Raw genomic sequence first — 57,671 nt, 5'->3', positions numbered from 1 at the left:
CTGATTTAGACGATGTTGAACTCACAGATCTTGATGGTGTAGGTCCAAAAACAGCAAAGAGTCTGATCTCCAAAGGCTATGACAGTATTGCAAAGATAGTGTCAGCGTCTCCCGCTGATTTAGCAAAGGATGTTAATGGAATCGGAAAGACTGGTGGAGAACAGCTCATAGAAACCGCCAAGGAAGTTGTTGATCGAGGTGGGGTTATAGAAGAGCAAGGGATGAAAGTTGTTTCTGGCCCTCGAATCCCGATTGTCAGTACATCCGTGAAGAAACTGAAGAAGGCACGGGAATCCATCAAAAGAAAGGATTCTGGCCTTGATGTTCCAGACTCAATTGAGAACCTCCGAGCTCAAATGGTAGAATCTTGGAAGGAAACCGAGGAACTCATGGAAGAGGCCAAGGAACAAGAGCAAGAGCAAACCGCAGCTGCGCGTCAAACAATGGAAGTCGTTGCTCTGAGCGCTGAAGAAACGAGTGAAAGACTGGTTGAAGAGGTTCGAACAGTACTGGCCGAAGCCATGACAACAGGCCGTCCAGTTTTTGAGATTCCTAGTCGTTCAGCAGACAACATCGTCTGGGATCAAGTTCGGGACCTGCTTCTTCTGGGTACTCGGAAGATATCTCGACCCTATCATTCGCTCGGATCGGTTCTTGATGCAACACGCACTGCTAGAGTGATGGAAATAGTCTATGAATTGCTCCGTGGCAACCTCCACGCAACGAAACGAGAAGTTTTCTATAGTGACGTTAATCTGTTTAGAGACCAGAAGTATAGCGATAAGATCATTGAAGATGTAGCATCTATGCTTCAGACTACTCGTGATAGTATCCATGTTGTAGCCTCAGCAAGAGGTTCAGCCATGGGCCGAGTTGTCCTACGCGATGGTGGTGACCGCCTCGACCTAACCAAGATGGGTACCGGTGGTTGGTCTATCACACCATTCCTAGACCAAGTTGAAATCGTTGAGAGTGATGCTGAATTCATCATACTATCAGAGAAAGACGCTGCCATGATGCGATTGGCAGAAGCAAAGTACTGGGAGCGCCAACCCTGTATCATTCTGACTGGAAAGGGCACTGGTGACATAGCAACAAGAGCCTTTCTCAAGATGCTGGTGAGAGAATTGCAGATTCCAGCATTTGCGCTTGTTGACTCTGACCCGTACGGACACTACATCTACTCTGTGTTCCTGCGAGGTAGCAAGAGGCTGAGCTATGAGTCACCATTCATTGCCACTCCGGAACTCAAGCTTCTGGGTGTACTGAGTCGCGACCTAGAGGAATATAGTATCCCCAAGGCCGTTCGAATCCGCATGGAGGATTCAGACATACGACGGGTCAAACAGATGCTTGATGAGCCATTCGTGCAGAAAAACAAGGAGTGGGTGCGCGACTTGGAGCTCATGCTCAAGATGAAGGAGAAAGCCGAGATACAGGCGTTTGCTAGCCACGGCTTCAACTACCTTACTGATGAATACCTGCCGAGAAAGATTGAAACTGGTGACTGGATTTAGAGGGGGAGCCCTTCCATAATTGTAGGTAGTGGCGGCTAACTGCCTATCTGACAATCCTAATATGGGTGATATTCTAGTGGAATCCATCTCATTTGCTTACGAGTGGGTTTCACGATGATAGAATCACGCGTTGGTATACCTGTTGTTGATTCGCACGCACATTTCTTCACTTATGATATGCTAAAGGAGTGGTTATCAGATCCTGAGCGGGTAGAGCGCATGCAACAACGAGTCAAATATCAAACGGACATGAGTCCACTTGAATTACCCGATGAACCATGGGACATCGGTGCAATGTGGATCGATGAGCTCGATAACTATGGAATTGAAGCCATTGGCATGATGATCAGTCCCAATACCTGGGATGAATTCGTAGAAACCCGCAGGAGGTTTCCTGGTCGTTTTATGGGATATGCGAATATAGACCCCTCAGAAGAAGATGCTGTCGAGCTTGTTCGCAGAGCTGGGAAGGATGATTTTCAGGGCATAAAGTTGTATCCAAGCACATGGAATTTCCATACATACGATGAGATGTGTTATTCCGTTTATGAGGAGGCTGCGAAGCAGGATCTTCTCGTGATACTCCACTTCGGCATTACTATTGGTCCCACTGCTAATCTTCGGTACGGAAATCCTCTTGACATACAGAAACCAGCACAGGATTTCCCAGAACTCAATTTCATGATTGCTCATTTCGGCGCTGGATTCTTTCGAGAATGCCTTATGCTGCTATACCAAGTGCCCAACGTAGTGATGGATAGCTCTGGTAGTAACAGCTGGATGAAATACCAGCCCTATGATCTCAACTTGGAAAAAATCTTTGAACGCGCTTTGATTGCAGGTGCTTCATGCAGGACTGTCTTCGGAACTGACTCGTCATTCTTTCCTCGTGGATTTAGAACAGATATTCTTGAGAAACAGTATCAGGCGGTCGATTCCTTGAGAGATAAGCTTAATCTAACCCAAGAGGACATAAATCTGATTTTTCATGATAATATTCTTAGACTAACGGGCTTCGAACCAGAGGTCTAAATACCTGGTTTCCGAATTTCAAGCCTCTCTGATCTTCTTCTCCAATCCTTTCAGATGTTTGTCATCTTCGCTTTGCTTGTATTTCTCGGCTGCCTTCTGATACTTGGCAAGCGCCTCTCTTGTCCTCCCCTCTTTGGCCAAGTAATCCCCTCTTTCCTCGAGTTCTTCCCCCCAATCAACGTAGCATTCCCTAACCTTCTCTGCACACTTAGCCCGTTCCTTCCGTTTAGTTGTGAACATGTAGATTTCTCTAGCCTTCCTGTACTGTACTATCGCCCATTCGTATTCTCGGTTCTTCTTGTGAACTTCTGCTTGATCATAGTGAAATTCAGCCATGGACTCGTAGCCTTCGTCTATTTTCTCTCTACACTTCTGTAGCTTCTTTTCATCATTCGCCCTTTCATAGAGCATCTTTGCTTTTTCGAAGCTCTCGATGGCTTCTTCGTGTTCGTTTTCCTCTAGTAGCTCTTCACCATGTTCAATTCTAGCCTTTCCCATGGCTTCGTAAACATACGGTGGATACTCAAACCCATCCGATGTGAGTGCAGAACCGCAGCTAGGACACGTTGGTTGCTCAAGCTCCTTCATCGGTTCCTCGACACTAATCTTTCGAGGTGTTCCCACAACTACATCGATGAAGTCATTGTCTGTAACTCCTCGACCTTGCGGGAATAAATGCGAAACAGCCTCGCGGGCACAACATTCTTCATCTTCTGGGAAAAGATGTTCTTTAGCCTCCTTGGGTGTGGGTGCAGGTCCGGATGATTTGATTTCAGGTGGTTCGACTTCTTCGAATGGCATTCCCTCTTGAACCTGATCTGCCTCCATTTCCGGAATATCCTCAACATCCCAGCTCAAATCTACTTGTTGCTTGGGGGATTTGCTATTTGATTCTTGCTGGGTGTTTTCCTTTACCGAAATAGTGTTAGACCTAACTTGTGGCTCGTTTTCTTCAACAGAAACCGTGTCCTCCTCCAGCCTTACATCCCATTCCAAGTCAGGAGTTGATTCTTCGGATGATTGTGCGCTATCCTTTGTAGCTTCGACTTGATTTTGTGTAGTCCGCTCGCTGGACTCTTGAGAATACATGGCCTCCTCATTTCCCAGCAAACCGAGCATTCGCTTCTCAAGTTCAGTGAGCTCGTCCTCTTCAGTTTCCTCTTCTTTGGGATTTGGTTTCCTTCTCTTTGGTTCTTCCTTCTTGCCTGCTAGACGTGCTCCACACTCGATACAGAATGTGGATCCTTCTCTTACTTTCTTACCACATACTGGGCAGTTTATGAATTCAGGCATCGTCTTCAACCGCTCATTTTCACATATGAGTACTCCTCGCCTTTGTGGAACACTTCTGGTACAAGAGGGATACTGTGAACCACAATAGCAGGAAAGATCTGCTCTTTCTACATAATGGTATGTGTCATAATTGTTTCATAAGGCTTCTTCAGATATTGTCTCAGAGAGGATATAGTATGAAGTAGGTCGCAGCCGTTATAGAAACGCCAAGTACAATCCCCAGGATTCCCTGAGCAATAGAATGCTGTTTCAGAGTACTACGTGCCCATACAACTAGTCCCCATATCGCTACTATTGGCACAGCTGGGACTCCATACATGTAGATAAGGGCCGTTGAGGGGCCTGCGATACCTGCAGCGTGAACAGACACTTTTGTATATTCATTTGCTAATGTAACGCCAGATGTTACTGCTACGTAAGCAGCTGCTAATACTCGCATCACATCACTCTGTAGCCACCAGTATACACCATATGCAGCAATGTAGCACAAAATACCAAATAGAAAGAATCGTAGTCTCTGCTCGCGTTTTGAGACATCTAAATCTACTTTTCCGCGCTTGGCTTGGATAACGATTGGTGTTACTGGAGCGATAACCATGAGCAAAATACAGATCAGCATGTTGGACCAAGGATTCAGAATGGGACCAAGTGGAGGATAACCCGCGATAGATATTGTCATTCCCGTATAGAAGTTGATTAACGGAGCCGCAGTCAATCGTGAGATAACCCTTGCGAAAGTGATTATTGAGCCATTGAGCTCTAGTGTCTTATCACCAAACTTCATAGAGAATCCAATTTAGGAATATGTTAGTGATTATTCAATGCTTTGGAGTAGATAAGGGCAAATCTAATAACCCACTGGTTCCCATGTGGAATTGCTCAACCCATGAAAATGTACTGGATGTGTATTAACTAATGCCCGCAATGCCAAAACGAGAGATTTTCGAGCGTATCATTCAGAACATAACTAGTAAATTCCCTGATGTATATGCAGCCCTATTCATTAGTCCAGAGGGTTTTCCTATCAACACTTGGGGTGTTTCGATGGAACGGGCCGAGGAGCTTTCTGCTCTCTTGAGCTCATTGATCGGAAAAACGAATGAAGTTATCTGCCAAGTGGAGGAGGGTGCAGAAATGGATTTCGTGCAAATACAAACAAATATGGGTGGTATACGAATCGCGCCTCAAAAAGAATTCATTCTCGTGACGCTGACCGAGGGTTGACTGTTTTATTTCTTGAATGAGAGCAGCTCGCAGATGATTGTATTTGTGGGTTGCTCCTTTCGAAATTCTATTGCTGCTAATGAAATGCCACATCAGACCGTCTCCAAAAAAGAGATTTCGGATAGAACGCCAACTGGTGGCATTTTTATACTTACTGCGGAAACATCTCATTGGCGACGAGCTTGAGCTTAATAAGCACATACTATGGGTTTACTCACGCCGGAGGTAATTACTATTCCCCCAGATGAAGACGCAGATTATGAGGAATTCGAGGATGAAGAAGACGAAAGCGAATTAGCGGATGTGGAGCTAACAGACCTTCCTGGTGTTGGTCCAGCAATAAGCAAACGTCTCCGTGAGGCTGGCTTCAAAAGCGCAGAATCTATTGCTGTTGCATCACCCAATGAGCTGGCTGCTGCTGGCTCGATAGGAGAAACTACTGCTACCAAAATCATCAAGGCAGCAAGGGAGATGCTGGATATTGGTTTTGAAACCGCAGATTTGCTACTAGAAAGGCGAAAGAACGCTGGTATGATTTCAACTGGATCAAAGGCAGTTGACGAGCTTCTTGGAGGCGGCATTGAGACCCAAGGACTAACAGAAATGTATGGTTCATTCAGGTCTGGAAAAACTCAGATGGCCCATCAACTTGCAGTTAATGTTCAGCGTCCGCGAGAAGAGGGGGGCCTTGAGGCGACTGCTATTTTCGTTGACACCGAAGGCACATTTCGACCTGAAAGATTGGTACATATGGCTGAAGCAGTTGGTCTCGATACTGATGATGTTCTCAAAAACGTTGTATGGGCTCGCGCTTACAATTCGGATCATCAAATTCTTCTTTGCGATCAAGCAATGGAAATGGCACCGGAAAAAGGCGCCCGCCTGCTTATCGTTGACTCAGTTATGAGTCATTTTCGAGCCGAATACACTGGCAGAGGTACACTTGCTGCTAGACAGCAGAAGCTTAACAAACACCTTCACCATCTACAGCGAGGTTCTGAAATCAACAATATGGCGGTATACGTAACTAACCAGGTCATGTCACGCCCTGACGCCTTCTTTGGCGACCCGACTGCTCCCGTAGGGGGTCACGTACTGGCCCATGTTCCATTGGTTAGATGTTACCTTCGAAAATCCAAGGGTGAACGAAGAATCTGCCGTCTAGTTGATTCCCCTAATCTACCCGAAGGCGAAGCAGTATTCACAATACAGAAAGATGGAATTCGTGACGTATGAATCAGTCGTCCTATTGTGGATTCGGGTGAAGAACGAAATACCTATTCAAAAGCGGCATCTTCGAGGATTTCGGAAATCTGCGTCTCCCAGACCTCCAAATCTTCAGGATGCGCTGGATAGGCCCTGTATGCGTCTTGCATTTCTTTCATGAGCTTTGCTGCTTTCTGAATCCTTCGAAGCAGTCCGATTTTGGAGACGCCTCTGAAGAATCTCTTCAATTTGTCATATATTCCAATCGAGAAACCCTCTCCCCGATTAGCAGACATTAAATCCTCTGCTGTTAGGAGCCGTTTTTCAAATCCAAAATCCATTTCTTCATCTGTCACGTTCTCAAGCAACCTTCTGAAGATTTCAAGAGAAGCAAGACGTTTGCCGTAGTTTCTCTGATATCTGAGATTGTATTGCCATAGACCGGCTGCACTGAGATCTTGACATGCGATGGCCATCTTGGCAACTTCCCCTAAGACTATTCCCGCTCTCATTCCTGGCCCTATACCCCCACCATGGATCGGATTGACCTGTAGGGCGGCATCACCAACAAAAGCAACTCCTCCAGCCACCAGCGAATGTACTGGTCTTCTGACTGGCACAGCACCACCAGCTCCTGTCAGTACCTCACTACCTGAAAGTAGTGGGTAATTATCTTTGAATTCCTCGAAGTACTTCCTAGGGGATTCACTCTTTCTTCCACCGGTAATCCCAATGCCTGCATTTACTATCTGTCGGTCCTTTGGAAAAATCCATGCATAGCCTTGTGGTGCAATCGAACTACCTAAGAATACTCTAGCCACATGCGGTTCTGCAAGTGGCATTCTCAGCTTTAGAATTTCTCGGTAGCATAGTGCAACATCCTCCTTCCGAATAGTAGGCTCAACCATATCAACCTCGAGATTGCTACGAATTGCGGCAGGATACCCACTAGCATCAATCACAAGTTTGGAATACACATGTTTCTCTGAGTTGTCTTCTAGATCCTTATATTGTACTCCTACAACGTTGTTACCTTGGATAATAGGCTTCGAGACATGACATCTTGTTTTGATTTTTGCCCCACTATCAAGCGCTTCACGAAGTAATCTTTGTCCGAAAGCTTTCCTATCAAGGGTCCAGCCATCAAATTCATCCCAACCACGGACTTTCAACTCGTTATCGAATGAAGGTGGAAATATATCCGCACCCGAAATGGTTGTAGATACTTCATCTGGCCCGGGCATATTAATGCCCGTTGCCTCGAAATGAGACTTACTTACTTCGTCTCCACAGACCTTCTCTCCAATTTTGCCCTTTGGCTTTCTTTCAAGGACTAAGGTCTTCAATCCCATCTCAGAACAGCGTCGAGCCACAACGCATCCAGCTGATCCTGAACCAACAATGCAGACATCGGGACGTAGCAACGTAATTCATGCTGAATGATGACTTCTCAAATATAACAGTAACCGTAAAAAAAGAGTGAAATAGCAGTATGAGCCCCTTCATTCGTTGTTTTGAAGATGACAAACCTCGTTGTTATCGGGCTCGAGTTTGGTGATGAAGGCAAGGGCAAGGTAGTGGATTATCTTGCTGAAGCTTACGATATTACCGTCCGATTTCAGGGTGGTTGCAATGCCGGTCATACAGTAGAGACCTCCGGTAAAAGCTTCAAGTTCCGTCTGATTCCATCAGGAGCTATCCGGGGAAAAAAGGCAGTGATTGGAAATGGCGTGGTGGTAGATCCTTCCGTCTTAGCAGCTGAGATTGAAGAACTGCACGAAGCAGGAATCCAGTTCGATTTTGTTGTCAGTGATCGTGCACATATAACTACTCCGTATCATATTCAGCTGGACGAGCTGCAGGAGAAGGCGAAGGGCAAGGATAAGGTAGGTACTACTAAGAGCGGGATTGGCCCGTCATATGCATCAAAGGCTCATCGAACAGGACTACGGGCTGGAGATTTCTGCAGTGAAGACGCAGAAGAACGATGGAATCAATACCTGCAGCAATCGAAACGTATGATTGAACATGCCTATGCGGCTAAACTGACGGAGTCGCCCAATTCAGTTTGGTCTTCTCTCAAATCACATATGGGCACTCTTGAAGAGTATGTGGGTGAGAGCGGGGCTGTACTCCGTGAGGCAATCCGAAGTGGTCAACGGGTCCTCTTCGAAGGAGCTCAGGGAACCCTACTAGACATCGACCACGGGACCTATCCTTACGTTACAAGCTCCAATTGCATCGCTGCTGCGGCTGCTACCGGCAGCGGAGTCCCACCGAATGCATTGGACACGATTCTGGGTGTCTTCAAGGCATATACCACCAGAGTTGGCTCTGGCCCGTTCCCAACTGAGTTGCATGGTGATACTGCTGATTTGCTACGGAACCAAGGAAAGGAATTTGGTACGGTAACAGGGCGCCCTCGGCGGTGTGGGTGGCTTGATTTGGTGGCTTTGAACTACGCTATTCATCTCAACGGAGCAACTCATTTGGCAATGAGCAAACTCGATGTAATGTCTGGTGTGGATCCAATCAAGGTGTGTACCAAATATGCTCTAGACGGCGAGGAAATCGATTCTTTTCCTGCTTCGAGTGAACAAGCTGAAAAAGTAGAACCTATATACACGAGCATGGAGGGCTGGCAGACTTCCATGGAAGAATTCAGAGCCAATGCGCTCAGTCGTGGTTTTGATGGATTACCAGACGCAGCGAAGGCCTATGTCCAGTTTGTCGAATCTAAGACGGATACCGATGTGGCTCTCTTGTCTATTGGCCCAAAGCGGCAAGACACGCTGATTCTGAATGATAGAATTATGTAATTCACACGTGTCGGAATTCCACAGCAACAATCGACAGGATTACTATCGCGACTATGAATGCAATAATTGGGGGCATCCAGTTGAGAAATATACCGAAGTATTCAAGGATGACAGCGGGTTCAAGTGCTATAATTAACAGATGGGCTTGTGTGAGGAAGAATCCATAAATCGCAAATATCGGATATAAAACGGGCCCTCCTGAAATGACGAGTATAATGATTAATACTGCAAGCTTGCTCTTGGTGGGGTCCAATAATGGAATGGGAATTGTCTCCTCATCCGAGAACTTGAAGTAGTACGTTGGCAAGAATGTGGGCATTCGTATGCGAATCAATTCTAGAATCTGGATTCCAAGCTGAATTGACAATAGACTGAAGGTATGTATCAACATGTACCCCAAGAGCAAGGTGTTCAAGAAGGGCAGATTCTCAGTAAAAAGCTGTAAACTCTCTATGACTCCTACAAGGACAAAGAAATTCAACATGAACAGAGCGAAATGACCTAGTGTTCCCTCGAGTACTTTCTTGCTACTTACCATTTGAACCACCTTCTGTTGGAGTCCTTACATTCCTGTCTTTCGAGCGTCTTGCACCATACTGCCTAGCTTACCCATCTGGGCCTGCTTTTCAATGGATCGGGATACAAGATTGTTGAACATCTTAGTGATATTTTCGCCCGTCTTCGCAGATGTCTCGAAGTGCTCGACATCAAGCCAGTCTCGTACCATTTCACCTGCTTCCCGAGGTACTAATCTGTCATTCCTGTCGATCTTATTCGCTACAACTGTCACGACTGCATTAGGACAGACTGTCGTAAAGCGATAAAACCATTCTCCAACGTTCAAGAACGTTTGTGGCCGTGTCACATCATAGACAATAATCGCCATACTCGCCCCAGCCATGTATCGCCGTCGAAGCTCGTTGTACGTGGGCTGCCCAGCTAGGTCCCACAAGACAACTCTGGCATTGACCGTTCTATTATCTGGAGTCTTTGCTTCAACAGTCTTTAAAGCAAAAGTCGTGCCTATTGTCATGATGTATTTCTCGCTGAAAGAATCTTCCGTATACCTCTTGATACAGCTGGTCTTGCCGACTGCACCGTCTCCGAGTGCAACAGCTTTGAACATGTGACTCGCGGGTTCGGTATTCACTTTCGATGCTCCTTCTACTTGACTCCGTCTGTGGTTCGTTTCCAGAATCATTTAACGATTCGGGAATGGAATTGGCTATTTTTCTTTCAAGTGCGTGCTTCTTACCTCTCACGGAGGGATAGCTACTGTTCGAGCTTGTAAAATGGAGTAATACATATAGGCATATTGTGGATTAATCCACCCCTAAGAGCTAGCTGAGTAGAAGAATCAGTCCATGAGCCAAATCTTTTTCTTTAAGAATTTGGACCATGAAACTGCAATACGCGGAGGCTACACCATGGCAGAAGAATTCCTGAATCGTTTGAGCGAAATTGAAGACCGCATAGATTCCCTTGGAGAGACTCTCAAGCGCATGGTCACGATTATGGAGTCTGTAACGGAAATCCGATCAGAGGTACGACAAGCTCGAGACAAAATCTTGGAGAAAATGGAAGAGCAAGCTGGTGCAACCGGTGGGGAACCCTCCACACTGAGTCAGGAACAGATTCAAGGCATTGTTAATGATGCAATGCAACAGGTTGAGAAGTCAGTTGAAAACTCACTCTCAGAGCTTGAACAGTCTGTAGGTAGCTCGATTGCTGGCCTTGAAGAACAGCTTCTAGCCAAAATCGAACAACCTCCCGCTCAAGCTGCAACTCCAGCAGCTCCTGCACAGCAAAAACCTGAGCCTCAGAAGCCTAGCCCGGCGGGGACTTCATCGCTTTCTCCTGATAGAGGCATGAAGATTGCACAAGAGCTTGAAACTATCCTTGACTCTTTGAAGATGGGTTGTATTGCTGGTGACGTTCTTGAAGTGATGGAAGAAACAAAGAGCAATATCCAGAAGATTGTACCCTCAGACCCGATTCTTGTCACTATAGACAAATGGGCTGGCATTGTCAAGACCTACTCGAAACGTCATGAGCTTAAGGCGAGAGATGTCCTGAAAATCAAACGGGACCTGAGAGACGAAATAGACCGCTACCATCCCGCATAAGTGCAGCAACCTGAGACTTCCAGCAGAAACAGGTAGTTGCTAGATTGATTGTTGCAGTTTGGTGCGAAGCTGAATCACATCTGCGGCTCTTTACCGGTTCGCGTTCTATCAACTAGTATCTTGGCAATTCTTCGGAACGCGCTATCAACTGCTTCTCCTGTCTTTGCCGATGTTTCATAGTAGTCTGCTTGGAACCAGTCCCGTAGCATTATCCCAGGTTCGACTGGGACCATTCTCTCTTCCTTCAGATCGATTTTGTTTGCACAGATTATCACGGGTGAATTGGGACAGATATCACGGAATGACTCGAACCAGTTGTTCATCGCCATGAAGGTCTCCGGCCTTGTCACATCGTAAACGATGATACCGCCAGCGGCCCCTTTCATGTATTGGCGTCTCAATTCTCTGTATGTCGATTGCCCACCCATGTCCCAGACCACGAGACGTACTTCTGTTTTTTCACCTGCTTCGTTCTCAACCGCTACGTCTTTCGCTGCGAAGGTGGTTCCTAGTGTTTGCTTGTATTCGGAGTCAAATGTGTTCTCAGTATATCTCCGTAGAAGCGAAGTCTTGCCTACTGCAGCTTCTCCCAGTAATACAAGTCGGTATTTGTACTCTCCAAGGTCATTTTCGCCCTTGGAATCATTTTCTGTTTTGGAGGAGCTTTGATTAGGAGCCATTCAGGAGACTCACCTTAGAAGTCATTCTGATATTGAATTCGTTCCTAACATTTCTTATAATTCTTGTGAGGCTGTTCTGCAAAAATTCTGACCCACTATCATACATGGATTACCACTGACCGCTTCTAGGCAAACGCAGCTCGAATGCCATAACAGGGGTGCCAATTCTAAATGCTTCTAGAGCTTCTGGATGAATCTCACCGAAAATACCTATTTCTTCTCCATCTACTACTATATTGCCAGCTCTTCCATTGATGAACGTGCTATCCTCAACGGTTTTGAATTCGAATCTGTTGGCCAGACCCAGATTTCTGAGCAGGAACCCCAAATGATTCAGCAATTTCGTAAGATCAATTTGGGTATCTGTATGCATTCCACATACTTCAGGGGGTTGTTCGGTTCTTGTTTCTTTTTCCGCATCAGGAATGACCACGTCACCTACTTCGAATATTCGCTGAGGGTAATCAGCATGCTGATTCTTGGAGACAAAATCGAGAAGGATTGGTAGCAATGAGTTTCTGAGACAAGAGTAATCCTTGCTCTTAGGATTTCCAGTTTTCACAAGCTTTCCATCTCTGAGAGCCTTCTCATTCAGGACCTCTGGAGAACTCATCACATAGCTCATGATTTCTTGATACCCCATTCCAATCATGAGGTCTCTAACTCGGTTCTTGAGTTTGCGTATTGGGAGTAGCTTCCCAACCGTCATGGTTTCTGGCATGGTGGGCACAATCCTATCGAATCCATAGCCGATTGCTACGTCTTCAATAAGATCAACCTCGTGAAGAATATCTGTTCTATATGCGGGAGCTAGAACATCTACGCCGTCTTCTACAGCAGTTGCGCTGTATCCCATCCGATTAAGGGACGAAACGATTTCCTTGTTGTTCAGATCTAGCCCAGTGAGTGTAATCACGTCTTCTCTGCTTAGCGTCATCTCCTGTGGTTCTAGGTCCGGAGTGGTTATGATTTTGCCATCTGGATACTCCACTTCAACCGACTTTATTTCTCCTCTTCGTTCTGCTAGAGCAGTTACCATTATGTTTAGTGCTTGGTCTACTGTTGGTTTGTGGGTTCCTGTTACTTCAACAAAGACGTTGGTAGTCGCGTCAGTTATTCGGCCTAAATCATTACTGTTGATAATAGGGGGAAGACTGAGGGTTTTTCCTTCAGCATCAACTAGAAGCGGCCATTTTTCAGAATCAGAGATGATGGGGCCATATTCAATTCCTTTTTCATGCTCTTGGACGATTGTCGGTCCGTTCATCTTGTTTGTAAGACCTAGAGGAACGAATTCGATTTCCTCTGGTTTCTGCAGCTTATAGGTGACCGGGAACTCGATGTCATCATAGACATACAAGCCAATGCTTGCCTTTTTCCTGTTCCGTCCATGTGTTGCTGTAAGATTCTCCTGAAGATGCATGTAGTCTTTCACTAGGGTGTTATCAATTTCAAGATCCGTCACGATGCCGCATGCAATGAATTGCCGTATTGGTTCAAGTCCTGGTTCCACAGCGATTTTCTTACCAGAGGCTTGTACTGGAAACTCTCTCAGACCTGGTGATATTCCTACAAAAGACTTCACAGCTCTCGCGATGCCTTCTGGCGATAACATGTCTTGCCTGTCTGGGTTGACTTCGATTTCCATTTCTTCGCTATCGAAAGACTCAACTTCAGCTTTTAACAAAAACAGGATTTCCTCAAGCTCCTCAGCTGTCATATCCTTCCCAATAAGTTCCTTGAGGGCCTTGAATCTGCATTCTACAATCATTTCTATCCTACCTCACATAGACGTTTCTTCTTAACCATTCCAAGTCCCTGGAGTAGAGCTGACGGATGTCTGAAATTCCCATGGCTGCCATATAGAGCCTGCCAGATCCAATACCCCATGCGAGAACTGGCTCCTCAATTCCAAGCGGTCTTGTGACTTCTGGTCTGAATATCCCACCGGGTGCAACTTCAATCCATCCAAGCTCCTCGTGTTTGGCGAAACCCTCTATACTTGGTTCTGTGAATGGGAATTGCCCAGGTTTGAATTTCACTTTCTCGATCCCTACACGATGGCATATCTCTTCAATGAAGCCCATCAAATCTCGAAGGGTCAATCCTTCATCCATTATTATTCCATCACACTGATTGAATTCTTGGGCGTGTTTTGCACTCAGTTTCTCAGCTCGGAAATTCCGGTCTACAATGAACATCTTTTGAGGTGGTTCTCGATGTTCCCAAAGATACCGCATTGAAACGGGTGTTGTATGGGATCGCAAACAAAGACGGGTTGAAACTTCACGACTGAATAGTGAGTCCCACCCCTCAGAACCAGTAACACCTTTACCTTCATGCTCGGATTTTACTGCTTTGAAATACTCTTCATCAAGAATATCTCCATGATCGTATGGCTCCGTAATCCTGAACTGATCCTGCACTTCCCGTGCAACATGATCCTGCGGAACGAACAAGGCATCGTTGTTCCAAAATTCGGTCTCAACATACGGTCCAAACCATTCGGTGAAGCCAAGCCCTAGGAATATTTCTCTGAGCCATTCATTGAACTCTCGATAGGGGTGCTTCTTCCCGTAACTGGCGAAGGCAGATTCTGTTTCGATGTTGAAGGGTTTGAATGGTCTTTCCTTCCATGTCCCCTCAGCTAGCATCTTCGGTGTCAGTAATGATATACCCCTGGCCTGTTTGGATATTGCTTCTTCTGCCTCATTCCGTTTACTACTGGGGATTTTTCCGATGAATTTCTTCGTGATGTGCTCTTCAACCAATGTTCTCTGAATTGCTTGCTGAAGAATATCTTGGGAGTCTTCATCAATCGGTTGCTTACTCGAAACATTCTCGAGAAGATCCCTCATTGGGCTGCTAGGACTTTCCTCCAATGAAATGAACAGATTTTCACCGTCTTCTTTGGTGATTTCAAGCCATCCGTTTCTTTTGGCCCAGCTTATGCTAATCCCTTTAGTTCGTTCTTCCAAGTCAGCTTTCTGGAGGGCGGCATCAAACTCAGCCTTCCCTCCCAGATCGTTCACTGCTTTTGTCAGCCTGACTTCCGGCAATCCCGTTTTCTGGTATTCTTTTCCTTCCTCTGTGAGAGCGTAATCGACTTCCTCTACAATATTGAATTCAACAAGACCCCGTTCCGATAATGAGCTAAGCAATGATGTTATCCTTTCCTCATCGCCGTGTACTTCGTCCTTCAATTCACTAACAGACATGGGTCCTTTCTGGTCGAGGAGCTTTTCTAGCACCTCACGCTCTCCTTCAGTAAGCTGTGGATTCATCTACTTCAAAGACTCCATTTTGGGGTGAAGGTACTGAGAGTCGGAGAACAGCATATATGCTGAAAACAAAGTATTTCCTAGTGACCCGTAAATTGGTGTGGCCACATCCGCCTTCACCTGTATTGAAATTTGAGGGAGGCTCTTCCTTTTTAACCTGTCGCCAAAGGTATTTCTCCCATTTTGCCCGTACAGCTGCACCGGTTACACAAACTTCAAATATCCTCTGAAGAGTCGACGCTCAAGAGTAGCTTACGGCTCCTATTTCTGTATAGTTACGCTGAGCACTCGGAACTATGACAGGTGTTTGCTTACGATGGATCCACAACGAATCAAGCTCAAACGGAAGGTTGAGCAGTTAAAACAACTGAAAGGTAGGCACAGCTCCTTCACGACCTTGTATATTCCGCCCGAGAAAAGCTTAGTCGACGTAATAAACTTCGTAAAGTCGGAACTTGCAGGAGCAGAGAATATCAAGAGCAAAACAAACAGAAAGCGCGTAATTGACAATCTTACAGCTATCTTGAATGAGCTGTCCGTGATAGGTGAGATTCCAGATAATGGCATGGCTTTCTTTTTTGGCATTAAGAGAGAAGGCGGTACCGAGGAGGAAATTCGTGAAATCGTTGTTCCACCTGCACCTATTTCAAAATTTGATTACATCTGTGGACGCGAGTTTGTTTTGGACGAGCTGGAGGAAATAACCAAACCAAAGAGCCTAGTTGTTATTGTTCTTATTGAAGGTGGAAAAGTTGCAGTCGGATATTTGCGGGGAAACCATATTGAGCTTGTCAGGGAAGAAGACTATTACATCATAGGAAAAACCCGAGCTGGTGGTCAAAGCGCAAAGCGATATCAGCGTATTCGAGAAGAGAAGATGATGGAGTTCTTCAAGCATGTAGGTGAACTTCTCAACAACATGCTGCTTGATGAACTCGAAAATGTTGATGCCATAATTGTAGGGGGCAACACTATTCGAGCTCAGGAGTTCCTAGAGAAGTCTGAACTTGATTATCGACTGAGAGAGAAAGTAGTTGACAATATCATCTCCGTTGGATTGATTGATGAGACTGGCTTGCAGCAAGCAGTGAAAGAGGCTTCCAGAGTTCTACATGAGACTGAAATCTATGCTGCACGCAAAGCTTGGGATGGTTTTATGGAAGATTTGATGAAAAGCCGTCCTACAGCCACCTATGGGGAAGAAGAAGTGCTTCGTGCTCTGCGAAATGGCCGGGTGGAAACGATGATGGTGCTGGAAGACAAAACAGATCTCATCGATAATGTGGTGGATGAGGTAGACAACTACGGAACAGAATTGATGATTTTCTCACCCGAAAGCGAGGCGGGAGCGCAGTTAGAATCATTCGGCGGCGTTGCCGCAAGGTTGCGATGGTAGCCTGATTGGGCTAGCTTGGCGGACTTGGGGTCTCGTCTATATTCTCTATACTCCTAACCCAAGAGTCAATTTCTTTTGATACATTTTCTACATGGTCTTCAAGAGTAGCTCTGTACTTCGCAAGATGGGTAGATGGAATTTGGTGGTGTTTGTCGCGGTAGCTTTCGCTTCTTCTGGAAAGAGCTCTACCACTCTTTCGGAGGAATGCTTTGGCTTTATTATCCTTCAAAATACGTCGAGCATTTCTGCTGCTGTTGTAAAGGCTTTGCAGCATCTCGACCTTTTCTTCTAGTCGTATAACATCAGCTACCAGTTCTTTTGTCTTTTCTTTGGTTTCTGGATCTCGAGCGGTGTAGTACACCTCTTTTAGTACTCGCTTAACCTCCCGAATATCTGTGCCAAATCCAAATAGTTCCTGCATAGGCTATTCCTAAACAGGAGAGCTTCATTTATATTTGGGTGGGAGTACAAAAGCAGGAGCTTACTTCATGCTCTCTTACGTAAAGGGATGGACAAATCATGGCAGAAGAAGGCGATTACGAAGGTGCAACCGCTGGACGCGTGCTAGTTTTCGATGATTCAGAGAAAGTGACCTTTCCTGATTCTTTCAAGGCCACGATGGGTACTGACCGAGGCCTTATGGTACTGGTCCACAAGGACCGCCTTGTCAAGATATTTCCAATCGATACGGCAGATGTTACATTCCTGAGCTTGGAAATTGGTAAATTGACAAATGACTTCCTGACAGAATTATCTCAAATTTTCAAGAAAGCAGGATTGGTTGATTTGTTGTTCTCAACTGGGGTTTGCCTTCGTGGTACCCGTTGTTTCTATGAATGCTACTTCTCGCCAGCTCAGCTATCTGAAGAAATGGATTCTTTTCGGGCCACGCTTGAGCAGCTTGATGGCGTGAAGAGGGTTGTCATGAAGAATGTCCCCACATAGTACTTTTTGTCGGGAATTCCACTTCATCACCCTTCAATTTCGTAGTGTCATAAGTCTTAAGTAAGACATTATGCGCTATCGCGTGAGAACACATCAGGTTCAGGTGAAACAATGACGCAGAAGGCGGAAATTGAATGCAACAAATGTGGACATGAATTTGAGGCAGAAGTCATTGACCATGTAGACCTTTCTGAAGACAAGAACCTGATTAGATCCATTCGCAGCGGTGAAGCAAACCACGTCACCTGTCCTCGCTGTGGTGCTGAAATGGATTTGGACCGAAGTATTGTAATTAACTTCGAACCGCAGAATCGCATTGTTGTGTTCGATAAGAACGCAGGACAGCCTGATTCCCGTGCGGCCTTGATGGCCAGCTACAATAATGTAATCGAATATAACGAAACATTAGGAGAAGTGGGGAAAGAAGTGGATTTCCGTATTGTTTCGGATTTGGACGAGCTCCGAAAATTGCTTAATGCATATCTTGAGCTCTTTGGTTAACAACATTGTTATTCTGAGAGTTCTTATCTCAACGAATGGTTCTTGTACCGAATGGCCAGTAGTACGAAAACCTATCCGCCGTAACCAGTTTCACTAGACTCATAGTTTGCGGAGAAGACCAGTCCATGCAAAATACTACCGAATTCATCATCGATCTTATCCTTAGAGGGCATCTAGGGCTCTTTGTGGCTGCTTTGTTACTCAATCTTTCCCCAGTAGCCCCCTCAAATATGGTCGTAGCTGGTATGGCTTCTTTCCTTCTTCCTTGGATTGATTGGATTTCAATCGGCTTCATTGTGGCCCTTGCAGCAACAGCCTCAAAATCCATACACTATTGGCTTGTACGCAGCTCCAGAATTGTTCTTTCAGAGGAACGGCGTAGACAGTTGGATGCTGAAAAACAGCGTGTTGAGAAATGGGGTGCTTTTGCCCTTTTCTTTGCTGCCGCTTCACCGATGCCTGATGATCCGGTGATTGTATACGTAGGCTTTACTGAATATAGTGCCTTGAAATTCATAGTCAGCTATTTCGGTGGCAAAGTATTGGTTACTCTGGCCGGGGCCTACATTGGATATACAATTGGAGGTTTGTTCTCTTCACTTCCTATGGCTATTGCATCTGTCGGACTAACAATCATCATTACCTTGTATCTACTGTTTAGAGAACACCGTAAGGAAGAATCATCTATTCTAGATGATGTCCTTGAAGAACGGAAAAAGGCACCGGAAACATATTCCGAAGATTTCGAGAGTGTCCTCAAGGCAGATGATGAGCTGGCTGGCAAAAATAAGGAAGGTAAAGGCTAGATCCTTTCCAGCCAAGCTACCTTCTGTAATCCTATGATAGACTACTCCTCTTTGCTACCGCTTACGTTTACCTAACAGGAATTCTTCAACCCAACGCTCTGCTTTGTACATCTTGGTGGGTTTCGGAGGGAGCTTGAAGCCATATGCTGATATTGATTCCAGAGCTCCACCTATTTTTCGTTTAAGGGCAAGCTTTGTGCACCTGATTGCATCAAGTAGTATGGGTCCGGCGTTAGGACCATCGGTTACTTCCATTCGGATGTCAACCTTGATGGGTGCACCACCGAATTGTCTACCATGAATGTAAAAGTATGAATCTCTGCTGTTATCCATAAATGGAACGTAATCGCTTGATCCTGCTACTAGTGGGGCATCATATGGGAGATCTTGACCTACTGCCGAACTCTTTACTTTACGCTTTCTGAGCCTCCCCCGATAATGTGAATCTAGTGATTCTGCTCCGCCCCCAACATCCAGTTGGTAGCTTTCATCTACTTTGACCCCCCGAGCTACAAGCAGCTGTAGTATGTTTCTGTGTAGGATAGTAGAACCGAGTTGATCCTGAATGTCATCACCAACAAGCGGAATCTTCTCTGATTCAAACTTCTTGCTCCATTCCTCATCGGAAGCTATGGGAATTGGCGTTCCATTAATGAAGGCACAGCCAGCATCAAGAGATGCTTGAGCATAGAACTCGGTTGCTTTCTTAGCGGAACCCGGCAGTAGATTGATGACGATTTCCGCTCCTGAGTCCTTCAGCACTTGAACCACATCAGATTCTTTCTCATCAGATAGTGACACAAGCTTCTTCAGATTCTCATCTACACCGTCTAGAGGCTTTCCCATGTGAACCTTAACGTTGAGTTCTTCTACATCAGCGAATTGCATAACGTTGTTCGGTTCTGCAAGGATGGCCTCGGCCAGATTTTTTCCAACTTTGTTTTCTGTCACATCGAAAGCTGCAACAATTTCGATATCTGAAACATGATATCCCCCAAAGTCTGAATGAGGGAGTCCAATTAGTTCTTCATCGAAACCAGCATCTTTGTAATACTCTAGGCCTTGAATAAGGGCAGATGCACAGTTTCCGATTCCGACCAGAGCCACATTAATATGACTATCCATTCTTCTTGCTTCCTCCAGGCCGTCTTGAGATAAAACCATCTAGCCTTTCTTATAAAGTTTTATGACCATAGAATAGTAGGCAAACGCTTATGAAATCAAATGTACAAATATATCGCGGACATCGGTGATAGAGCATCAGCTCTACAAGCTAACAGAATGCCAAGCTTGATTGTGCAGGAAATGCCGAGAGGACCCTCGCTAACGAGGTTTCTTGCCCTTACCATTGTGTTCAAAGGAGCGGCCAATACCGCACAATATGGAGCCCACTTCATGATTACAAGGGGTGGACCTCAAAAAGCCCTAGAAATGGATGCTCGAACCGATGTCCACCTTTCTCATTCTACGCATTCAGCAAGCAAGCTGACAACGTCTTTTATGGGCATGTTTCTTCCGACGATTTTTGCCCCGGACTGTAGGTTATGCTCGCAGAATGGGCATGCGGTGGCAAGAATATTTGCCCCTGTATCGATAGCATCCTGCACTCTCTTGGATGCTATATTTTTGGCCAATTCTGAATTGTAAGAGCGAAGTCCCCCACCAGCCCCACAACACATTGCTGTATCACGATTTGTTTCCATTTCTACAAGGTTGACATTAGGGATAGCTTGAATGACTCGCCTCGGACTTTCATAAATGGATAGTTCACGTCCCATATGACAGGGATCGTGGTATGTGACTGTATTCTTTCCTGGCAACGCTTTGGGCTTCAATCTCCCCTCTTGAAGCAGATTATCCGCCAGTTCCAGAATATGCAATACTTCCGGCAGTTCAATATCAAATTTGTTTGGAAAGTCCTCTTTCAGCGTCTTGAGACAGCCAGCACATGAAACTACGATTTTTTTGGCGCCTGATTCTTTAATTGCATTTGACACCCTTTCTGCTGTTTCTGCTGCTGCTTCTGGTTTGCCTGTACGCAGGAGCACTGATCCACAACATGGTTCTTCTTGTAGTACGGCAAAGGGGAGGTCAGCAGCTTTGAGAATCTTCGCGGTATTCTTTGCAACTTCCGGTATCCGCATACCAGCAGTGCATCCCACGAAATAAAGAATTTCTCCATTTGTGGGAATATCAAAACCAAGTTCAGATATCCACTTTCTTTTCCGGCTATTATCCTCTTCATAGGGATTATTGTTCGAAAGAATCTTGTGGGCTATTTCTTCTCTAACTTGATTAGGAACCTCAGCCAATAGGCCACGAACAAGCTCAAGCGTATGAGCGGGCTCAAATTCAGCCGGACAGATTTGTGTGCAGTTTCCGCAGAGAGTGCAATCAAACAGGGATTCGCTATTCCTGGCTGTCTTTTCCAGCTCGCCATTAAGCAGCGCGAGTGCCACAATTATTTTGCCGCGCATAAAAGATGTTTCAAACCCAGTGGAGTTCTCGTATACGGGGCAAATACCGTCGAAGCCCCTCGCATCATATACCGCGTTTCTGCAAATGCCACATCTTCTACATTGATGTAACTCTTCCATGAGCTGCTCCATGCCCGACTCCATCGTTGTCACAACCCTCCCATTACTCCTGGGTGCATGATTCCATTCGGATCCAATACATCCTTTATGCCCTTCAGCACATTCATGTATTCTTTCATTTCATCAACTCCGTTAACCCAGTATGGAGCAAGCTTGAATGGAACAGCGCCGGTCTTGAACAATCTCTTAGATAAATCGACATGTGCCTCCCTTACTCGTCTTTCCTCCTCTTTGTCTTCTGGGAAATAGTAGAGATGCGGGTAGAAGTTATAGCTGCTATGACCTGTAGCAAAGCCCGCTGTATGCCCCAGCAGTGCATATTCATCCATCACATCCCAGATTGCCTCAATTGACTTGTGCCAGTTTGACGGGGTTTGATGGTGATATAGTATCCTCCAGTGCCATCCGTGGGCATAAGATGATCTTGCAAAGGTGCGCATACGATCGTCCCATTCACCACGGGGTAGTTCAGATATTCCAATAACTTCACCCTCCAGACCTCCGCAGATTTCAGCCGCTCGTTTGATATCGCTTTGGAGTTGATCTTCTCGTAGACGGCCTAATGTGATAGATACCGTAAATGGAGGCCAATCATGTTCAGGGATATGGTATTCTTCACCCAGCATGTCCATGAAGAAGCCAAGAATGCGACCTTCGTAAATGGATGCGAAAACAGCATTCACGTTATTCTCTTTCAATTCAATCAAGAATTTCTGAGCCTGTTCAGATTCCTGAAAACCGTATGTTTCATAATGGAATTCTTCCATACGTTTGAAAAGCTTGACAGAAACCTTGGTTATGATTCCAAGGCTTCCTAGTGAACCGATGAACAATCCTGTGAGATCCGGTCCAAATGCATACCTCAGGAATGGGCCTGGTGCATTTGGGTTAGCTTCTGATCCAGTTTGGATTATTCGACCATCAGGGAGGACAACCTCTAATCCTAGGACCATTTCTGCGATGCATCCATAAGCTGTTGAACCTGGTCCTGCTCCGTTAACAGCAACATTACCGGCAACGGTAGCAACTAAAGAGGATTCTGGATAAACGGGTAGCCAAAGACCACATACTTTGAGCAGCTTGTCAAGTTTACCGAATGTAACCCCAGCGCCAACAGTAGCAGACCTCAAATCTTCGTGAAGCTCAAAACTATCAAGTCGCATCAATTCGATAACTAGGGCTCCTTCCACAGGTATGACTTCGCCTTGGAGGCTGGAGCCGCCACAACGAGGGGTGACCTTGAGATTTACGTCATTGGCTATTTTCAGTATCTCCGAAACCTCTTCTGTTGAGCCAGGTCGCACTACTGCACTAGGTTTCACAGAATCGTAGCCTGTAGATGCCGAGGCAGAATAGCTCAGTAGAACGTCCTCTCTTGTAGAGACATATTCCGGCCCAACAATCTGAGATATCTTCTCAATAGTGCTTTCTTCCAATCATCAAACCCTCTAAAAGATATGACGTATTTTCATGAGATCTCGTGCGGAGCCTTTCACTTTCAACTTGCGCTTGAGTAATGCAGAAGCTGCACTCATTTCTTCCATGAACAGCTTTCGAATGGTTTCTTTATCGCTCTCAATCTTCATATCGGGGTCCTCGAGGCCGCCATCATGCACTTCAATATTATTATCTGCAACAACAAAATGGTACGTCCCGCCATCTTTCAGATTCAATAGGGCGGTTTTATTCCATCCGTCAATTGCCTCAATAGTCTCTTGGCGCTCAAGGCCAACTGCAATCCTTTCTCGCATAAGATTCAGAAGATTATCATTCATGAATAGTCACCAGACTACCGATGGGCGCTCGATAGAGGATTAAATTGTTTTCCTATCACCGAAACGATGTTCGACAAATTTCAAAATTCACCCTAAAGTACGTCAAAGTAGTATGATGGTCGAAGCTGGTTCCATCTTCGACCTTATTGCTGTATACACCTATCATAAAGATGTACGCAAAGGTAACAGAGATAAGCAGCACCTCTAATGAAAACACGTGGTACCCTTGGGTAGCGATGATAGTGACGGAACTACTAATATTCCCTCGAGGTTATTAGAGTCATCCGAGCCGAGTAGATTAAACGAGATAAAGGAAAGCATGCACGTAATGCTTTCTCACCATCCACCGTCTCTTTATGGCCACTGTCTTCGTGTGTCAGCATTTGGGCATTCTCTCTACCTTTGTGCTAGGTGCGCTGGCATATATGGGGGTCTTCTAATTGGTATCGCATTCTTATTCCTAACATCCGTACCACTGACACCGCCGTGGTTTTGGTTTCTTCTCGCTGTGGGTTTGGGAATGGCTACTGTTACGGATTGGGTAACACAGCGTCTGACTTACAGGAAGACAACCAATGATGTTAGAGCACTATCCGGATTCATCAGCGGACTTGGCCTTTCAATCATATTCATGCTGGCGAATTTCTTCTACATGCTTTTCGCTTTGGTTATCATGAGCATTACTATCGCTGGAGTTTCGGTTCTTGAGAAGCAGCGGAAAGAGAATCATTAGCATTTTAAGCAGCAGTCATTCTCACCCTGTCGGTGCAGTATCTTGATTCCTATTGCGAAACCGATTATAGACGAAGCAGAAATCCAAGCTGTTCGTGAAGTGCTTGAGTCTGGAATGCTTGCCGAAGGCGAGGTGTCAAGGAAGCTAGAGCGAGAGTTTGCTTCTTACATCGGCGTGAAGCACGCATCAGTAGCGACAAATGGTACTGCAGCACTGATAACAGCACTTGAAGCAATGGACATTGAGCCGGGTGATGAAGTGATAACTTCTCCTTTCACATTCATCGCGTCGGCTAATTCAATTGCACTTGTGGGCGGTGTTCCTATCTTTGTGGACATAGATCCAACAACCTACAATCTTGATCCCCGTCTTATTGAAGATGCAATTACGGAGCGCACCAAGGCGATTATGCCAGTTCACATTTTTGGAATGCCTTGCAACATGAGAGAAATAATGGCTATTGCTGAGGATTATGATTTGATGGTCATTGAAGATGCATGTCAGGCTCATGGTGCGAGAATTGACGGTAAGCAAGTAGGAACCTTTGGAGATATCTCCGCTTTCAGTTTCTATGCAACGAAGAATATGATGACTGGAGAAGGTGGCATGATTGTAACCGACAATGAAGATCTTATGGATCGCGTTCTTATGATAAAGAATCATGGCCGCGGAAAAGAGGGTGGATACAGTCATTATAGAATAGGATACAATCATAGAATGATGGACTTGGTCTCTGCTATTGGGAGAGAACAACTGAAACGATTACCCGAAATTGTCAAGTCAAGAAGGAAAAATGCAGAACTGTATGACGAGATTTTCTCACAATTCAGTGAAATCACGCCACAACATGAACCAGAAGGTTTCGAATCAGCCTATCATGTATATGCGCCGCGGCTCGAATCAGAGAAATTGACTAGAGATGAAATGATTGCTGAGCTGAGAGACGCAGAAGTGGGGTCAAGGTCTGTTTATGCACTCCCCTGTCATTTGCAGGGAACCTATCAGAGAATAGATGAGTGGCGCTGGGCGGAATATGTCACATATCCTGATTATAGCTCCTTAGAACTACCGCACTCTGTCGCAGTAGGTGATGATCATTTCGAAGTACCGGTACATCCGGGCGTCAAGGAATCAGACATTGACCATATCGAAGATGTCATTGAGGAAGCCCTATCCTAGTGTGGAGGCAGAATAAAGGGCAGAACATCACGTAGATCCTTTGATTCAATTCTGTAATCTGCTGCCTCTGTCACTTTCTCACTAACAGGATTAAATGCAATACTGATGGCTGATATACCAAACATGGCTATATCATTCTCTCCATTTCCAACACTTGCCAGACCGTCAGTATCGAACCCGTTTGAGCTAAGGTACTGAAGGATACGTTCAGCTTTTTGTTCTCCACCCATTACATATTCGACTTCGCCATTATGCTTTCCATCTTCCTCAGAGAGCACATTCGAATAGGCGAAATCGAGATTCAGCCTGTCAGAGAACGGAGCCATAAACCACTGGCTGACTCCACTTGACACACAGCCTACTTCATACCCTCCCTCTTTCAATTTCGCTACTGTTTCTTCTGCTCCAGTCATCAGAGGAAGCTCATGAACAAGATTCTGAAGTGCGCTTGTTGATACATCCTTCCAAACCCTTGCTCCTTGTACAATCGATTCTTCGAGCTTCAGAGCGCCTTTTGCTGATTTCATCATTACTTCTTTTAGTTCGTCTCCTATGCCCACCTTCTCTGCTATTGGCAGTGTCGCGCTTGGGCCGTCAAAGAGAACCCCATCCAAATCTAAGGCCACAACTTCAAGATTCTTCTTCCGCAAATTATCTTGCTCCCTATTATGATTGTACTCTCTTCGCTTCATGGGGTTGATTATATTTTCTATAAGGCAGGTTAGTTTACTTCGAGAGATACGAGAATGATGACTTCTTGTTCATTTGGAGAATCTTTTCATTACTGTTGAAACAAGGAATGAAGTAGCCATCGCTATTATCGATAGGAGTAGCGCTGCTGTGATAAGAATTAGATAGAAGAGGCCAAGAGATGCCTGCAACTCACTATTTGTCAACAAACCGTTTTGGATAAGATAGTCTGCTATTTGCGGTGCTGCAACGAGTTCTAATGTAATATACGCTAGAGCCGATCCGCTGAAGGCTACCAGAGAAGCTCGTTTTCTTGCTTTGATTATGTAGGCAGCGAGTGCACCGGTCAGAATTGGGGTGAAGATATAGGCAACGAAAAACAACCCTGCGTTGGCAAGAGCAATAGCTAGGATTGCAATGATTTCTTTTCTCCTCGTGTGGTCTGCAGTAGTTGTGTTTTCCATTCTGGTTTCTCTCTCGAAAGAGACGATTTAATGATGTTGGAATCAACGCTTTGCTAAATTCAAGCTCGTCAGACCTGTTGAATGGTACAATTCATTGCTTTGCTAATACTTAACAGCAGCAGGCTCTTTTGGAGTGAAAATGAGTTTCAGAGAGGAAGGAACCGAAGGCCCCGCTGTACATGAATTGGAATGCCCTCGAAGATATGACCTGATCAAATCTATCCATGCATGGACATATCCTGATATTCAGCCCGTTCCCGAAATCACTGATAATAGATTGTTTCGCAGGGTCTTGACTGTGGCTGACGTGAGCACACCAGTAAGCATTTCTCAACCTTCAGCGGGCGCTAAGCTCGAAATCCAGTGTCCTGCCAACGTAGATATATCGAAACTCAAACGCAAGATAATCTTCATCCTAGGTCTTGATGTTGATACAAGCGAAGCAACCGAGAGGATCAAGGATGATGACTGCATTTCGTATCTTGCTGAGAAAATAGATTTCTTACGACCTTATACCACAGATTCCCCTTTTGAAGGTATAACGAAATGCATACTCCAACAGCAGATTTCTTTTCGAGCCGCGAATGTCATAACTCGACGTCTTGTGCTTGAGGCTGCCTCTCCCATCCAGTACATACATTCGAAGTACTATAGTTTTCCGAGCTGTGAGGACATAATGGAGCTCGGTTCTTCGGGTCTTAAGAAACTGGGTGTGGGCTACAAGAGCGACTATCTACTAGGCCTTTCTTCTATGGTTGCATCAGGCAAATTGGATTTAGAAGAGTTCAAGCTGTTACCGCACAAGGAGGTAGTAAAACGGCTTCACCCTGTTCATGGAATTGGGGACTGGACTATCAAGGCATTTGCAATTTCATCGCTTCACGATTTCTCTATTTTCCCTCTGAGTGATTTGGGCGTTAGAAACTTGTTGGGTAATCTCTATGGCACAGGCGATGCGATGAAAACAAGACAAGTTGAACAGCTGATGACGAGATGGGGATCGTCAGCCCCTCTTGTGCTTTATCTCCTGATGTGTGCTGATGTACTGGGTCTCATTGAACAAAGCACCCGTTCCAAAAAGTCATAAATGGTACTGGGAGTGGTTTGCCACGGAAAGTGGTAGCATTTGTCCTCGGAACGAAAGAACTCCAAGCTGTGGCGCATTCGCTCTATGTTCTTGAAGGAGCTAAACCTCATCAAGAATGACAAATATGCCCTCTTGCTGGTTTTCGTTTTGCCTGGTATGATTATGGGCACGATGTTCGTTGCTATCGAACAAGGAGAAGCAGGTCAGATGATGGGGGAAACATCCGATGAATCCTCGGGTGATGTTCTGTCAGTGGGCGTTGTAGATGCAGATCCCACAAACACGTACCCGGGACAGGACCTATCCGAGAATTTCACTTGGTATCTCCAAGAGAGTTCTAGTCTACTAGTGACAATGTATGATACCGAGGAAGAAGCCCTTGATGCTCTTTACAGGGACTCTGTGGATGCCTATGCTGTAATACCGTATGGATTTGAGGGTAACATATCAGGGGATATTCCCGCTTTCGTTCAGATTCATATCAGCTCTACGAATTTCGATCAACAATCAGCAGTATATACCGCTTTTAGCCAAGCCATAGTGTCTTTTCGTTCGGATCACGGTTGGATAAAGGGCGAAGTCAGGATGAAGAACGTTAGAGAATTTGAGCCGGAGGGAAACTACACTGCAGCCACCTTCGGAGTTTTTCTTCTTGTATTTGCATCATTTATTGCAACAGCTGCCACTGCTGCACAAGCTATTGTTGGCGATATACCCCTCAACCGGATGCTTCTTACCCCAGCAACGAAACTCGAGGCAATACTATCCAAGACTCTGGCCTATTTCACGGTGGGTATGATTCAAGCTCAATTCCTGTTGGTTCTATGGATTGGTCTATTTGGCATTGTACCTAATACCGATTATCTTACCCTCAACGCCGTATTGGCTCTTATGGCATTCTCTGGCTCTGCTCTGGGTGTCTTTATTTCCACTTTATGCAATACTCGTCTCCAGGCGAATCAATCATTTCTACTTCTTCTGTTTTCCTCTTTCATAGTCGGGACAGGCTTCATGGATGTGGGAATTGTTGATGAGTACTATCCTTTGAACCTTGGCCGAGTGATGCTATTTGACACCGCGTTCAAGGGCCTGCCTATCACTTATTTCACTCCCGATATTATACGAGTTCTGATTTTCTCCTCTGCCATGTTGCTCTTAGCATATATTGTCTTCATGAATAGGCAGACGTTGGCATAGAATGGAGATTCTTATTGATTAGGGGCAACAGCCTTAAGGCCATTTGACATTGGAATTCTATCCATTTGAGGAGAGATACAAAATGACTACGGTTGTCAAAGTTATAGAGCTTATTGGGGAATCTGAAGAATCTTGGGAAAAGGCCGCTGAAAATGCGTTGAAAAAGGCAGCAGAGACGATTAGAAACATCGTCGGTCTTGATGTGGATCATTTCACTGCTAAGGTAGATGGCGGCAAGATTGTTGCCTATCGTGCAAATGTGAAAGTTGCTTTCGAATACGAAGGCTAGTATACCGGATTGCCCATTTGGGTAACTGAAGGGTTGATTGTCAACCCTTTTACCATTTTTTTAGATTCCGAGAAACGCCAGGATAACAACCACTGAATTGTTTAAACCATGAGCAACTGTAGGTCCTATTATGGAATAATTCCTTTTTTGGGCTAACCAACCAAGGAACAGCCCGAGTACAAAACGGGCAGGCATACCATAGAGATCTAGGTGTATCGCGGCGAAAATTAGGGAAGTAATAACGAGCGAAATGAGTTTGTAGCGACTTCTTCTATCTCGGAAATAGATATCCATTCTCCTTTGGAGGAAGCCTCGGAAGAGGAGTTCTTCTGAAAGTCCTACAACCACAAACATAACAACAACCCAAGCGACTAGTTCTGGAATAGTCTGGGCATAGATAAGCCCCACCTGATCACCCTCTGGATAGCCTACTAGTTCATAGACGATGAAGGTAATCAGTATGTTTGACGCAAGCATGACAGCCCCGGTTCCTAAGCCGAAGAGGATTTCTTTGACCGGTGTTCCCCGTTTAAGGCCAATTGCATCAAAGTCGAAACCGTGCTTTCGGATATATCTGATTGGCGGAACTAAGAATCCAAGTTCTGAAATTGTTATTGCCAAAAATGCCCAAGGGGCGATTTCAATCTGCAACGTGGTCAAGTTGACTGATATCCCGCCCAGTATGAAAAGGGGGATCATGATGACCAAGCCGAGTGCTATTGTGAAGGCAAAAGCTGCACCAGTCAACACCAATACATGGAAAAGCCTATCCCAGTCGACTTCGCGTTCGATATTACTTCCTGGTTCAAATATGCCTATTGTATCGGCTTCCTGCATTGCATGGTAGTCTGGGTCTTCCATAACCACGGACTGACACCTCGTATGCATGCTATTCCTGATTGAGATAAGGATTTGGTTGTTGGAACCCAAAAGAGGGTTTAATACGTTAATAGCTTAGCCTTTATGCGCAGCTGTAGATATCGAAGATGGAGCAGAGTAGATAATGCAACCTGATAATGAGCTTGTTCCGCGTAGAGGAAAAGCCATTCTCATAGCAACCATAATAATAACTACGGGGGTTACCGTTTCTGCTTTTCTACCTCGGGGATTACTTCCGCTCTCTTCTGCTCCGTGTATTGCGGTTATCGATTCCGGTATTTCACCCTCAAATGGGCTTTCTACCCGTATTGTATCTGAGCGAAGTTTTGTGAATTCATCGTATGGTTACTCTGTGAATGATGAGACTACCTCTGATAGTAAACCAAATGATGTTCCTCATGGTACGTATGTTGCCGAGATAGCGGTACGGACAAACCCCCATGTACAAATTGTGAATGCGAAGGTAATTACCTCTGAAAACCATGCAACTCTCCAAGGGGTTATGCAAGCGATTATGTGGGTGGTGAATGAGACTGATGCTACAATCATCAATCTCAGTCTAGGAAGCATGCCAACCTCCGGAAAACCTCTTCAGGAAGTAATAGAGTGGGCCTTTTCACAAGGTGTAGTTCTGGTTGCAGCCGCTGGGAACGGAGGGCAAAACGGGCTCAGAGGCTCCTCCATTGAAACACCTGCCATTTTTCAAGAAGCCATCGCTGTAGCAGCAATAGATAGTTCCGGTGCCCTGTTTCCTTTTTCAGGACGCGGCCCCCTCAGAAACAGAATAATCAAACCCGATATAGCCGCCTTGGGAATATATGAAGATGCTAGCGGCAGAGAAGTTGCCTATGGTACAAGCTTTGCAGCCCCGAGAGTTTCTGCAGCAGCTGCGGCTTTGATTAGTCTGTGTGACTCCAACGGTTGGAAATGGACTCCTGGCATGATTAAGGCGGCATTATTGGCAAGTGCGAGTCACCTTGCAGCCGAGTCTTGGGAAGTAGGGGCTGGTCAACTCGATTTGAACGCTGCAAAAGCACATCTAGAAAATGTCCCTAAACGTAATTCCTACCCGATGGCGGCATATGTGATGCCCGAAGAGTTTCCATATGATTTCGAAAGAATATTTGTGAATGTCACTACTACAGTTACATGCTCCATATTCGCAACTACCAATGCAACTTTTCATCTGAGTTATATGGGATCTGCAGCTTCTTGGATTCGGGGCATAGATACGGTTTATGTGAACCAAACTGGTGTGTTTTCTTTCAGCATCCGAGTGATAAGCTCCCAGTCACACGAAAATCTAGAAGTCTTGTTAAGCATATCCTCACCGGATTACCTTACCATGCGAGTAAAGACTGCTTTTGATGTCCACGTACCTATTGCTACCATTGGCTTTGATTTGACGCATACCGTATGGCCAATTGATTCAGTTTATGGTCAATTTCGAAGCTTCTATGAAACGCTCGGCGAATTGGGTGTTGCAGTAGAAGAAATCCGTGGTTCGGATGAACTAACCTTCACTAGGCTGAAGAGTCTTGATGCGGTAGCTATTTTGGATCCATGCACTTGGAGTTATTCCAATGCAGATCTGAATTCAGGAACGACAAGCCCATTATATACTGTGGATGAACTTGACCTGTACACAGAGTATTGGGAAGACGGTGGTAGCCTTTTTGTTGTTGGGTTGGATAATTCCAGTATAAATGTAGGTGCTGCAAATAAGCTTCTATCGAGATTTCACATTACTTTCAATTACGATTGCATACCTGAGACGAGAATAGTACTCAACGGCATTCCATCTACACGTCTGATAACTGGTCTAGAACCGCATGCTGTCACTCTAGGGGTGAGCAGTTTCGACTACTTAGGCTGCTCTTTGAACTACACAGGTGATGCTTATGAAATTGCATACACACAGATTTCTAGGCAGGATGAAGATGGTCTTCTTTACGTTGAAAACAAAACAGTAATGGTGGGTTTGGAAGGCGATAAACAGAACAGGATGGTTGTTGTTGGCACCAATTTCCTGCTTGACAATTACGCCCTGAATGAACTGTACGAATCCTCTGACAACAAGAGATTGGCCTACAGGATTGTATTGTGGCTTACCGGAGAAATTTAAACTAGAGAAGTGGTGCAATCTTTTCAGCCATTGTCTTTGCTTCGTACACAAGTGCTCCTGTTCTACTGGATTTGGCTGCAGCAAGGACGAGTATTGCTTTTTCACCTGCACTCGTAATCACAATGTATCCCTTTTCATTCGTCATTAGAACCTGCTCAAGCTCTCCTTGGTCCATTCGTACAGCCGCCATATCTGCAACACCTAGAATCGATGCGGCCATAGCTGCTATTTCTGCTTCTTCCAAGTCTGCAGTAGTGATCTCTGAGGTGATGGGGAGACCCTCTTTTGACAAGAGCATAATGGCTCTCACCCCGGCAGCAATACCTTGCTCCCATCGCTCTTTGATTATTTCTTTGATTTTTCCCTGCGTTTGTTCGAAATCTAGGTCGAACATGGTGGCTTTTCTCCAGTCTCGCTCGTGGTACTTCGTCTGGTCTGGGAATTGCGCATTAATAAATGTACGCTGGCCGAAAGACCTCTCGATATCTTTTTTCGTATGGAGCTATTAATACGACGTGGATTGGATAATCTTGAGAGATACTGCGGAAAAACTCACCCTTGGTTCAAGAGAAGAACAATACGATGTTTGGAAAGCAGGAGCCCGCGTGTTGGGAATTGCTGAGAGTTTCTCCAAGCAAGATTCAACAAGTACTGTAGTTGGTATTGTGATGCGGGGTGATTTGCGCATAGATGGGTTTGGGATGTGTCATCCAACAGTCGGAGGACTCGATTCAACTGAGGAAATAATCGCGATGTACAAAAGGCTGAATCGTCCAGATATCCGCGCCTTAATGCTTGGGGGCTCTGTCATTTCTTGGTTCAATATCGTAAATCTGCAAGGGCTTTATGATGCTGTCAATATACCCGTTATTAGCGTGACGTATGAAGAAACAGAAGGAATTGAGAAGTACATTCGAGAATATTTTCCTGAAGATTATGAGGCCCGAATGGAGATGATAAGAAAAGGTGGGGAACGTCAAGAGGTTTCCCTTGGTAACAACCAGAGCGTCTTTGTGAATGTAGTTGGAATGAGTATTCTTAGATGCAAAGATGTTTTGAATACTTTCGTAATCGAAGGTCGAGTTCCTGAGCCAATACGAGTTTCTAGACTTATAGCTGGTGTTCTCAGGAAAAGGTCCACTTTAACTTGATTGAAAGCTATCGTTGAGTGTGGATTCTCGAACAATTGATTCTCTAGCCCTCTTGACATGAATGGTTCTTCGATTATCCCCCGGTTCTAATCAAGTCTTTGTGATCTTTAGCTAGCTCATCGAATATCGACATCACAGAATCTATTGTAAGACTACTTAGCACATCCTTACTCTCGGTGAAGAATGTATTCAACAGGGTTGGGGGAACCCCTGAATTCTCGAAACTCCGAGCTTGTACTATCATATCAAGTATATCAGCTGCTCTCACTATTTTTGCTTCATGGGTTTTGCATGCAACACATTCTTGCCACGCTTCTCTTAATCTTCTGCGTATTTTCTTTTCTGGGAAACTAGAAATGATTTCTTCAAATGCACTATTTTCTAAATCTTTCTTGGCTTTTAGAAACTCTTTATCTCTTTTCACGATTGCCTTTGAAGGAATGTCTGAAATAAGCGATTCCGGCAGATCATGGATTAATGCCATGGTAAGAACCCTTGAAATATCACAATTCTTCCCTTGACTGTCCTCAAGAAGCGCCAAAATTAGCGCGATGATGGTAGTACCCCAAGAATGTTCTGCTACGCTTTCAGAAGCAATAGTTGTTATTCCTTCAAGGGCCCAGCCTGAGCGCTCAGTATTTTTTAGAATATTGCATCTCAAAAACAGGTTCGCTATTTCCTTAGCCTTCATAACTTCCAAGGAGGAAGTAAGATGGGAAAAGACTTCCCATCTGTTCCTATGGATTGATTTCTAACGTTCCAGCGATTATTTGAATCCTGTAATCCCTCAATGCATCCATCAATCCATCAATTGGATTTAGATATGTGGAACTGTATTCAAAATCAGTGACATTGACGCCCCCATTGGAAAGGTTGTAGTGGAACGTCTTTCCTCCTGGGAAGTCATTCCAGAGAGTAGCGTTGATGATATCATAGGCTGCCTCTCCTGTCCGAGGAACAACACTAGTGGGAATCCAGCTTGGAGCAACTGGGATTTCTGGGTTTGCACAACCATAATAGTCTTGGTTAGCTTCTGCTCCTATAACCAATGGCAGTCTACCCTCAGCACGCAATGTTGCATTTATGTTCTCCATTGCTCGTCTAACACCGTTTATACTTGCGCGGACAGGGGCGAAAATGATTGATACATTTTGCTGAATGAACATGTTTTGAGTTTTCGATTCGGCAAGTGCTGTTTCGTTGTATCCGTTCAGGTATTCGGGTTCCAGCACTTCAACGTTGAAATCATACGTTGAATTGGCATTTTGCACGCCCTGTATGAAACCATTAATCATTCTAGTTATTGCTGCATCCTCTTCAGTGGCTCCCAGAATCCCAATTATATCGGTGTAGGATGGTTCTGACGCAACGAAGGCTGCTAGGGCTCCCGCTAAGAAAGCTGCTTGTTCCGTTGCAAAGGTGGCTGAAGCGACATTCTCTGCATCAACGACTCCACCAATTATTGCAAATTCCTGAGAAGGATAATCTGCTGCAACGGACGCAACTGCGCCCTCAAGGCGTTCTCCAGCTGCTAGAATCAACGTATGCTGTTGACTTTGTGCAAGCGACTCCAAAATCTGTACTGCTTCAGCCTGTGTACTGGGGAGTTCCTCTGGTATTCTATACTCAACCGGGATATCTCCTTGTAGATTTTCAAGTCCTTCTTCAAAATGATCGGCAAAGCTGAGGTCACCGAAACCTGGTTCCATGACTACGACCGCAACCGTTCGAGGTGCAAACGGATCGGTCATATACAGAAAACCGCCGATACCGGCGAACACCAGCGCAACAATTATTCCACTTGTTATTATTCCTGACCTTGAGCTCAAGATTCTTCCTCCAGGGTTCTTGAGGTCAAAACCGTATGCGGATTAAAAACCTATTGCTCAGAGAAAAAAGCTAGCTTGAGTCAGCCAGCATATACTGACAAACACTTGCATTGCTGATCACATACCTTTTGCTTCAGCAGTATGTTTGTGCTCTATCTGGGGAATCTCATCGAGCAAATCGAGATTCCACTCATTAAGGTCTATAGTCAAGAAACAATCCTTTCCTTCATCAGGACAATCAATTCTTATTGTGACGCGTTCTTTTGAGGATTCCTTGATTTCAGGATTCAAACAGCCATCCTCCAGCTTCTCCATGAGAAACATGACAAATGCTTTGGTAATCGTATTCAGGCTTCCTTTAAGAAGAGCATCACCTAAATCATCTAGATAGTGATTCTTTCTCCTTCCCTCTTTCTCTACTTTCACCAAGCCAACTTCTTGCATTTTTGATACGTGCCAGCGAATCGTATCGTGATGCACGTCTATTGCTTGTGCCATTTCTCTTTGATAACAGCCTGGATTGTTTACAATATATGCGAATATGTCTTGGGCCGTATCGCTGCGCATGGTAAGATATGCCTTTTCTGCATCGGTTGATCGCAACATCTTTGGATAGTATATCCTCTTTCCCGCAAATTTCATGGAATTGATTAGACCCTCTCGTTCAAGCACTCGAAGATGCCAGCTTAGAGTACCAAGCGGGGATTCTAGGATATCTACTAGTTCGAGGAGATAGGTTCCTGGATTCTCACAGAGCACCTCATAGAGATCTCTTCTCAGTGGATGAAGTAACAGTGCAAGCCTCTTTTGATTACCCATATCTCTATCCCGACCAGTAGTAGCGTGTATTACTCGTAAAGGTGATAAAAGCTCTTCGTACCCTCGCCTACCTTTCAAACGAAACCTGAACTGCCACAAGCCTTTTTTACGGAATGTTCTGCAGTAGCCACCTGTAGACCGAATGAAAACAGATTATCTTGAAATGACGAGGGAGCAATGTGTGCGGGATAACGGGTATCGTCAGCAAAAATCGTGATGACATCGGTCGATTGCTTGTTACATGCAGCAAGAAACTGACATATCGTGGCTACGATTCGGTTGGGGTAGCCACAGTAAGAAATGGGCAGGTAGATTTGCGGAAGGATGTTGGCACTATCGAAGATGTCAACAGACGGCTTCATCTCTCTGAAATGCGAGGTGACCGAGGTATCGCCCAATTGCGTTGGGCAACCTATGGCGCTCCCACGAAAACAAATGCCCAACCCCATTTCGGCTGTACAAAAACCTTCTACGGTGCGCACAACGGAAACCTGCACAACTACCATCAGTATAAGGAAGAGCTGATCGAAACTGGTCATGAAGTCAGGTCCAATAATGACGGCGAACTCTGTGTTCACGCTGTTGACAAATACTATGAACAAACCGGAGATATGCGCGAGGCGGTACGTCTTTCTACTCAGGATTTGGAGGGTGCTTATGCATTTGCAGTGGGCAGAGCAGACGAAAAGAAGATTTATGCTGTCAAGATGGGCTCCTCACTTGTGGCTGGCTTAACAGACAAAGAAGCCATAGTATCGAGCGATCTTCCATCCATTCTCCCCCTCACCAATGACGTTGTCTACATCACCGAAGGTGAAATGGTAGAAATCGGTCCTGGCTCTGTTGATGTGTTCAGAATCGAAGATGGGAAGAAGCTGAATCGTGAACCCGAAAAATCTGATGTAGACGAAAACGCAGCGGAGAAAGGTGGATTTCCCCACTTCATGCTGAAAGAAATCAACGAACAGCCAGAGATAGCTCAAGATGTTCTTGGTGTCCTTGAGGACGAAGAAGCAGATAACTGGCTCAAAATGATTGAGGAAACATCAAAACACTACTTGGTGGCTTGTGGGTCTTCATTCAACGCAGGGCTTGTTGGTACATACTACTTCAACCGCCTTGCTGGAATTTCAGTAACTCCAGTGATTGGCGGTCAGTTCAAGCCAATGTATGGTAATACCGTTGATGAGGACACCTTGTGTATGCTTGTATCACAGAGCGGAGAAACCAAGGACATTATGGATGTCTTAGACCTCGTAGAGGACAAAGGCGCTGGCAAGACTCTTGGTGTCTTGAACGTTATCGGTAGCACCCTCATGTTTGGTGCTGATGACTACATTCCGATGGCTTGCGGCTACGAAGTAAGCGTACCTGCAACAAAGACCTATTTCTCTCAGACTATCATCTTCGCCTACCTTGCCACTCGCCTAGGTATGAGGAATGGAACTCTGGACAACTCCGAAGGCAAGGCAATCATTGACAGCTTGAAGCGTGACTTACCAGAGCTCACGCAGAAGACTATTGATCATACTGGAATACTGGCTAAGAATCTAGCACCAACAATGCTGGATGTACCCGATTTGTATTGCCTTGGATATGGCCTTACAGATGGTGTGGCACGAGAAGGAGCTTTGAAAATCAAAGAGATATGCTACAATCACTGCGAGGGGATGTATAGCAGCGAGTTCAAACATGGTCCTTTGAGTATTGTCACAGATGGTTATCCCGTCATTTTCGTGACAACTACAGAAGATAGCTGGATGGTGATTAACCACATCAATGAAGTATCATGTCGGGGTGGGAGAACCATAGTTGTTGGTGAAAAAGAGGATAAGCTTGAACCTTATGTAGAGCATGAATCTGATTATCTTGAGGTACCAGAATCAAATGTTCTACTCAATCCAATTCTAGATGTGATTCCACTTCAGTTATTGAGCTACTTCCTTTCAGTTGACAAGGGAATCAATCCGGATAAACCACGAAACCTAAGCAAGACATTAACTGTTTCGTGAAATTCACCCTTCGCCTGTTTCGCCGATTCTCATTGATCGCATAGCCGAGGAGGCAATATTGCCCTGTCCGAGACCATCCTTTATTGAAACAATATCTTCCTCGCTAACATTCTCTACCCTATAGAGCTCGACTTTGTCCCCCAATGCCCATTGCCCATAAATCGTACTACCATCTTCTATTTCACATTCCAGAAGCCCAATAATTCCAGAACTGGACCACCAGCTTATACAGTCAACGTCGTAACCGATTTGAGAAAGGGTCTTTTGCCACAGCTTCTTGAGTCGAGTGGGCCCATGCGGATTTCTGAATGTGATGAGGACGCTCCCTTTCTTCTCGCTCACTTTATCAGATATTCTACGTGTTTGATCTTCTGAAAACAGATTCATAGGCTTCAAAAATACATGACATGTAGTATCATTAAAAGATGCACGCTATAGTCAGCTTAGTAGTGCAAGAGGCGATATTTGTGTCCGGAGAAGCATTGAGATTCGGGTTACTGTCTTCTGATCCCTTCTCACGGAGGGTCAGTGAGCTGGAGACCGCTTTGCAGAAACTTGGCGTGGAAGCTGTTCATATTCTTCCGTGGAAGGTGAAAAGAACCGTAAGTGACGGAACATATGAGATTGTTCAAGGCAATCGGAACCTGATTGATTTGGATGTAGTCATCGTTTTGGACATAGGAGCTTCAGACATCGGTAGTTATCTCAGTCGAATGGATTTGTTATCCGCCCTTGCTACAACTGGTGTGACCCTAATCAACTCCATAGAAGCTATTCGGATTATGCGAAACAAAGCCGAGACAATCAGGAAATTTGCACATCATGGCATTCCTGTACCAAAGACATTGATCACCGAATCCATAGAGGACGCAGCCGCTTTCGTTAACAAGAATAATCCCTGTGTTTTGAAACCCCTTCTCGGTTTTGGTGGTAGTGGCATCAGGCTAATTGAGAAGCAATTCGACATTAGGAATATCTATGATATCCTGAAGTTTCATAGCCAGCAATATGGCAAGGGTGCGTTCTTGCTTCAACAGTACATAGAAAATCCCGGTTATGATATTCGTGCTCTTGTGGTTGATGGTCAGGTTATTGCTGATATGCAGCGTGTTAGTACTGATGGTATCGTTACGAATATCCATGCTGGAGGCACGGCAAGGCCAAACGATTTGGAAATCAAGGATCTTGCCAAAAAAGCAGCTAGAATAGTCGGAGGTTGGCTGGTGGGGGTTGATATTATTCCGGACAAGGAAGGCGAATGCTTTGTACTTGAAGCGAACGCTACCCCTGGCTGGGCTGGTTTACAGAGTGTCACAGAAATCCGTATTGCAGAACGAATTGCGGAAAGTCTCATTCGGAAGGACCGTAGCAAAGGCGAAGGTTTTTAAGATTCGCTAAGTGCCGTTCGGTCAGATTGCTGGTAAACAGCACTCACAATTATCCTAATCTGATGAAATCCGTCCTGAGAATAAAGGACCGTAAAACGAAGTTTTGAGGTAACCCAATTTTGACAGAAGCCGCTGAAACTGCGCATGAAGATGTGGACTATCTACGAGCCAGACTGAGAGAACTAAAGACGGAAGCAAGAGAATATCTCGAGGAGCTCAGAAGAAACCGCGATAAGATGCGCGAGTATAAAAAAATTAGAGACGAACACAACGAAGAAGTTCGCAAACTGATAGAATCAGTCAAATCTGAGCGCGAAGAACGAGATCGTATTAATGCTGAGATAGCTGAATGGAAGGAGAAACGGGACGCTCTCCATAAACAGCTGAGAAGTGTGAGAGAGGAGAGACAGGAGCTCCAAAACAACCTTGTTGGTAGCCCAAAAACCGACCAGCGTAAGTTGAAAGAACGCATTGAAAGACTTGATTGGCGTCAACAAACTGAACAGCTTACGATGGAAGAAGAACGGGAGATAGTTGAAGATATAGCTCAGCTTGAACGCAAGTTAATCAAGATAAATCAGGAAAAGGAGAAACAGGATCGGATTAGTGAATTGCGTCGTCGTGAAAGGAAGCTCAAAGAGGAGGCCGGAGACGCTCACCAACATGTACTTGACTTGTCCGAGCAATCTCAGATTCATCACAAAGAGGTTGTTCGTATTCGCCCCGAACTCGAAGAAGAGAAAGACAAGGCGGACAAGGCACATCAGAACTTCGTTGAATGGCTGAAGAAAGTAAAGGCGGGCGAGAAGAAGCTCAAGAAGATTCGCTCTGATATAGATGAGATATACAAGAAGCTCCGGAAGCAGGAATCAGAATCTCGTGAGATGCGAGCCCATGAGCGGAAAAGTAGGCGCCGTGAACGTCGTAAGGAACGTGTTGATGAAGCCGTTAAGAAGATGAAAGAAGGAGAACGAATGACTTTCGATGAATTCATCTTGGCACAACGGGCGAGCGACAACGATAAGGATTCAAAGGATTAGAGTCAGCTATTTCGTTTGGAGGTAGGTGGTTGAAACTGCCTACAACTCCAAGGAATGTTGGCCGTCGGTCTGCTAGCACCTTACTATACGCTCTTGCCATTGGCTCAGGTCTTATGCGAGCATTTTCTGTATCCTTTGATGTCTTTGCCATAAACGTACTGATTTCCAATCCGATAGCCTATGGGTTCTTATCACAGTGGATTAGCTGGATTATCACGACCATTCTTGTAGCTATCCTCAGCATTCGATGGAAATCTCGGAATCAACGAAGATCACTTGGCTCGAATCTCGATCCGGATTTTCTTCGAATATCACTACCACCAAAGCAACCAACGAAGTACATTATTCTTGGCGGCATCCTTGCTGGTGTTTCAACGTTCTTCTACTACATGCTTGTATCTAGTACGGACGCATCAGCGATTTTGCCCTATGGCCAACTTACTATCATCTATCTTCTAGTTGGTGACTTGTTGGCTGAGAAAGACACCCCAACGGCCATAGAGATTCAATGCATTATGTCAGTCCTCTTTGGTGCCATTCTTGTTGGCGTTCAACCTTCGGGGTTCGATTTATGGGCGTTAATAATCGTCATCGGGCCAATGAATCTTGCATCTGCTGGATATACTTACTGCATGCGAAAAGCAAAGCGGTATAAAGACGACAAAGGGCGAAGGTTCGATTCGCTGAACTTGCGACTTTGGACCCTCCTTTTCCTCAATGCATGCATGAGCATCGCTATGATTCCGACACTCACAAAAACAAACTGGGAACCCATTATCAACTCGTTGAATTCTCTTGTTTACATCATCATCGGCTCGTCAGTAACCATTTTCTTGTCCGTTGTTATGTATGTAAGAGCCCTTGGAATGGGACGAATGGCTGTTGTTAACTCATTAAGTGCTATTTCTGTAGTTCTCGGGATTCCGATAACATTGATTGGGAATTTCATTTTTCCTGGAGCTTTTGGAGCTATTGCAGAAGGAAGCTTCATCTGGGTATTGAAGTTATTTGGAGTACTACTGGTGATTTCGGGGGTGATTGCGCTAGAGACCTCTGATGTTCGTTCGCTGGTAGTAGTGAAAGTCAAGCCACAGACTGGTGATATCATAGAATCCTTGTGGGCCATCAATGGTGTGGAGTCAGTTTCTGCATTGGCAGGAAAACATGACTATTTACTTGCGGTAAGGACAAGGAATCTTGGCAAAACTAGAACAAAAATACTCAAGCGCGTACAGAATATTCCTGGAATTGATGAGATTGAGACACTGGTTATACTGAAAGAGTTTGGACGTTCTTAGGAATTTGATAACTTAAATAGAGCAAAGGGGTAGACCTTAGTCATGATGAAACGAATTGGCGCATATGTGTTGATGGATATCGAGATAGGCAAAACCGATGAAGTTGTTGCTAAATTGCGGGAAATAGACCAAGCCAGACGTATATCAGTAACTACTGGTGATTATGACATTGTGTTGTTGCTTGATGTACAAGATTTGGAAGAGCTCTATGAGATTACTGTCGGGAAGATTGCACACATCCCCGGAATACGCGAGACAACGACCTCAGTAGTAGCGAAAGTCATAGCTAAAGAATAGCCACCAAAATCCACTAAACAGGAACGTGTGGGGGACCTTATCTTGGCCCAACAGAATCATATTGAAACCGACAATCTTACGAAGCGATTTGGGGAACTCGTTGCCGCTGATAGAATAAACATCGAAATTCCAAAAGGAAGTGTGTTTGGATTACTTGGTCCAAATGGTGCAGGCAAGAGCACTACGGTTCGCCTTCTATGCACATTGCTTAAGCCTGATCGTGGTTCCGCTTCTGTTTGTGGCTATGATGTTGTGTCGGAACCAGTACGTGTTCGCGAAATAACCGGCGTATTGCCTGAGGAAGGAAACCATACTCACTATGAAACACTTTCAGCATATGAGAATCTGCTGTATTTCGCCCGCCTATATGGACTTGAAGAGAATCGAGCCAAAGAGAGGATTCATGAACTCCTCCAATTTATGGAGCTCTGGGAGCGAAGAAATGACCTTGCTGGAAAACTGAGCACAGGAAACCGTCAACGCCTTGCCCTATGCCGCGCGCTCATACATGAGCCCAAGGTCCTTCTACTTGATGAACCCACATCAGCGTTGGATCCTGTAGCTGCCAAACGTGTTCGTAAGCTGATATTAGACCTGTCTGCTGAATACGGGCAGACATTCCTCCTAAACTCGCACAATCTTGCTGAAGTTGACAGAATCTGCGATCATATCGCAATAATCGATGAAGGCAAGATACTCGTTTCAGGTAAGACAGATGAATTAAGGAATAGATTGCGGCGTCGGCAGTACTATCGTCTAGTCATTGGCAACGAAATCGAGGCAGTCCAGGACCTAGCAAGAGACTTCGATTTCATACTTTCTGTAGAGAATCAAGGCAACTCTTTGATACTGGAAATAGAGAATCCCCGAGAAAACAACCCGGTTCTGCTACGTTCTCTATTGAAAAAGGGAATTGATGTTATTGAGCTGGCTGAAGAGGAAACTACGCTTGAGGATCTCTACCTCAGTGTCATAAAGGAGGATTTGTCCGAATGAATTGGGACAAACCAAAAATCATAGCTTCAACGGATTTGAAGATGGCACTGAACGTTGGTCTAGTCAAGTATGGTTTGATAATGAGTTCCGCATTCGGGCCGATAATATCAATTTCATCAATTCTGGGATTGGCTCTGACTGTCCCGGAGTCAGAAACCGCTTTGGTTGGCGCTTTACTTGCACCGTTTATTTCATCATTCCTAGCTCTTTTTGCAATTGTACCGGCAACGTTGATATCAGCCAATTCACTTGTTGGTGAACGTGAGCAGAATACGCTTGAACCCCTCCTGTGCACACCGCTGACCGACAATGAGTTGCTATGGGGAAAGATCTTGGCATCAGCAGTACCTAGTTTGGCTATCCTCGCAAGCTCAACAGTACTTACTTTGACGATTCCAAATTTGGTGTTGTTATTTATTGGTAGGCCCCTGGTATTGATTCCTGATTTGCCGGGAATATTCCTTATTGCAACCTCTGGTGTGATTATGGTATTTGCTGTGATTGCAGTGAATATTCTCATAAGCGGAAAAGTGAAGCGGGTTTATGAAGCATATCAGACATCTTCAGCTGTTATTCTTGTTTTCATGCTACCCATGATGCTACCCATGGTATCTCTAACCGAGGGAGCTATACAACCCCCATTTGTTTGGCTCGTAAACATAGTTACGCTATTTGTTTCAGTAGTAATACTGCTAATTGGTTGGGTGTTGGCACTCGCTCGATTCAACCGAGACAAAATGATACAGCAATGAATCACACCGTCTTTATTCAATTGGTTTGAGTCCAGTTTGGTATCTCTTGGCCATTTCTATGTACTTGTCTTTGAAACTTCCAAGCTCAACTCGATGATTCTGAGTTAATTCAGCTATGACCTTTGCTGGAATTCCAACTGCGACCTTTTCCGATGGTATGTTATCTCTGGCCTTTACTACCGCTCCTTCAGCCACAACTGCCCATTGACCAATCTTGGCATAATCTGACACTATGGCACCCATTCCAATGACTGCTTCGTCCTCCACCGTGGCATTATGGATTATGCAACCATGACCCAGAGTTACACGAGACCCTATTTTGGTAATCTCATTCGGTCTAGCATGAACTACTACATTATCTTGAACGCTTGTTCCTGAGCCTATTACAACTTCACCGTAGTCTCCTTTGACAACCGCCCCGGGAGCAACATAGCATTCTGCACCAAGTGTTACTTTCCCTATGACTGATGCAGATTTGCTGATGTAAGAATCCTTCCCGATTCTTGGTTTTCTGTCTTCAAATTGATACACAGTCAAAGCAATAACCTCACGTTTGATTGGGTCTATCTGTGTTATTAGCTTGGAGGTTACCCTCAACAAGCAAATCTTATAGGGCATACAGCGTAACAATTCCCAAAACACCAAGTGATTCTGAGGAGATGCCACATTGCCCACAAAGAAAAACAGCGACCGTGAAGGAGCATTGTTTCCCATACTCAAAGGTAATAATGTAGGAAGAAATGGAATGACAACTGGTCGCGTGGTAATTGCCACAAAACCGGAACAACTTGAAAGACAATGGGAATCTGATGAAATAGCGGTTCTGGCATCAAATCTTTCTAGCCATTTTAGAAATTGTCCCGGTGATGTAGATGATCTTCTATCCCGGGTTAGTGCGGTTCTTGCAGAATTTGGTAGTCCAATAAGTGAATTTGCAGCTTGTGGATATGCTCGTGGTGCTATTGCTGCTGTCAAAGTAGAAGATGCCTCGGAAGTACTTGAAGATGGAATGGAGATTCGGATAGTTGCAAGAGAGAACCTAGCAGAAGTATTCTTCGTGGATTGATTTCAATCCAATAATGATGTTCTAACTTAAGGAGAACGTCATTCTCTCAGATTATCTGGGCCATACCGAGTTCACGACGTTACTGAAGTTAGTAATCCACTCTATGTCTGGTGGAACAACTTGATATAGTCACATGATTTCGAATATTACTTGAGTCTATTCGTCGGTTGAGATGGTAAGAGTGGCAGAGCTTCATGTGAAATGGGTTCAACGGCCTCGTTTCGAGTATAAGGGGGCAATTCGAGTCGATTTCTGGGCTGCGCGCAAGTATCATCTTAAGATTGGCATTATCACATTTCTAGTATTATTCGCGTATGGGCTTGTATTCTTGTGGATTTCATCTGTATTTCAGAACGCCCTTCAATTCCTATTTCTGGTGTCTTCAAATCTCCTATTTGGTTTGATTGGTGCAAGAGTATATCATCTGGCTGGTGAAATAGGAGGTGAACTCATCCACTTTCTAAACCCTCGCAGAACTAGTGATATTGACAAATTGAGAATTGAAAAAACCACACTGAACAAAATTCATGTGATCTTCGAAGAGGCAAATCACCACCTAAACTCGTTGGCTTCAAGTACGAGAGATGACTACAGGGATTTAGCGTGGTTTTTGGTGATAGCCTATTCAGTGCTATCCTTAGTGATTAGCTACATGCTCCCCCTCAAATTCTGGCTCATTCCAATAAACGCTGTAGTTTTTGGAGGTGTTTTTGTAACAGTTTACACTAACAGCTACTTGACCTATCCGCGAATGGAGTTAATAGATGGCTTGGCTGGTTTGGAATACTACGTGACTGCTACCATTGATGAGATTAAAGAGATATCAAACTCGCGCGATGGGAATCCCACCGTCACATGGGTTCAGCAATACGATGATTGGATGATCTACGATTTTGGCTTCAGTTTTGAAGAACCTAGTGAAGACAAACTGTTAGGCTTATACAGTTTAGGATTTCCTAAGGACGCAAAGGAGACCTTTGATATCCGGTGTGTCAAGTCTGAGAATTTGAATGAGTATCGCTTGCCTAATGAAATGTGTCACGCAGGGTGGGAACTAGAAATTACGGTTCTTGATGATTATCAGCATGTCTACATGCATCGGGAAAAGAGTCATTTTGATTTTGAACATCCTTGGAAAATCAGTGTTGATCCAGAACGAATTCGTGCTGACCGCTCACTACTTGGTAGTACGATTTCTGAAGTACTATCCAAGTGTAGATTTGAATAGCCTAGAATTTCGTAGCATAGAAGATATAATGGGGCGGGTGCTTACGGTATGCAAAGAATGCCCCAAATCCCAGAAACCCTAACTTTATCCCTAATCATCTACTACTTGGAGGTGTACCCATGAAAGTCAAGCTCAAAATCGATCAGAAGTGGTTGTCCGTTGAACGAAGCAGTATGGAAAAAATGAAGCGAGACTATGAAACATGGGCGACACGCACACTCGAGAAGGCAAAAGCTGCTGAGGATCTCTCACGACTGCGAGAGGTCTTCTATGAGCTTGGTGACAGATGGGAATGGGATCAGGCTACTGGCGAATGGCTTTCAAGTGGCGAACCATTAGATGCTGTAGGTTTGGTTCTGCGTCTTCCAGGAATCGAGAAGGGTAAAGAACGGTATGCAGTTTATGCTGTTATGGCATACAGCAAGGGGTTGACAGATCAGTTTGACCATCTTGGGGACAAAGAGCGAGTAATTATAGAACGTAATCTTGAGACTAACCATTTCAAGTGCTGGTCAACTACGGGGCACGGTATGGTGGATTTATTTGCTACGGATTTAGGCGGCTATGATAGCTTGATTGATATTCTCGAATCATGCTATTTGGTAGCCCAACCGGGAGATCATGCTTTACGTCTAGAGCTCCCGCCTGCTGACGATGAAGTGCTAGCTTTGGCTCAATTCATGTGGAGGCTTGCTGCTGGGCACAAAACATACCGCCTCAAAGAATTCGATTTGCTAACTATGGAAGACTTGGAAGAGATTCTCGATTTTGACTTCAACAGATATGCAGCTGCAGTCATTGAATTGGAGCGAAAATGGAGTGAACTAAGTACTGGTGTCGCAGGTATTGCACAAGAAGCTGTTTTGGACAGGATTCCAGACCACATTGAGAGACGAAATGAAGAGACTTTGAGAAAAGTAGAGGGTCTATTGCATGAGCTGTGGTTCACCCCACCATGGCGTCAGCGCAGTGCCATAAGAGCCGTCTATGAAGACCTCAAAACCGAACCAACTCCTACAGATTTGGAGACGGTGCTTCTGCCATACCTAGAGGAGCTCCAGAGCGCCCTTGAGGATCTTGTTGAAAAGGCCGAGTATCTCAAGTGGAAGAGTGTAATCGACAAGAAAGAATTTGCTCGCTCTGGCATTTTTCGAGGATTAGATTTATCGAACCTCGCCAAGCAAGCTTTTGCGGTGGCTCTTGAGGATGTACTGAAAGAACATACGCTTGCTTATATTGCATATCCTGAACGCGCAACAATGAAGGACAAGATTCTACGAAAGCTTTTTGGTGTAATCGTATTACCGACGCGATTGCTCACTTCGTTCAAAGAGGCTCTTCTTGGTGTTGTGAAAAAGATAGGTGCGAAGATACGAGGTTCATCAAGCCGTGATGAAACAGCTACGAAGGAGACTAAATCAGCTACCTAGGAATAAATGAGTAAGCTCATCTACCGAATCAATAACTATGGTATTTTCTAGCGCTTTGTCTTCTTCATCTGGATTCGCCCAGGTGGTAAGTACTGGCACCATTTCTGCTCTCTTAGCAGCTATAACGTCTAAGTCAACGTAGTTGCCAACATATGCGCATAATCGCGGGTTGACTCCTATTTGTTTTGATACAGAAAGTAGGGTATATGGATTGGGCTTCGCATATCCGGATACACCGCTCCATTCGATACAGGAAATTAGGTCGGTAACTTCAGCATGTTTCAGTTTACCTGTTGGATCATCATGCCTTCGAGTGGCAATAGCCAGAGTATATCCTCTTGAATGAAGTACCTGCATGGTTTCAATCGCTTCTTCGATGAGCCATTCAAAATCAGCGCTTTTTGTCTCTCTTTTCCATTTCTTCTCTATCTCAAGAATCTTCTGTTCAGTAAACTCGTATCCGAGTCTCTCCAGCATTATCCTGTCTGCCTGAATCCAATCTTCTGCTTTGCCGCCCCAGTGAGGTCCAACATTCTGCTCAACTTGATACCGTGCCATCCATCTATCCATGTATTCGAAAGCTTCTTGGAGCGTGTTATCGGAAATATCAGTTACTTCTATTTTGAATTCCGCTAGAATGTTGCGCAGGAGTTCTGAAGGGCTCTCTCGCGTTTTTGTGATTGTATGATGAAGGTCAAATATGATTGCTTTTGTTCTTTCAATCCGTTCTCTGGGGTCCAAATCCTTTGACATCGTGCCTCTGGTAATGCTAAACTCATTTTCTGACAATTGTTATCCCGCATTTCATTTGTCGTGGTATGTAGAATATGGGTTTTGTCATCGGTCTATCTTAGCGAGACCTGTATTGTATCAGGGATTTTCTTGCGATTCGTGATTGTGATTTGAAGTGATTAGCCGTCACACTCAATAAGGGGAAGACGGCGGTTTCCACATGCTCAAGTTTCAAGATGGAGATTTCCATAGATGAAGAAATTGGCAATTGTGGGGAATGGAACTGCAGCGATAACAGCGGTCCGTGAACTGGGGAGAATGGACGCAACTATTGCTATGGATGTTTTCAGTGATGAACCTTACTCCTACTACCCTCGGCCAAGAATAATCGACTTTCTGGCAGGAGATGTATCAATACAGGATTTGATTCAATACTCGCCTGAATGGTATGAGCAATACAATGCTCATCTCCATTTGGAAGAACCTGTCAAACAACTTGACGTTGACTCTATGAGCCTAAAGACTACCGCCAAAAGATATCATGGGTATGATCGAATCCTTGTTGCTGTTGGAAGCCATCCATGGATTCCACCGATTCATGGTGCCGACAAAAAAAATGTTCATACGCTTCGCACTTTGAGGGATGCAGCTACGATCCGCAAAGGAATAGAAACAACCAATCGGCAAATAATCATCGGTGGAGGGATTCTGGGTATTGAAATTGCTGCGGCTCTGGAAAAATATGGCGGCAATACCCTTACTATTTCACATATCGATACTCTGCTTCCCAAGCAACTAGATTCAGCCGCAAGCTCTGTCCTACTCAAGAGATTGAATCAGCTCGGTCTCAACATTTTGATGAATTTTGAATGTAAGAGGGTTCTCGGAGATAAGGAAGTTGAAGCTCTTGAATCTACAACAGGGGACCGCGTGGAAGGCGATATGGTGATTATTGCAACTGGAGTGCGACCCAATATTGCATTAGCAAAAACAGCAGGTCTTGGGTGCAATCGAGGTATTGTCGTCGATGCACATATGCAAACATCAGAAAAAGGTTGTTTTGCAGCTGGTGATTGCACCGAATGGCAGGGAGTCTCGTGGGGTATCATTCCTGTAGCTTTGGACACAGGAAAAGTAGCAGCACGGAACATGGTGGATTTGGGAGGAACGCATTACAATGGCACGACTCCAAGAAACACCTTGAAAGTCGCGGGAATTGATCTTACATCTATTGGGGAATTCAACCCTGTGTCACCGAAATTTGAATCGGTGGTCCAGGTTGATGAAAAGGAAGGTACCTATTTCAAAGCAGTATTGAAGGATCATACTGTTGTTGGAGGAATTGCTTTAGGCAACCGTAAAGTCGCTCTGAAACTACAGAGACTCGTCTCCACAGGCAAGAGGGTTGAGAGACCTTTTTCGGATATTTTCGAATGAATACATGTGACGGGACTTGTTCCTAGTAACAATGTTGGAAAAAAGAACGATTCCTGATTTGTAGCGGCTTATATTGCATCTCAACAACGTTAGACTGTATAGAAATTAGGTTGCTGAAATCATGAAGTCGAATCCCATTAAGAATCCTCACGTCAGTGAAGGAACACCGACTACCCATTCTAAACTTGCTCTTCCCCATGTTGCTATGTTGATGCTGAGTATCGGTACAGTCTGGAGACTGACGGATATTTTCGTGTTTGGTCTTGGCGGTAGCAAATTCAATGTGATGCCCTCAAAGCTTGGACCACTACTCATTATTTTAGGTTACTTCTGGGTGTTCCGGAAATCCGAAATCGATTCTGTACTTGGCCTCTCAGCTCGTGACTGGCGGATTCAAGTACCTATTGGCATTTTAACCGGTCTCGTTATCGTTCTGGGAATAGATATGCTAAGTGTTGTACTATACGCCGTTTTCCTTAATCCTGCATACCCACTTAATCTCACTATTGTTGGGCCAGTTATGCTCCTCTATATGTTCGGATTTTTTGCAATAAATGCCATTTTTGAGGAGGTTCTCTTTAGAGGATTGCTACAGAATTCACTGATGAGATTCCTATCTCCAGGTAGAGCAATTCTGCTTTCCTCACTGATTTTTGGTGTATGGCATGCTTGTTGGCCATTTGCGAATGGCCTTGAAGGCACCACTTTGATTACTGAAATTGTCAAGATGGTTGCCTTTTCCGCTGTTATTGGTGCTTTCTTCGGACTCTATTATCACAGCTTTTCCAAAGAGAAAACCTTGTTGGGTACCATTTCTGCACATACAATGCTTAATTTTGTCAATGAGGGATTCAAACTGGGACCTGAACCTACTGCCCAAGGTCCGGATTTTTCCTTTGCAGATCCGAATCTAATGATAATTACTTTCCTGCTGTTTGGCATAATCTTCGCTCTTCTTTTTCTTATGGTCAAGACCTTTGATATTGAAATGGTGAAGAGCAAACTACTGGATCATTTGGCTTAGGAATCTGACTGTCCTTTCTCTAGTCCGATTGAGCACAAGTGAAAACGCAAATAATGTAACTAGTGAATCGGGAATTCGATATTTCTGAAATTCTGTTTCTTGGTACCCTTACGAGCTTATAAGTTACAGTCCAGATATCTTGATTGAAGATAGCTTGGTGGTGTCCTACCGAATGCAAATCCCTTTCGATTTAGTCTCACTTTCTAGTATTATCGCAGCCATAGTTTCTATCCTTCTTTCTACCTATCTATTCAAGGTATGGCATGACCAGCCTGGCAGACTGTATACCGACCTACCGCTCATGTTTGGTTTCACGTTTATCGGCCAATCTTTGAACAGCCTGATTCAAGGGCTTACCCTTGGTGGTGTTATACCTTCCACAATGACGGTATTTCGAATCCGTTCCCTCGTGATTTGTATCACCACTTTTCCTTTGCTTGGTGCTTTACTGAATATTTGGCTGTCAAAATATAAAGAACATCATCTCAAAATCATGGCTGTTCTAGTGGCGTATTGGATTGCGATAAGCTTGTTTGCTCCATCACAGAACATGATTATGCTACTACATATGCCGATTCTGCTTGTCTTGATGTTCGGCCTCATTGCTACCTTTTTCATTACCTGGAGAACTGGGAGGTTGAAAGAGGTTCGAAGTGACCTGCTTCTTTTGTCATTACTACTATCTCTGGTTAGCCAGCTCTTCAGAATTCCTTTGTTAGATATTGGTGCTGGCTTCATTTCAGATGTGTTGAATGTTGGTGCAATCCTTGTTGCAACACTCGCTTTGACTAATCCATGGTTCGGAAATACCCAAGCTCACCTTCCCGAATCATCTGACATAGACTATATGTAGCATAAAACTCGCTTCGGGGTTCTTTCTAGGAATTTAGTGATAGATCTGGTTGAAGGTGCGTTACCGCCCAGCTTAGTTCTGTTTATCCCCCTAGTACTGATACAGATAAATGTTCTAAGAAAAAGATGGGGCCAAACTAATGACCCCGTGATTCGTTTGTGTTACTATTCGCTTACCATGGTGGATTTATTGGCCATTCTGGAACCATGAACACTCACCTCCATTTAGGAGATACTTTCATGATATCATATCGTGCGAGGTTTATCTTGTTCCGCTAACTTCGATGTGGATGTATTGTAGGGTCTTGTTTGTGGAAAACGAGCATTGCGCAATGAGCTTTTGCTGTGATTGGTTAGGAGTTTATATTGCCCTTTTCGAAACTAAGTTGGCCAGTTTATGCTAGGTTAGTCCTTCAGGACCTTCTTCGTTCACTAGACAACAGAAGTACAATGATGAGGGAAGCAGATAAGAGACCAACCAACGATGCCGAACCAACAAGGAATACTGTTGAAAGCGGCGTGAGATGTTCATTGATGGTAATACCTCCCCTGCGACTACTTCTGAGAGCATAGACATCGGATGAAAGGGCATCAACGGATGCGATTATCTCTTCGTTGTTGTTATCTGTGTCTACAGACAGTCCAAGAAACCACGTAAGTCGATAGATTGTCCCGTTGTCTTTTCGTTCTACTTCTGCTAATGCGAGTTCTGCACTTGTGAAATGGATTGAATCAAGTTGCCCTTCTGATAGAGTATCTGGCTCTCCAATGAAGTAAAGGGCAGTAGAAGCCATGACTGAGTTCTTGTCACGAATCCCAGACATTGAAACCTTCTTAGTTTCAAACCAGTGGTATTCGAAATCAGAGATTCTTTTCGAGAATGAAGAAACTGCAATAACGATTCTGCTGCTTTCTATTCTCATCGAGCCCAAGTATTGCTGGAATATGAAGCGCTTGTATCTCCCACAGTCGTACCCTATATCTCCCGTGTACCTCGCATTTGGTGGAAGGTAATAGCGCTGCTTCTTCAGGAAATCCAATACGATTTGTTCACCTTCCTCCTTCGACAACCTGACCGGATCAAATATCTGCAGATATCTACATTCATAGTCTGTGATTCTGCCGGTAAATCTATTGACAACTACGAATGCCCTGAAATCTTTCTGAACGAAAGTGAATCGAAATGAAGTGGTTTCTTCAGCGGTAGATTGTAGCGACCAATTAAGAATTCCTGGCCTTGTCTGTTTCAGAAACTCCACGGATTTGTTGATGGCAGATTCTTGAGTTATGGCTTCCTCTGGTAGTCCAAGGTTATGTTCCGTTTGATATAATGAAGGATTTCCAGGCACTCTGGCGAGTTGGCCCTCAACAATAACCTTGGATTCGTTTGAGGCAACATCTGCGAAAGGTGTATTGGCCAATGTCTTTTCCTCGACTTGGTTCCTCCCAGAAGGATAATAGAACATATTGAGAGACATCCATGGAATGACAAAGCCAAGACCGATGATGATGCTGCACAGAATTACAAGACTTCGTTCGATTTTTCTCACCATGAATCACGTATGAGATTCATTACCGATTCTTTCCCGGTCTATTAACCCTAGAGATATCGCAAGATAATCGGAAGTGGAAATCGAAACCAAGCATTTCGCAGGTGATACAACAGTATTTATCTCGTCGATTCAATGAACCGTAATGGAGGAAATCGTCAATCGGTTCTTCCCTGAACCCCCAACGATATCTCAAGGAATTTCTCAAAGATGACGGTTTTTCCTCCGCTCTTCATTCCATTTTCCGTTGAACAATTCCTGACATGCAACCGATTCCACCGGCAGCCTTGCTAAGTTCAGGTATGCTTACTGTAATACATTCTACACCCTCATCTTCGAGGAATCCCTGAGTTACAGGATTTCCCCCTGGCATCAGAATCTTGTCTGAATGAAGTGTAACGAAATTGAGCGCTAAGCCTTTCTTCGCTTCCTCCAGGTCCGGTGCAAACAACACCTCATACCCGCTGTTTCGCAAAGCTTGAACTGCACGGTATGGAGTGCGACCAGGCCAAACAATTGCCTTCTGCTTATTGAGGAATCTCAATACACCCATGAGATGCATAGAGCCAACAGGAAGCCCCACTCTAATCACCTCAAAACCCATGTCTTCAAGAGCTCGCTTCAACTGTTCAGCACCGTCAACATTGGTTCGAAGACCATCAGCCACGAACACAGTAGTCTGATTCAGCCATGCCGCATCAGCTCCTTCGAAGGTTCCACTAGAACGGAAGCTTCCAATTACAGGAATTCCCATATTGGCTAGCTTCTGCTGGACTATACGTTCCTCTCCGGCCCTAACAGTGCTTGCAGGCCTTCCAAGTATTGCCCCTTCGGGAGTCATGAAAAATAGGTCTGCCATAAACATTAGATTTGGTGGAGGTTCTGAGTTTGGTTCGACCAGATGTATTTCGACTTGTTGTTCCTCATAAGTATCAATAAGATTCTCATATTCTTCTTGAGCTCGATTCAAATCTATATGATCGAGCATCTGGAATGATTCTGGCTCATCTACCTTCAATTCTCTTCCTGGCTTGTGAAGCAGAACACTTCTCAGCTTTCCACACTCAGTATTGATGCCACATTCCGCCCATATTTCACCGATTTCTTCCCTATGGGTTTTCTCCCTTTGTGACCACCCCTCGCCTCCATATGCTGAGTGCAAGTCGCCCTTTTTCAAACTGAACCTCTCCTCTCAGTAGATGAGCTTCTTGTCCTCGAAGGTTTCACCTAGACGTTTTCGTGAGGAGGAAACTGGTTTCTTGTCCTTAGTTAGAACTCTTGGAATAATGATAATCGCAAATCTCTTGAGCCCGTTTTCAATCCGCATTCTGTTGATTCTGAATGCATTCTCAACTACCTTGATTTCGTCGCTTACTAGCAATGCTTCCAGATCCTCCATTTTGTCGCCCCCTCCGATGACTGTTTTGATTTTGAATATTTGGCATCGCTCTTCATCGCCTTCTTGTCTAATGAAATCCAACAAAGCTTTCTTTCTTTCTTCGTAGGGTAATATCTCCTCCCCGGGTCTCGTTCGTGTGGCCATTTCGTCACTGCTCAGTCCGATTCCAACTTGATTTCCCAGCTCGAACGCTTTCCGGATTAGCCTTTTGTGTCCCTCATGAAGCCTATCGAAGGTCCCGGCGTAGACCACTTTCTTGAATGGAGGCATGCTTTTCGCTTCCTATTCTGCATCCCTGATTTCAATCAAGCCCAATTTTTCAAGATCTTTGATGAGAGACCATAGTTCCTTCGATTCCCAATCACCAAACTCGAAAGAGAGTCTGTCATATACCTCATTTAGACTGGCCCACTCATGAGAGAGGTTCAATAGCTCGTCTATCTTGTTGTAGAACTGCTTGTCCTCTTCTCGAATACGGTAGTACTTGGCCCGTTTCTCTTCAAGATTTCTGGCAATATGCCCGGGATAAAGAGCATGTTCCGTTTTTCTTCGTATTTCTTCATCGAATTGCTCTAGGTCTATATCTAGATGTTCTTCATCCTTTGCTTCCAACCCGATTTCAACACAGGCTCCTTCGTATGCTTTCCGTGCTACCATCATCTCGGTCGTGTAGGTCATCTCAAGACTTGCTTTCAGAGCATTTCTTACTGCCTCTTGTTCGCTTATGAGCTTCCATTCCTCTGTTGCTTTCTCTAATGTATCTACACCCAATGCCTTTGCGTAATCAAGCCATCTGAGAATTCTTGGATAGATATCCTCTGGATCACCAAGACATCTTGCAAGCTCATTTACCCCTCTGTTTGTAATCCTTTGCATAATCTCTATACACTCATTTCTGCAAAGGGTAAGTAGAGTCTCCTTAGAGACGTATTTGGGATGGGCTAAGGAAATCGCTGAAAGGACCAAGGCTCGACTTAAAAAGGCCATCTGCGCCGGGTCAATTTTATCGACAGTATCAGTACTGGTGTGATAGAATTTGTCAGGATACTGATTTATCATCACTGCAGGGGTAGATACATTAGAATCAGTGAACATGAAGTGGTCGCTACCGGCTGAATAGGTACTGTAGTTGACCTTGAACGGGGCTTTGGTGCCCCCCTGTTCTGGCTTTCTATCTACCCCGGCTTCTTGCTCGAACCAATACCGTGTTACATTGTTCAGGGTGGTTGGCAGAGAATATGGCGTTCTGAAAAGGTTCGTGATGGATCCTGACTTGCATGGATTGGAACCAACCATGTCTACGTTAATCACCGCTTTTACTTTCTTGAGAAGCTTCTTTTTGTCGTCGATGAATTTGATAGTTCCATGCCATTCCGGCACCCAAAGGAATCTGATTGAATAGCTTGGTTGTTTGATATCCCCGGTTTCAATAAGTCGTTCGATGGTTCTCAACACCTCAAGAAGTGCTCCACTTCCGGAAGCATTGTCGTTGGCTCCAGGATGGGGATGGCAGAGATGTGAAATGAGCCATACCTCCTGATTTGGCTCCTCGCCCTCTAACAGAGCTGAAACTACCTCTAGGTTTCTATCTTCAATCTGAGCCTCAACATGAGCTTTCACTTGAACCTTTTTACCCTCTTTGAGCATGTTCTTTATCTTCAGCCCGTCAGCTTGTGTGAGTGCAAAGCCGAACTTAGTTTTTGCTCCTTCTCCTGGAGCAGGCCATGCGGCTTCGTACCTTCTCATACTGGCTATCTCATTCTTGCCTTCAGGCGGAACGAAGGTTAGAACTCCCGCCGCGTTTCTCTCTATACATGCAATTCTGTGTACACGTGAGGCTTTGTTTGTCGTAAGCACTAGTTTGCCCTCGATATCTTCCCCCTCATAATCAGAGTCCTCCAGCCCTTCTCCCACAAAAACTACTTCGAATGTGTCATCTACCGATGTGGAATGTGCAACTAAAGAGATGGGCTCTGCTTGGAAATCTGCAAGCATTTTCTTCTCAGGTTCTACCAGTTCCAACGTGGCTGATTCTGCTGACCACCCATATGGAGTCTCCCATGTTCCGATTCTTCCCTTACCGTTCGCGGGATATTCATAGACTTCGATTTTGGCATCGGAAATACGGTTTATCTGTTTCGTTAGATATTCAACAGCATCATGGAAACCAGGGCTTGCCTGAATTCGATGAAATTGTGAAATTCCAGCAACAAAATCTTTCGCGCTAAAACCGGAAACGGTTTCTCTTACGTTTCTGACAACTTCCTTCGGTAGCATTGACTTAACCTTCCAGCTGCTCGCAGTTCAACAAATAGCTGTACCACTATTTGCCTCTTTTGATGTTTTTGACTGGTATACTTGCTCTTTTGTGTTCTGATTGGCGTACTAGTTGTTTGACGCGGTTTAGATTCTCTTCAGAGACACCATATGACAAAATTTCTTGTTCGTCTTTCTTCTGTTCATATAGCATGAATAGCACAGTGTCCAAGACATCGAATGTAACACCGAGTTCATCTTCGTCTGTTTGCCCCGGCCATAGGCCGGCGGATGGAGGTTTAGTAAGAAGGAAACTAGGGAGATCTATGAACTCTGTAAGATTGAATACGTTTGTTTTGTACAAATCACCTATAGGGAGAATGTCTGCTCCCCCGTCACCGTACTTCGTGAAGTAACCCGCCATGATTTCAGATTTGTTTCCTGTTCCTAAGACGAGTAGGTTCTTCTGATTTGCTTCTGCATAGAGCGCTACCATCCGCAATCTTGCCGTCAAATTTGCTCTGGCAAGCCTGTCTAGAGACATTTTGGATTTGAAAAACTCGACAGCAGGTCCAATCTCGAAAAGGCGTGGCTTTAAACCAATGTTACTTGCAACTGCTTTCGCATCATCGATATTCTCTTGGTCCTTCTCTGCATCTACTGGCATCATTATTGCCTGTACTAAGGTAGGACCTATTGCTTTACAAGCTAAAGCTGCTGTCAGGGCTGAATCAATGCCACCTGACAAACCCAGCACAGCACCATCCAAGCTTGCTTGCTTGATGTATTCTCTGATGAATTGAGTGATTTCCTTCTGAGCTTTGGCCAAATCCGGAATCAATAGACCCTCTGGAACCTTCATCTAAACACCTACACCTCTCTGCGTATTGCACTTCTGACTTGTGATATGCTACACTTCCCCCTTTTCATTGTTGCTAGTGTCCGCAAAAAAAAGTGTAAGGTGCCAAGAAGGCACCTATCTCTATCTATAGAATTACTTCCACAGATCTCTAGTCTTCTCTGGCTCCTAGCTTCTGGTCGAGCATGAAGAGAGCATTCTTCGAATCCCCAATCATCTTGAGAAGATCTCTAATTCTTGCTGTCTGTTCCTCTTCCTCTACCTGCTCGTCATAGAACCAAGCCAGTAGTGGCTCAACGCTTCGGTCACCTAGCTCATCAGCCAGTTCACCGATTTTGAAAATTCGCTTTGTCACTTTCATTTCGTGCTCATACGCATCTTGAAACACTTCAAGGGGCGATTCCCACTCCGTCTT

General features: G+C 44.8%; 59 protein-coding genes (1 of these 59 running past the window's edge). 30 read left to right on the top strand and 29 right to left on the bottom strand.

What is annotated here, in order from left to right; genetic code table 11:
• Both GF309_05000 and GF309_04995 read left to right on the top strand, forming a co-directional pair.
• A protein-coding gene (locus GF309_05000; GenBank protein ID MBD3158127.1) for a hypothetical protein crosses the window boundary here: on the top strand, nucleotides 1-1,517 show its 3' portion. The gene continues 1,336 nt to the left of window position 1, outside the view; 1,517 of the gene's 2,853 nt are visible here — the last part of the coding sequence; its start codon lies off the left edge, out of view; its stop codon occupies nucleotides 1,515-1,517.
• 114 nt (nucleotides 1,518-1,631) lie between these two features.
• On the top strand, nucleotides 1,632-2,549 hold the full coding sequence (locus GF309_04995) for an amidohydrolase family protein (GenBank protein MBD3158126.1): 918 nt from the start codon (nucleotides 1,632-1,634) through the stop codon (nucleotides 2,547-2,549).
• 18 nt (nucleotides 2,550-2,567) lie between these two features.
• On the opposite strand, the gene GF309_04990 is transcribed toward GF309_04995, so the two are convergent.
• Together GF309_04990 and GF309_04985 are read right to left on the bottom strand one after the other, a co-directional pair.
• Nucleotides 2,568-3,842, bottom strand: coding sequence for a zinc-ribbon domain-containing protein (locus GF309_04990; GenBank protein ID MBD3158125.1), 1,275 nt, complete (start codon nucleotides 3,840-3,842; stop codon nucleotides 2,568-2,570).
• Between the two features lie 160 nt (nucleotides 3,843-4,002).
• A complete protein-coding gene (locus GF309_04985; protein MBD3158124.1) occupies nucleotides 4,003-4,626 on the bottom strand; it encodes a hypothetical protein in 624 nt (207 codons plus the stop codon).
• Nucleotides 4,627-4,757: 131 nt separating this feature from the next.
• Here GF309_04985 and GF309_04980 point away from each other — a divergent pair, with 131 nt between their 5' ends.
• Both GF309_04980 and radA read left to right on the top strand, forming a co-directional pair.
• Entirely contained in the window at nucleotides 4,758-5,066 is a 309-nt protein-coding gene (locus GF309_04980) for a hypothetical protein (protein MBD3158123.1), read from the top strand.
• A 204-nt stretch (nucleotides 5,067-5,270) separates the two neighbouring features.
• Nucleotides 5,271-6,302 carry a DNA repair and recombination protein RadA gene (gene radA / locus GF309_04975; GenBank protein ID MBD3158122.1) on the top strand — a complete coding sequence of 344 codons (1,032 nt, stop codon included), beginning with the start codon at nucleotides 5,271-5,273 and terminating at the stop codon, nucleotides 6,300-6,302.
• A gap of 41 nt (nucleotides 6,303-6,343) precedes the next feature.
• Here radA and GF309_04970 read toward each other — a convergent pair whose 3' ends face one another.
• Nucleotides 6,344-7,702: a geranylgeranyl reductase family protein gene (locus GF309_04970; GenBank protein ID MBD3158121.1), complete on the bottom strand. Its 1,359-nt coding sequence runs from the start codon at nucleotides 7,700-7,702 to the stop codon at nucleotides 6,344-6,346.
• A gap of 90 nt (nucleotides 7,703-7,792) precedes the next feature.
• Between GF309_04970 and GF309_04965 the strand changes: the two genes are divergently transcribed.
• Complete coding sequence (locus GF309_04965) at nucleotides 7,793-9,091, top strand: adenylosuccinate synthase (protein ID MBD3158120.1); 1,299 nt, start codon at nucleotides 7,793-7,795, stop codon at nucleotides 9,089-9,091.
• A gap of 1 nt (nucleotide 9,092) precedes the next feature.
• Here the strand turns inward: GF309_04965 and GF309_04960 are convergent, their stop codons facing one another.
• Entirely contained in the window at nucleotides 9,093-9,629 is a 537-nt protein-coding gene (locus GF309_04960; GenBank protein ID MBD3158119.1) for a hypothetical protein, read from the bottom strand.
• A gap of 24 nt (nucleotides 9,630-9,653) precedes the next feature.
• The gene (locus GF309_04955; protein ID MBD3158118.1) at nucleotides 9,654-10,292 is read right to left on the bottom strand and encodes a GTP-binding protein; all 639 of its coding nucleotides are present in this window, start codon (nucleotides 10,290-10,292) and stop codon (nucleotides 9,654-9,656) included.
• 226 nt (nucleotides 10,293-10,518) lie between these two features.
• Between GF309_04955 and GF309_04950 the strand changes: the two genes are divergently transcribed.
• Nucleotides 10,519-11,217: a hypothetical protein gene (locus GF309_04950; GenBank protein MBD3158117.1), complete on the top strand. Its 699-nt coding sequence runs from the start codon at nucleotides 10,519-10,521 to the stop codon at nucleotides 11,215-11,217.
• A gap of 74 nt (nucleotides 11,218-11,291) precedes the next feature.
• Here GF309_04950 and GF309_04945 read toward each other — a convergent pair whose 3' ends face one another.
• From GF309_04945 to GF309_04935, 3 genes are all read right to left on the bottom strand, one after another.
• Entirely contained in the window at nucleotides 11,292-11,897 is a 606-nt protein-coding gene (locus GF309_04945) for a GTP-binding protein (GenBank protein ID MBD3158116.1), read from the bottom strand.
• A 109-nt stretch (nucleotides 11,898-12,006) separates the two neighbouring features.
• Nucleotides 12,007-13,668, bottom strand: a complete 1,662-nt coding sequence (locus GF309_04940) for a phenylalanine--tRNA ligase subunit beta (GenBank protein ID MBD3158115.1) — start codon at nucleotides 13,666-13,668, stop codon at nucleotides 12,007-12,009.
• Between the two features lie 7 nt (nucleotides 13,669-13,675).
• Nucleotides 13,676-15,181, bottom strand: coding sequence for a phenylalanine--tRNA ligase subunit alpha (locus GF309_04935; protein MBD3158114.1), 1,506 nt, complete (start codon nucleotides 15,179-15,181; stop codon nucleotides 13,676-13,678).
• A gap of 313 nt (nucleotides 15,182-15,494) precedes the next feature.
• Here GF309_04935 and prf1 point away from each other — a divergent pair, with 313 nt between their 5' ends.
• Nucleotides 15,495-16,574, top strand: coding sequence for a peptide chain release factor 1 (gene prf1 / locus GF309_04930; protein ID MBD3158113.1), 1,080 nt, complete (start codon nucleotides 15,495-15,497; stop codon nucleotides 16,572-16,574).
• Nucleotides 16,575-16,584: 10 nt separating this feature from the next.
• Here prf1 and GF309_04925 read toward each other — a convergent pair whose 3' ends face one another.
• The gene (locus GF309_04925) at nucleotides 16,585-16,995 is read right to left on the bottom strand and encodes a hypothetical protein (protein ID MBD3158112.1); all 411 of its coding nucleotides are present in this window, start codon (nucleotides 16,993-16,995) and stop codon (nucleotides 16,585-16,587) included.
• 98 nt (nucleotides 16,996-17,093) lie between these two features.
• On the opposite strand from GF309_04925, the gene GF309_04920 reads away from it, so the two are divergent.
• From GF309_04920 to GF309_04910, 3 genes are all read left to right on the top strand, one after another.
• Nucleotides 17,094-17,519, top strand: a complete 426-nt coding sequence (locus GF309_04920; GenBank protein MBD3158111.1) for a hypothetical protein — start codon at nucleotides 17,094-17,096, stop codon at nucleotides 17,517-17,519.
• A gap of 111 nt (nucleotides 17,520-17,630) precedes the next feature.
• Nucleotides 17,631-18,020, top strand: a complete 390-nt coding sequence (locus tag GF309_04915) for a hypothetical protein (protein MBD3158110.1) — start codon at nucleotides 17,631-17,633, stop codon at nucleotides 18,018-18,020.
• A 125-nt stretch (nucleotides 18,021-18,145) separates the two neighbouring features.
• Nucleotides 18,146-18,826 carry a hypothetical protein gene (locus tag GF309_04910; GenBank protein MBD3158109.1) on the top strand — a complete coding sequence of 227 codons (681 nt, stop codon included), beginning with the start codon at nucleotides 18,146-18,148 and terminating at the stop codon, nucleotides 18,824-18,826.
• Nucleotides 18,827-18,880: 54 nt separating this feature from the next.
• Here the strand turns inward: GF309_04910 and GF309_04905 are convergent, their stop codons facing one another.
• The 4 genes from GF309_04905 to GF309_04890 all read right to left on the bottom strand — a co-directional run bounded on the left by GF309_04905 (nucleotide 18,881) and on the right by GF309_04890 (nucleotide 23,198).
• Nucleotides 18,881-19,951 carry an inositol-3-phosphate synthase gene (locus GF309_04905; GenBank protein ID MBD3158108.1) on the bottom strand — a complete coding sequence of 357 codons (1,071 nt, stop codon included), beginning with the start codon at nucleotides 19,949-19,951 and terminating at the stop codon, nucleotides 18,881-18,883.
• A gap of 335 nt (nucleotides 19,952-20,286) precedes the next feature.
• A complete protein-coding gene (locus tag GF309_04900; GenBank protein ID MBD3158107.1) occupies nucleotides 20,287-21,456 on the bottom strand; it encodes a hypothetical protein in 1,170 nt (389 codons plus the stop codon).
• Nucleotides 21,453-22,859, bottom strand: coding sequence for an FAD-binding protein (locus GF309_04895; GenBank protein MBD3158106.1), 1,407 nt, complete (start codon nucleotides 22,857-22,859; stop codon nucleotides 21,453-21,455). Before GF309_04895 ends, GF309_04900 begins: the two co-directional genes overlap by 4 nt.
• Nucleotides 22,860-22,871: 12 nt before the next feature.
• Nucleotides 22,872-23,198, bottom strand: a complete 327-nt coding sequence (locus GF309_04890; GenBank protein ID MBD3158105.1) for a hypothetical protein — start codon at nucleotides 23,196-23,198, stop codon at nucleotides 22,872-22,874.
• 226 nt (nucleotides 23,199-23,424) lie between these two features.
• Here GF309_04890 and GF309_04885 point away from each other — a divergent pair, with 226 nt between their 5' ends.
• Both GF309_04885 and GF309_04880 read left to right on the top strand, forming a co-directional pair.
• Nucleotides 23,425-23,931 (top strand): DUF2085 domain-containing protein, encoded by a 507-nt coding sequence (locus GF309_04885; GenBank protein ID MBD3158104.1) that lies wholly within the window; start codon nucleotides 23,425-23,427, stop codon nucleotides 23,929-23,931.
• Between the two features lie 39 nt (nucleotides 23,932-23,970).
• Nucleotides 23,971-25,110 carry an aminotransferase class I/II-fold pyridoxal phosphate-dependent enzyme gene (locus tag GF309_04880; protein ID MBD3158103.1) on the top strand — a complete coding sequence of 380 codons (1,140 nt, stop codon included), beginning with the start codon at nucleotides 23,971-23,973 and terminating at the stop codon, nucleotides 25,108-25,110.
• Here GF309_04880 and GF309_04875 read toward each other — a convergent pair.
• Both GF309_04875 and GF309_04870 read right to left on the bottom strand, forming a co-directional pair.
• Nucleotides 25,107-25,802: an HAD-IB family phosphatase gene (locus tag GF309_04875; GenBank protein MBD3158102.1), complete on the bottom strand. Its 696-nt coding sequence runs from the start codon at nucleotides 25,800-25,802 to the stop codon at nucleotides 25,107-25,109. The genes GF309_04880 and GF309_04875 overlap by 4 nt on opposite strands.
• Nucleotides 25,803-25,871: 69 nt before the next feature.
• Nucleotides 25,872-26,264 (bottom strand): hypothetical protein, encoded by a 393-nt coding sequence (locus tag GF309_04870; protein ID MBD3158101.1) that lies wholly within the window; start codon nucleotides 26,262-26,264, stop codon nucleotides 25,872-25,874.
• Between the two features lie 139 nt (nucleotides 26,265-26,403).
• Here GF309_04870 and GF309_04865 point away from each other — a divergent pair, with 139 nt between their 5' ends.
• The 3 genes from GF309_04865 to GF309_04855 all read left to right on the top strand — a co-directional run bounded on the left by GF309_04865 (nucleotide 26,404) and on the right by GF309_04855 (nucleotide 28,837).
• Nucleotides 26,404-27,351 (top strand): hypothetical protein, encoded by a 948-nt coding sequence (locus tag GF309_04865; GenBank protein ID MBD3158100.1) that lies wholly within the window; start codon nucleotides 26,404-26,406, stop codon nucleotides 27,349-27,351.
• Nucleotides 27,352-27,390: 39 nt separating this feature from the next.
• Complete coding sequence (locus GF309_04860) at nucleotides 27,391-28,548, top strand: ABC transporter permease subunit (GenBank protein ID MBD3158099.1); 1,158 nt, start codon at nucleotides 27,391-27,393, stop codon at nucleotides 28,546-28,548.
• A gap of 82 nt (nucleotides 28,549-28,630) precedes the next feature.
• Nucleotides 28,631-28,837: a dodecin domain-containing protein gene (locus GF309_04855; GenBank protein MBD3158098.1), complete on the top strand. Its 207-nt coding sequence runs from the start codon at nucleotides 28,631-28,633 to the stop codon at nucleotides 28,835-28,837.
• A gap of 60 nt (nucleotides 28,838-28,897) precedes the next feature.
• On the opposite strand, the gene GF309_04850 is transcribed toward GF309_04855, so the two are convergent.
• Complete coding sequence (locus GF309_04850) at nucleotides 28,898-29,725, bottom strand: CPBP family intramembrane metalloprotease (GenBank protein MBD3158097.1); 828 nt, start codon at nucleotides 29,723-29,725, stop codon at nucleotides 28,898-28,900.
• A 115-nt stretch (nucleotides 29,726-29,840) separates the two neighbouring features.
• Here GF309_04850 and GF309_04845 point away from each other — a divergent pair, with 115 nt between their 5' ends.
• A complete protein-coding gene (locus tag GF309_04845) occupies nucleotides 29,841-31,841 on the top strand; it encodes a S8 family serine peptidase (protein ID MBD3158096.1) in 2,001 nt (666 codons plus the stop codon).
• A gap of 1 nt (nucleotide 31,842) precedes the next feature.
• Here the strand turns inward: GF309_04845 and GF309_04840 are convergent, their stop codons facing one another.
• Nucleotides 31,843-32,235: a hypothetical protein gene (locus GF309_04840; GenBank protein ID MBD3158095.1), complete on the bottom strand. Its 393-nt coding sequence runs from the start codon at nucleotides 32,233-32,235 to the stop codon at nucleotides 31,843-31,845.
• 121 nt (nucleotides 32,236-32,356) lie between these two features.
• Here GF309_04840 and GF309_04835 point away from each other — a divergent pair, with 121 nt between their 5' ends.
• Nucleotides 32,357-32,992, top strand: coding sequence for a DUF99 family protein (locus GF309_04835; GenBank protein MBD3158094.1), 636 nt, complete (start codon nucleotides 32,357-32,359; stop codon nucleotides 32,990-32,992).
• 73 nt (nucleotides 32,993-33,065) lie between these two features.
• Here GF309_04835 and GF309_04830 read toward each other — a convergent pair whose 3' ends face one another.
• From GF309_04830 to GF309_04820, 3 genes are all read right to left on the bottom strand, one after another.
• Nucleotides 33,066-33,683, bottom strand: coding sequence for an HD domain-containing protein (locus GF309_04830; GenBank protein ID MBD3158093.1), 618 nt, complete (start codon nucleotides 33,681-33,683; stop codon nucleotides 33,066-33,068).
• A gap of 46 nt (nucleotides 33,684-33,729) precedes the next feature.
• Nucleotides 33,730-34,821 carry a BMP family ABC transporter substrate-binding protein gene (locus tag GF309_04825; GenBank protein MBD3158092.1) on the bottom strand — a complete coding sequence of 364 codons (1,092 nt, stop codon included), beginning with the start codon at nucleotides 34,819-34,821 and terminating at the stop codon, nucleotides 33,730-33,732.
• A gap of 117 nt (nucleotides 34,822-34,938) precedes the next feature.
• A complete protein-coding gene (locus GF309_04820) occupies nucleotides 34,939-35,640 on the bottom strand; it encodes a helix-turn-helix domain-containing protein (protein MBD3158091.1) in 702 nt (233 codons plus the stop codon).
• Nucleotides 35,641-35,819: 179 nt separating this feature from the next.
• On the opposite strand from GF309_04820, the gene glmS reads away from it, so the two are divergent.
• Nucleotides 35,820-37,652, top strand: coding sequence for a glutamine--fructose-6-phosphate transaminase (isomerizing) (glmS, locus tag GF309_04815; GenBank protein ID MBD3158090.1), 1,833 nt, complete (start codon nucleotides 35,820-35,822; stop codon nucleotides 37,650-37,652).
• A 3-nt stretch (nucleotides 37,653-37,655) separates the two neighbouring features.
• On the opposite strand, the gene GF309_04810 is transcribed toward glmS, so the two are convergent.
• The gene (locus GF309_04810) at nucleotides 37,656-37,994 is read right to left on the bottom strand and encodes a hypothetical protein (protein MBD3158089.1); all 339 of its coding nucleotides are present in this window, start codon (nucleotides 37,992-37,994) and stop codon (nucleotides 37,656-37,658) included.
• 83 nt (nucleotides 37,995-38,077) lie between these two features.
• On the opposite strand from GF309_04810, the gene GF309_04805 reads away from it, so the two are divergent.
• The 6 genes from GF309_04805 to GF309_04780 all read left to right on the top strand — a co-directional run bounded on the left by GF309_04805 (nucleotide 38,078) and on the right by GF309_04780 (nucleotide 43,423).
• Nucleotides 38,078-39,040, top strand: coding sequence for a RimK family alpha-L-glutamate ligase (locus tag GF309_04805; protein MBD3158088.1), 963 nt, complete (start codon nucleotides 38,078-38,080; stop codon nucleotides 39,038-39,040).
• 119 nt (nucleotides 39,041-39,159) lie between these two features.
• On the top strand, nucleotides 39,160-40,080 hold the full coding sequence (locus tag GF309_04800; GenBank protein MBD3158087.1) for a hypothetical protein: 921 nt from the start codon (nucleotides 39,160-39,162) through the stop codon (nucleotides 40,078-40,080).
• A gap of 29 nt (nucleotides 40,081-40,109) precedes the next feature.
• Nucleotides 40,110-41,378 carry a hypothetical protein gene (locus GF309_04795; protein MBD3158086.1) on the top strand — a complete coding sequence of 423 codons (1,269 nt, stop codon included), beginning with the start codon at nucleotides 40,110-40,112 and terminating at the stop codon, nucleotides 41,376-41,378.
• 42 nt (nucleotides 41,379-41,420) lie between these two features.
• Entirely contained in the window at nucleotides 41,421-41,675 is a 255-nt protein-coding gene (locus tag GF309_04790; GenBank protein ID MBD3158085.1) for a hypothetical protein, read from the top strand.
• A 27-nt stretch (nucleotides 41,676-41,702) separates the two neighbouring features.
• The gene (locus GF309_04785) at nucleotides 41,703-42,671 is read left to right on the top strand and encodes an ATP-binding cassette domain-containing protein (protein MBD3158084.1); all 969 of its coding nucleotides are present in this window, start codon (nucleotides 41,703-41,705) and stop codon (nucleotides 42,669-42,671) included.
• A complete protein-coding gene (locus GF309_04780; protein MBD3158083.1) occupies nucleotides 42,668-43,423 on the top strand; it encodes an ABC transporter permease subunit in 756 nt (251 codons plus the stop codon). Before GF309_04785 ends, GF309_04780 begins: the two co-directional genes overlap by 4 nt.
• Before the next feature lie 12 nt (nucleotides 43,424-43,435).
• On the opposite strand, the gene GF309_04775 is transcribed toward GF309_04780, so the two are convergent.
• Entirely contained in the window at nucleotides 43,436-44,041 is a 606-nt protein-coding gene (locus tag GF309_04775; GenBank protein MBD3158082.1) for a gamma carbonic anhydrase family protein, read from the bottom strand.
• 49 nt (nucleotides 44,042-44,090) lie between these two features.
• On the opposite strand from GF309_04775, the gene GF309_04770 reads away from it, so the two are divergent.
• The 3 genes from GF309_04770 (at nucleotide 44,091) to GF309_04760 (ending at nucleotide 47,147) form a co-directional block, all read left to right on the top strand.
• A complete protein-coding gene (locus GF309_04770; GenBank protein MBD3158081.1) occupies nucleotides 44,091-44,489 on the top strand; it encodes a hypothetical protein in 399 nt (132 codons plus the stop codon).
• Between the two features lie 181 nt (nucleotides 44,490-44,670).
• Complete coding sequence (locus GF309_04765) at nucleotides 44,671-45,717, top strand: hypothetical protein (protein ID MBD3158080.1); 1,047 nt, start codon at nucleotides 44,671-44,673, stop codon at nucleotides 45,715-45,717.
• Nucleotides 45,718-45,836: 119 nt separating this feature from the next.
• On the top strand, nucleotides 45,837-47,147 hold the full coding sequence (locus GF309_04760) for a hypothetical protein (GenBank protein ID MBD3158079.1): 1,311 nt from the start codon (nucleotides 45,837-45,839) through the stop codon (nucleotides 47,145-47,147).
• On the opposite strand, the gene GF309_04755 is transcribed toward GF309_04760, so the two are convergent.
• Nucleotides 47,136-47,936, bottom strand: a complete 801-nt coding sequence (locus GF309_04755; GenBank protein ID MBD3158078.1) for an HAD hydrolase-like protein — start codon at nucleotides 47,934-47,936, stop codon at nucleotides 47,136-47,138. The two genes, GF309_04760 and GF309_04755, sit on opposite strands and share 12 nt — an antisense overlap.
• A 195-nt stretch (nucleotides 47,937-48,131) precedes the next feature.
• On the opposite strand from GF309_04755, the gene GF309_04750 reads away from it, so the two are divergent.
• From GF309_04750 to GF309_04740, 3 genes are all read left to right on the top strand, one after another.
• Nucleotides 48,132-49,316, top strand: coding sequence for a hypothetical protein (locus GF309_04750; GenBank protein MBD3158077.1), 1,185 nt, complete (start codon nucleotides 48,132-48,134; stop codon nucleotides 49,314-49,316).
• Nucleotides 49,317-49,437: 121 nt separating this feature from the next.
• On the top strand, nucleotides 49,438-50,340 hold the full coding sequence (locus tag GF309_04745) for a CPBP family intramembrane metalloprotease (GenBank protein MBD3158076.1): 903 nt from the start codon (nucleotides 49,438-49,440) through the stop codon (nucleotides 50,338-50,340).
• A gap of 172 nt (nucleotides 50,341-50,512) precedes the next feature.
• Nucleotides 50,513-51,193 (top strand): hypothetical protein, encoded by a 681-nt coding sequence (locus GF309_04740; GenBank protein ID MBD3158075.1) that lies wholly within the window; start codon nucleotides 50,513-50,515, stop codon nucleotides 51,191-51,193.
• A 412-nt stretch (nucleotides 51,194-51,605) separates the two neighbouring features.
• Here GF309_04740 and GF309_04735 read toward each other — a convergent pair whose 3' ends face one another.
• From GF309_04735 to GF309_04710, 6 genes are all read right to left on the bottom strand, one after another.
• The gene (locus tag GF309_04735; GenBank protein MBD3158074.1) at nucleotides 51,606-52,742 is read right to left on the bottom strand and encodes a hypothetical protein; all 1,137 of its coding nucleotides are present in this window, start codon (nucleotides 52,740-52,742) and stop codon (nucleotides 51,606-51,608) included.
• 232 nt (nucleotides 52,743-52,974) lie between these two features.
• Nucleotides 52,975-53,919 carry an amidinotransferase gene (locus tag GF309_04730; GenBank protein ID MBD3158073.1) on the bottom strand — a complete coding sequence of 315 codons (945 nt, stop codon included), beginning with the start codon at nucleotides 53,917-53,919 and terminating at the stop codon, nucleotides 52,975-52,977.
• A 15-nt stretch (nucleotides 53,920-53,934) separates the two neighbouring features.
• Nucleotides 53,935-54,411, bottom strand: a complete 477-nt coding sequence (locus GF309_04725) for a pantetheine-phosphate adenylyltransferase (protein MBD3158072.1) — start codon at nucleotides 54,409-54,411, stop codon at nucleotides 53,935-53,937.
• Nucleotides 54,412-54,423: 12 nt separating this feature from the next.
• A complete protein-coding gene (locus tag GF309_04720) occupies nucleotides 54,424-56,418 on the bottom strand; it encodes a DUF4910 domain-containing protein (GenBank protein ID MBD3158071.1) in 1,995 nt (664 codons plus the stop codon).
• 46 nt (nucleotides 56,419-56,464) lie between these two features.
• Nucleotides 56,465-57,259, bottom strand: a complete 795-nt coding sequence (locus GF309_04715; protein ID MBD3158070.1) for an NAD+ synthase — start codon at nucleotides 57,257-57,259, stop codon at nucleotides 56,465-56,467.
• Nucleotides 57,260-57,407: 148 nt separating this feature from the next.
• A partial coding sequence (locus tag GF309_04710; GenBank protein MBD3158069.1) for a ferritin occupies nucleotides 57,408-57,671 on the bottom strand: 264 nt, incomplete at its 5' end.

It is taken from the genome of Candidatus Lokiarchaeota archaeon, from assembly GCA_014730275.1.
Lineage (GTDB): Archaea > Asgardarchaeota > Thorarchaeia > Thorarchaeales > Thorarchaeaceae > WJIL01.
This window is presented reverse-complemented; position numbering and strand designations above follow the sequence as displayed.

What these genes read in the sequence shown, in the direction of transcription:
- GF309_04995 (MBD3158126.1), top strand. Translation starts at nt 1,632, where the DNA reads ATGATAGAATCACGCGTTGGTATACCTGTTGTTGATTCGCACGCACAT.
- GF309_04990 (MBD3158125.1), bottom strand. Translation starts at nt 3,842, where the DNA reads ATGCCTGAATTCATAAACTGCCCAGTATGTGGTAAGAAAGTAAGAGAA.
- GF309_04985 (MBD3158124.1), bottom strand. Translation starts at nt 4,626, where the DNA reads ATGAAGTTTGGTGATAAGACACTAGAGCTCAATGGCTCAATAATCACT.
- GF309_04980 (MBD3158123.1), top strand. Translation starts at nt 4,758, where the DNA reads ATGCCCGCAATGCCAAAACGAGAGATTTTCGAGCGTATCATTCAGAAC.
- radA (MBD3158122.1), top strand. Translation starts at nt 5,271, where the DNA reads ATGGGTTTACTCACGCCGGAGGTAATTACTATTCCCCCAGATGAAGAC.
- GF309_04965 (MBD3158120.1), top strand. Translation starts at nt 7,793, where the DNA reads ATGACAAACCTCGTTGTTATCGGGCTCGAGTTTGGTGATGAAGGCAAG.
- GF309_04960 (MBD3158119.1), bottom strand. Translation starts at nt 9,629, where the DNA reads ATGGTAAGTAGCAAGAAAGTACTCGAGGGAACACTAGGTCATTTCGCT.
- GF309_04955 (MBD3158118.1), bottom strand. Translation starts at nt 10,292, where the DNA reads ATGATTCTGGAAACGAACCACAGACGGAGTCAAGTAGAAGGAGCATCG.
- GF309_04950 (MBD3158117.1), top strand. Translation starts at nt 10,519, where the DNA reads ATGGCAGAAGAATTCCTGAATCGTTTGAGCGAAATTGAAGACCGCATA.
- GF309_04945 (MBD3158116.1), bottom strand. Translation starts at nt 11,897, where the DNA reads ATGGCTCCTAATCAAAGCTCCTCCAAAACAGAAAATGATTCCAAGGGC.
- GF309_04940 (MBD3158115.1), bottom strand. Translation starts at nt 13,668, where the DNA reads ATGATTGTAGAATGCAGATTCAAGGCCCTCAAGGAACTTATTGGGAAG.
- GF309_04935 (MBD3158114.1), bottom strand. Translation starts at nt 15,181, where the DNA reads ATGAATCCACAGCTTACTGAAGGAGAGCGTGAGGTGCTAGAAAAGCTC.
- prf1 (MBD3158113.1), top strand. Translation starts at nt 15,495, where the DNA reads ATGGATCCACAACGAATCAAGCTCAAACGGAAGGTTGAGCAGTTAAAA.
- GF309_04925 (MBD3158112.1), bottom strand. Translation starts at nt 16,995, where the DNA reads ATGCAGGAACTATTTGGATTTGGCACAGATATTCGGGAGGTTAAGCGA.
- GF309_04920 (MBD3158111.1), top strand. Translation starts at nt 17,094, where the DNA reads ATGGCAGAAGAAGGCGATTACGAAGGTGCAACCGCTGGACGCGTGCTA.
- GF309_04915 (MBD3158110.1), top strand. Translation starts at nt 17,631, where the DNA reads ATGACGCAGAAGGCGGAAATTGAATGCAACAAATGTGGACATGAATTT.
- GF309_04910 (MBD3158109.1), top strand. Translation starts at nt 18,146, where the DNA reads ATGCAAAATACTACCGAATTCATCATCGATCTTATCCTTAGAGGGCAT.
- GF309_04905 (MBD3158108.1), bottom strand. Translation starts at nt 19,951, where the DNA reads ATGGATAGTCATATTAATGTGGCTCTGGTCGGAATCGGAAACTGTGCA.
- GF309_04890 (MBD3158105.1), bottom strand. Translation starts at nt 23,198, where the DNA reads ATGAATGATAATCTTCTGAATCTTATGCGAGAAAGGATTGCAGTTGGC.
- GF309_04875 (MBD3158102.1), bottom strand. Translation starts at nt 25,802, where the DNA reads ATGAAGCGAAGAGAGTACAATCATAATAGGGAGCAAGATAATTTGCGG.
- GF309_04870 (MBD3158101.1), bottom strand. Translation starts at nt 26,264, where the DNA reads ATGGAAAACACAACTACTGCAGACCACACGAGGAGAAAAGAAATCATT.
- GF309_04865 (MBD3158100.1), top strand. Translation starts at nt 26,404, where the DNA reads ATGAGTTTCAGAGAGGAAGGAACCGAAGGCCCCGCTGTACATGAATTG.
- GF309_04855 (MBD3158098.1), top strand. Translation starts at nt 28,631, where the DNA reads ATGACTACGGTTGTCAAAGTTATAGAGCTTATTGGGGAATCTGAAGAA.
- GF309_04850 (MBD3158097.1), bottom strand. Translation starts at nt 29,725, where the DNA reads ATGCATACGAGGTGTCAGTCCGTGGTTATGGAAGACCCAGACTACCAT.
- GF309_04845 (MBD3158096.1), top strand. Translation starts at nt 29,841, where the DNA reads ATGCAACCTGATAATGAGCTTGTTCCGCGTAGAGGAAAAGCCATTCTC.
- GF309_04840 (MBD3158095.1), bottom strand. Translation starts at nt 32,235, where the DNA reads ATGTTCGACCTAGATTTCGAACAAACGCAGGGAAAAATCAAAGAAATA.
- GF309_04830 (MBD3158093.1), bottom strand. Translation starts at nt 33,683, where the DNA reads ATGAAGGCTAAGGAAATAGCGAACCTGTTTTTGAGATGCAATATTCTA.
- GF309_04820 (MBD3158091.1), bottom strand. Translation starts at nt 35,640, where the DNA reads ATGGGTAATCAAAAGAGGCTTGCACTGTTACTTCATCCACTGAGAAGA.
- GF309_04805 (MBD3158088.1), top strand. Translation starts at nt 38,078, where the DNA reads ATGCACGCTATAGTCAGCTTAGTAGTGCAAGAGGCGATATTTGTGTCC.
- GF309_04790 (MBD3158085.1), top strand. Translation starts at nt 41,421, where the DNA reads ATGATGAAACGAATTGGCGCATATGTGTTGATGGATATCGAGATAGGC.
- GF309_04780 (MBD3158083.1), top strand. Translation starts at nt 42,668, where the DNA reads ATGAATTGGGACAAACCAAAAATCATAGCTTCAACGGATTTGAAGATG.
- GF309_04775 (MBD3158082.1), bottom strand. Translation starts at nt 44,041, where the DNA reads ATGCCCTATAAGATTTGCTTGTTGAGGGTAACCTCCAAGCTAATAACA.
- GF309_04760 (MBD3158079.1), top strand. Translation starts at nt 45,837, where the DNA reads ATGAAAGTCAAGCTCAAAATCGATCAGAAGTGGTTGTCCGTTGAACGA.
- GF309_04750 (MBD3158077.1), top strand. Translation starts at nt 48,132, where the DNA reads ATGAAGAAATTGGCAATTGTGGGGAATGGAACTGCAGCGATAACAGCG.
- GF309_04745 (MBD3158076.1), top strand. Translation starts at nt 49,438, where the DNA reads ATGAAGTCGAATCCCATTAAGAATCCTCACGTCAGTGAAGGAACACCG.
- GF309_04740 (MBD3158075.1), top strand. Translation starts at nt 50,513, where the DNA reads ATGCAAATCCCTTTCGATTTAGTCTCACTTTCTAGTATTATCGCAGCC.
- GF309_04725 (MBD3158072.1), bottom strand. Translation starts at nt 54,411, where the DNA reads ATGCCTCCATTCAAGAAAGTGGTCTACGCCGGGACCTTCGATAGGCTT.
- GF309_04720 (MBD3158071.1), bottom strand. Translation starts at nt 56,418, where the DNA reads ATGCTACCGAAGGAAGTTGTCAGAAACGTAAGAGAAACCGTTTCCGGT.
- GF309_04715 (MBD3158070.1), bottom strand. Translation starts at nt 57,259, where the DNA reads ATGAAGGTTCCAGAGGGTCTATTGATTCCGGATTTGGCCAAAGCTCAG.